Annotated in this window: 50 protein-coding genes, 2 rRNA genes, 1 pseudogene and 1 riboswitch; of the genes and pseudogenes, 20 read left to right on the top strand and 33 right to left on the bottom strand. The window is 73.2% G+C overall.

Annotated features, from left to right (window positions below; translation table 11 throughout):
• Positions 1–156 precede the first annotated feature (156 nt).
• Positions 157–2,259 carry a SpoIIE family protein phosphatase gene (locus B7P34_RS14450; RefSeq protein ID WP_106676537.1) on the bottom strand — a complete coding sequence of 701 codons (2,103 nt, stop codon included), beginning with the start codon at positions 2,257–2,259 and terminating at the stop codon, positions 157–159.
• Positions 2,260–2,329: 70 nt separating this feature from the next.
• On the opposite strand from B7P34_RS14450, the gene B7P34_RS14445 reads away from it, so the two are divergent.
• Positions 2,330–3,766: a lipase maturation factor family protein gene (locus B7P34_RS14445; RefSeq protein ID WP_106676536.1), complete on the top strand. Its 1,437-nt coding sequence runs from the start codon at positions 2,330–2,332 to the stop codon at positions 3,764–3,766.
• Positions 3,767–3,776: 10 nt separating this feature from the next.
• On the opposite strand, the gene B7P34_RS14440 is transcribed toward B7P34_RS14445, so the two are convergent.
• On the bottom strand, positions 3,777–5,240 hold the full coding sequence (locus B7P34_RS14440) for an FAD-dependent oxidoreductase (RefSeq protein WP_146166818.1): 1,464 nt from the start codon (positions 5,238–5,240) through the stop codon (positions 3,777–3,779).
• Between the two features lie 124 nt (positions 5,241–5,364).
• Here B7P34_RS14440 and B7P34_RS14435 point away from each other — a divergent pair, with 124 nt between their 5' ends.
• On the top strand, positions 5,365–6,381 hold the full coding sequence (locus B7P34_RS14435) for a PHP domain-containing protein (RefSeq protein WP_106676534.1): 1,017 nt from the start codon (positions 5,365–5,367) through the stop codon (positions 6,379–6,381).
• 10 nt (positions 6,382–6,391) lie between these two features.
• On the top strand, positions 6,392–7,366 hold the full coding sequence (gene ligD / locus B7P34_RS14430; protein ID WP_106676532.1) for a non-homologous end-joining DNA ligase: 975 nt from the start codon (positions 6,392–6,394) through the stop codon (positions 7,364–7,366).
• A gap of 12 nt (positions 7,367–7,378) precedes the next feature.
• Here the strand turns inward: ligD (B7P34_RS14430) and ligD (B7P34_RS14425) are convergent, their stop codons facing one another.
• Positions 7,379–8,284 (bottom strand): non-homologous end-joining DNA ligase, encoded by a 906-nt coding sequence (gene ligD, locus B7P34_RS14425; protein ID WP_106676530.1) that lies wholly within the window; start codon positions 8,282–8,284, stop codon positions 7,379–7,381.
• A 41-nt stretch (positions 8,285–8,325) separates the two neighbouring features.
• On the opposite strand from ligD (B7P34_RS14425), the gene B7P34_RS14420 reads away from it, so the two are divergent.
• On the top strand, positions 8,326–9,327 hold the full coding sequence (locus tag B7P34_RS14420; RefSeq protein WP_286157476.1) for a Ku protein: 1,002 nt from the start codon (positions 8,326–8,328) through the stop codon (positions 9,325–9,327).
• Between the two features lie 45 nt (positions 9,328–9,372).
• On the opposite strand, the gene B7P34_RS14415 is transcribed toward B7P34_RS14420, so the two are convergent.
• Positions 9,373–12,087 carry an ATP-binding protein gene (locus B7P34_RS14415; RefSeq protein ID WP_106676527.1) on the bottom strand — a complete coding sequence of 905 codons (2,715 nt, stop codon included), beginning with the start codon at positions 12,085–12,087 and terminating at the stop codon, positions 9,373–9,375.
• Between the two features lie 525 nt (positions 12,088–12,612).
• Here B7P34_RS14415 and B7P34_RS14410 point away from each other — a divergent pair.
• The 4 genes from B7P34_RS14410 to B7P34_RS14395 are packed head-to-tail and all read left to right on the top strand — an operon-like array spanning position 12,613 to position 15,439.
• The gene (locus B7P34_RS14410; protein ID WP_223267847.1) at positions 12,613–14,046 is read left to right on the top strand and encodes an ATP-binding protein; all 1,434 of its coding nucleotides are present in this window, start codon (positions 12,613–12,615) and stop codon (positions 14,044–14,046) included.
• A 4-nt stretch (positions 14,047–14,050) separates the two neighbouring features.
• Complete coding sequence (locus tag B7P34_RS14405) at positions 14,051–14,458, top strand: roadblock/LC7 domain-containing protein (RefSeq protein ID WP_106676523.1); 408 nt, start codon at positions 14,051–14,053, stop codon at positions 14,456–14,458.
• Positions 14,455–14,820: a DUF742 domain-containing protein gene (locus B7P34_RS14400; protein WP_030364421.1), complete on the top strand. Its 366-nt coding sequence runs from the start codon at positions 14,455–14,457 to the stop codon at positions 14,818–14,820. Before B7P34_RS14405 ends, B7P34_RS14400 begins: the two co-directional genes overlap by 4 nt.
• Entirely contained in the window at positions 14,801–15,439 is a 639-nt protein-coding gene (locus B7P34_RS14395) for a GTP-binding protein (RefSeq protein WP_106676522.1), read from the top strand. The genes B7P34_RS14400 and B7P34_RS14395 overlap by 20 nt, the downstream gene beginning before the upstream one ends.
• Before the next feature lie 1,321 nt (positions 15,440–16,760).
• On the opposite strand, the gene B7P34_RS38570 is transcribed toward B7P34_RS14395, so the two are convergent.
• Entirely contained in the window at positions 16,761–17,885 is a 1,125-nt protein-coding gene (locus tag B7P34_RS38570; protein WP_223267846.1) for a terpene synthase family protein, read from the bottom strand.
• Between the two features lie 410 nt (positions 17,886–18,295).
• Here B7P34_RS38570 and lnt point away from each other — a divergent pair, with 410 nt between their 5' ends.
• Complete coding sequence (lnt, locus tag B7P34_RS14385; RefSeq protein ID WP_106676519.1) at positions 18,296–19,864, top strand: apolipoprotein N-acyltransferase; 1,569 nt, start codon at positions 18,296–18,298, stop codon at positions 19,862–19,864.
• Here lnt and B7P34_RS14380 read toward each other — a convergent pair.
• Positions 19,836–20,741 carry a Gfo/Idh/MocA family protein gene (locus tag B7P34_RS14380; RefSeq protein ID WP_106676517.1) on the bottom strand — a complete coding sequence of 302 codons (906 nt, stop codon included), beginning with the start codon at positions 20,739–20,741 and terminating at the stop codon, positions 19,836–19,838. The two genes, lnt and B7P34_RS14380, sit on opposite strands and share 29 nt — an antisense overlap.
• Positions 20,738–21,946: an FAD-dependent monooxygenase gene (locus B7P34_RS14375; RefSeq protein WP_106676516.1), complete on the bottom strand. Its 1,209-nt coding sequence runs from the start codon at positions 21,944–21,946 to the stop codon at positions 20,738–20,740. The genes B7P34_RS14380 and B7P34_RS14375 overlap by 4 nt, the downstream gene beginning before the upstream one ends.
• A 99-nt stretch (positions 21,947–22,045) precedes the next feature.
• Here B7P34_RS14375 and B7P34_RS14370 point away from each other — a divergent pair, with 99 nt between their 5' ends.
• The 3 genes from B7P34_RS14370 to B7P34_RS14360 all read left to right on the top strand — a co-directional run bounded on the left by B7P34_RS14370 (position 22,046) and on the right by B7P34_RS14360 (position 24,009).
• A complete protein-coding gene (locus tag B7P34_RS14370; protein ID WP_106676514.1) occupies positions 22,046–22,714 on the top strand; it encodes a TetR/AcrR family transcriptional regulator in 669 nt (222 codons plus the stop codon).
• A gap of 5 nt (positions 22,715–22,719) precedes the next feature.
• Complete coding sequence (locus tag B7P34_RS14365; protein WP_106676513.1) at positions 22,720–23,229, top strand: DinB family protein; 510 nt, start codon at positions 22,720–22,722, stop codon at positions 23,227–23,229.
• Between the two features lie 78 nt (positions 23,230–23,307).
• Complete coding sequence (locus B7P34_RS14360; RefSeq protein WP_146166817.1) at positions 23,308–24,009, top strand: hypothetical protein; 702 nt, start codon at positions 23,308–23,310, stop codon at positions 24,007–24,009.
• 139 nt (positions 24,010–24,148) lie between these two features.
• On the opposite strand, the gene B7P34_RS14355 is transcribed toward B7P34_RS14360, so the two are convergent.
• From B7P34_RS14355 to B7P34_RS14335, 5 genes are all read right to left on the bottom strand, one after another.
• Entirely contained in the window at positions 24,149–24,847 is a 699-nt protein-coding gene (locus tag B7P34_RS14355) for a uracil-DNA glycosylase (protein WP_106676509.1), read from the bottom strand.
• Positions 24,848–24,956: 109 nt separating this feature from the next.
• Entirely contained in the window at positions 24,957–25,733 is a 777-nt protein-coding gene (locus B7P34_RS14350; RefSeq protein ID WP_106676508.1) for an SDR family oxidoreductase, read from the bottom strand.
• Positions 25,734–25,747: 14 nt separating this feature from the next.
• On the bottom strand, positions 25,748–26,509 hold the full coding sequence (fabG, locus tag B7P34_RS14345; protein ID WP_106676507.1) for a 3-oxoacyl-ACP reductase FabG: 762 nt from the start codon (positions 26,507–26,509) through the stop codon (positions 25,748–25,750).
• 196 nt (positions 26,510–26,705) lie between these two features.
• Positions 26,706–27,101: a DUF3037 domain-containing protein gene (locus tag B7P34_RS14340; protein WP_106676505.1), complete on the bottom strand. Its 396-nt coding sequence runs from the start codon at positions 27,099–27,101 to the stop codon at positions 26,706–26,708.
• On the bottom strand, positions 27,098–27,922 hold the full coding sequence (locus B7P34_RS14335) for a HipA family kinase (RefSeq protein WP_106676503.1): 825 nt from the start codon (positions 27,920–27,922) through the stop codon (positions 27,098–27,100). Before B7P34_RS14335 ends, B7P34_RS14340 begins: the two co-directional genes overlap by 4 nt.
• A 159-nt stretch (positions 27,923–28,081) precedes the next feature.
• On the opposite strand from B7P34_RS14335, the gene B7P34_RS14330 reads away from it, so the two are divergent.
• The gene (locus tag B7P34_RS14330; protein WP_106676501.1) at positions 28,082–28,588 is read left to right on the top strand and encodes a Rieske (2Fe-2S) protein; all 507 of its coding nucleotides are present in this window, start codon (positions 28,082–28,084) and stop codon (positions 28,586–28,588) included.
• 32 nt (positions 28,589–28,620) lie between these two features.
• On the opposite strand, the gene B7P34_RS14325 is transcribed toward B7P34_RS14330, so the two are convergent.
• A complete protein-coding gene (locus tag B7P34_RS14325) occupies positions 28,621–29,274 on the bottom strand; it encodes a cysteine hydrolase family protein (protein WP_106676499.1) in 654 nt (217 codons plus the stop codon).
• Positions 29,275–29,418: 144 nt separating this feature from the next.
• On the opposite strand from B7P34_RS14325, the gene B7P34_RS14320 reads away from it, so the two are divergent.
• On the top strand, positions 29,419–29,880 hold the full coding sequence (locus B7P34_RS14320) for a pyridoxamine 5'-phosphate oxidase family protein (protein ID WP_106676497.1): 462 nt from the start codon (positions 29,419–29,421) through the stop codon (positions 29,878–29,880).
• 191 nt (positions 29,881–30,071) lie between these two features.
• On the opposite strand, the gene B7P34_RS14315 is transcribed toward B7P34_RS14320, so the two are convergent.
• Positions 30,072–30,977 (bottom strand): LysR family transcriptional regulator, encoded by a 906-nt coding sequence (locus B7P34_RS14315; RefSeq protein WP_106676495.1) that lies wholly within the window; start codon positions 30,975–30,977, stop codon positions 30,072–30,074.
• Between the two features lie 75 nt (positions 30,978–31,052).
• Here B7P34_RS14315 and B7P34_RS14310 point away from each other — a divergent pair, with 75 nt between their 5' ends.
• Positions 31,053–32,045: a DMT family transporter gene (locus B7P34_RS14310; RefSeq protein ID WP_106676493.1), complete on the top strand. Its 993-nt coding sequence runs from the start codon at positions 31,053–31,055 to the stop codon at positions 32,043–32,045.
• 52 nt (positions 32,046–32,097) lie between these two features.
• Here the strand turns inward: B7P34_RS14310 and B7P34_RS14305 are convergent, their stop codons facing one another.
• Positions 32,098–33,429, bottom strand: coding sequence for an aminotransferase class I/II-fold pyridoxal phosphate-dependent enzyme (locus tag B7P34_RS14305; RefSeq protein WP_106676491.1), 1,332 nt, complete (start codon positions 33,427–33,429; stop codon positions 32,098–32,100).
• Between the two features lie 35 nt (positions 33,430–33,464).
• Here B7P34_RS14305 and B7P34_RS14300 point away from each other — a divergent pair, with 35 nt between their 5' ends.
• Positions 33,465–34,139 (top strand): pyridoxamine 5'-phosphate oxidase family protein, encoded by a 675-nt coding sequence (locus tag B7P34_RS14300; RefSeq protein WP_106676489.1) that lies wholly within the window; start codon positions 33,465–33,467, stop codon positions 34,137–34,139.
• 19 nt (positions 34,140–34,158) lie between these two features.
• Here the strand turns inward: B7P34_RS14300 and B7P34_RS14295 are convergent, their stop codons facing one another.
• From B7P34_RS14295 to B7P34_RS14290, 3 genes are all read right to left on the bottom strand, one after another.
• Entirely contained in the window at positions 34,159–35,154 is a 996-nt protein-coding gene (locus B7P34_RS14295) for an EamA family transporter (protein WP_106676487.1), read from the bottom strand.
• 99 nt (positions 35,155–35,253) lie between these two features.
• Positions 35,254–35,781 (bottom strand): Clp protease N-terminal domain-containing protein, encoded by a 528-nt coding sequence (locus tag B7P34_RS36750; RefSeq protein WP_146166816.1) that lies wholly within the window; start codon positions 35,779–35,781, stop codon positions 35,254–35,256.
• Between the two features lie 180 nt (positions 35,782–35,961).
• Entirely contained in the window at positions 35,962–36,384 is a 423-nt protein-coding gene (locus B7P34_RS14290; protein ID WP_223267845.1) for a PadR family transcriptional regulator, read from the bottom strand.
• A 388-nt stretch (positions 36,385–36,772) separates the two neighbouring features.
• On the opposite strand from B7P34_RS14290, the gene B7P34_RS14285 reads away from it, so the two are divergent.
• The gene (locus B7P34_RS14285; protein WP_106676483.1) at positions 36,773–37,588 is read left to right on the top strand and encodes a PhzF family phenazine biosynthesis protein; all 816 of its coding nucleotides are present in this window, start codon (positions 36,773–36,775) and stop codon (positions 37,586–37,588) included.
• A 19-nt stretch (positions 37,589–37,607) separates the two neighbouring features.
• Here B7P34_RS14285 and B7P34_RS14280 read toward each other — a convergent pair whose 3' ends face one another.
• Positions 37,608–38,435: a CPBP family intramembrane glutamic endopeptidase gene (locus tag B7P34_RS14280; RefSeq protein WP_223267844.1), complete on the bottom strand. Its 828-nt coding sequence runs from the start codon at positions 38,433–38,435 to the stop codon at positions 37,608–37,610.
• Positions 38,436–38,598: 163 nt separating this feature from the next.
• Positions 38,599–40,104, bottom strand: coding sequence for a glutamate-cysteine ligase family protein (locus B7P34_RS14275; RefSeq protein ID WP_106676481.1), 1,506 nt, complete (start codon positions 40,102–40,104; stop codon positions 38,599–38,601).
• A gap of 504 nt (positions 40,105–40,608) precedes the next feature.
• On the opposite strand from B7P34_RS14275, the gene B7P34_RS14270 reads away from it, so the two are divergent.
• Together B7P34_RS14270 and B7P34_RS14265 are read left to right on the top strand one after the other, a co-directional pair.
• Positions 40,609–41,196: a hypothetical protein gene (locus B7P34_RS14270; RefSeq protein ID WP_106676479.1), complete on the top strand. Its 588-nt coding sequence runs from the start codon at positions 40,609–40,611 to the stop codon at positions 41,194–41,196.
• 311 nt (positions 41,197–41,507) lie between these two features.
• Positions 41,508–41,714 carry a DUF5999 family protein gene (locus B7P34_RS14265; RefSeq protein WP_189382777.1) on the top strand — a complete coding sequence of 69 codons (207 nt, stop codon included), beginning with the start codon at positions 41,508–41,510 and terminating at the stop codon, positions 41,712–41,714.
• Between the two features lie 123 nt (positions 41,715–41,837).
• Here the strand turns inward: B7P34_RS14265 and gcvP are convergent, their stop codons facing one another.
• Positions 41,838–44,720, bottom strand: a complete 2,883-nt coding sequence (gcvP, locus tag B7P34_RS14260; protein WP_106676475.1) for an aminomethyl-transferring glycine dehydrogenase — start codon at positions 44,718–44,720, stop codon at positions 41,838–41,840.
• Positions 44,721–44,910: 190 nt separating this feature from the next.
• Positions 44,911–45,021: riboswitch (glycine riboswitch) on the bottom strand.
• Between the two features lie 49 nt (positions 45,022–45,070).
• Here gcvP and B7P34_RS39710 point away from each other — a divergent pair.
• A pseudogene (locus tag B7P34_RS39710) lies at positions 45,071–45,289 on the top strand (PRC-barrel domain-containing protein); the annotation flags it as partial.
• Between the two features lie 134 nt (positions 45,290–45,423).
• On the opposite strand, the gene B7P34_RS14250 reads toward B7P34_RS39710, so the two are convergent.
• The 12 genes from B7P34_RS14250 to B7P34_RS14195 all read right to left on the bottom strand — a co-directional run.
• Positions 45,424–47,259: a DNA polymerase IV gene (locus tag B7P34_RS14250; protein ID WP_189382775.1), complete on the bottom strand. Its 1,836-nt coding sequence runs from the start codon at positions 47,257–47,259 to the stop codon at positions 45,424–45,426.
• A 67-nt stretch (positions 47,260–47,326) separates the two neighbouring features.
• Positions 47,327–47,935 (bottom strand): MerR family transcriptional regulator, encoded by a 609-nt coding sequence (locus tag B7P34_RS14245; RefSeq protein ID WP_435693961.1) that lies wholly within the window; start codon positions 47,933–47,935, stop codon positions 47,327–47,329.
• 188 nt (positions 47,936–48,123) lie between these two features.
• The gene (locus B7P34_RS14240) at positions 48,124–48,561 is read right to left on the bottom strand and encodes a bifunctional nuclease family protein (RefSeq protein ID WP_228775491.1); all 438 of its coding nucleotides are present in this window, start codon (positions 48,559–48,561) and stop codon (positions 48,124–48,126) included.
• An 88-nt stretch (positions 48,562–48,649) separates the two neighbouring features.
• Positions 48,650–49,396: a transcriptional regulator FtsR gene (ftsR, locus tag B7P34_RS14235; protein ID WP_223267843.1), complete on the bottom strand. Its 747-nt coding sequence runs from the start codon at positions 49,394–49,396 to the stop codon at positions 48,650–48,652.
• A 104-nt stretch (positions 49,397–49,500) separates the two neighbouring features.
• A complete protein-coding gene (locus B7P34_RS38560) occupies positions 49,501–50,031 on the bottom strand; it encodes an FHA domain-containing protein (protein WP_223267842.1) in 531 nt (176 codons plus the stop codon).
• A gap of 433 nt (positions 50,032–50,464) precedes the next feature.
• Entirely contained in the window at positions 50,465–51,226 is a 762-nt protein-coding gene (locus B7P34_RS14225) for a DUF881 domain-containing protein (protein WP_106676467.1), read from the bottom strand.
• Between the two features lie 386 nt (positions 51,227–51,612).
• The gene (locus tag B7P34_RS14220; protein WP_030364457.1) at positions 51,613–51,945 is read right to left on the bottom strand and encodes a small basic family protein; all 333 of its coding nucleotides are present in this window, start codon (positions 51,943–51,945) and stop codon (positions 51,613–51,615) included.
• Positions 51,942–52,865 (bottom strand): DUF881 domain-containing protein, encoded by a 924-nt coding sequence (locus B7P34_RS14215; protein ID WP_106676465.1) that lies wholly within the window; start codon positions 52,863–52,865, stop codon positions 51,942–51,944. The genes B7P34_RS14220 and B7P34_RS14215 overlap by 4 nt, the downstream gene beginning before the upstream one ends.
• 131 nt (positions 52,866–52,996) lie before the next feature.
• Complete coding sequence (locus B7P34_RS14210) at positions 52,997–55,492, bottom strand: mannose-1-phosphate guanyltransferase (protein ID WP_106676463.1); 2,496 nt, start codon at positions 55,490–55,492, stop codon at positions 52,997–52,999.
• 101 nt (positions 55,493–55,593) lie between these two features.
• Positions 55,594–56,184 (bottom strand): CDP-alcohol phosphatidyltransferase family protein, encoded by a 591-nt coding sequence (locus tag B7P34_RS14205; protein ID WP_189382772.1) that lies wholly within the window; start codon positions 56,182–56,184, stop codon positions 55,594–55,596.
• Between the two features lie 157 nt (positions 56,185–56,341).
• Positions 56,342–56,458, bottom strand: a 5S ribosomal RNA gene (rrf, locus tag B7P34_RS14200).
• Between the two features lie 76 nt (positions 56,459–56,534).
• Positions 56,535–56,629 (bottom strand): 23S ribosomal RNA (locus B7P34_RS14195); the annotation flags it as partial.

Here is a 56,629-nt window from a genome sequence, read left to right as displayed (position 1 = left end):
TCCCCCGGTGTTCAGCCCGCTCCGTTGCCGGGCGCGCAGGCACGCACCGGATCGTCGTGCGTCAGCACGCACACCGCGCGCTCGCCGCGTTCCTTGCCGTGGCGGGTGACGAGTGCGACTGAGGCAACGATCCGCCACCGGCGATCCGACGCGCCGTCAGACGGATTCCCCGGCCTCGTCGTACACCTCGTGCCGCCCCGGCACCACGAACTCGCACCACACGCTCTTGCCCGTCCCGCGCGACTCGACCCCCCACACGTCGGCGAGCCGGTCGACGAGCAGCAGGCCGCGGCCCGAGACCCCCGACTCGCCCGGTTCGCGGCGCCGGGGCAGCGTGCTGGACCTGTCCTCGACGTCGACGCGCACGCGCCGTTCGGGCCCGGTGATGATGCGGATGGTGACGACCGCCGCGCTGTCGGTGTGGATCAGGGCGTTGGTCACCAGCTCGTCCGCGACGAGCTCGATCTCGTCGGACCGCTCGCGCGCGCCCCAGGCCCGTACGGCCGCGCGGATCATGTGGCGGGCCGCGGAGAGCGCCTCCGGGTCGGCCGGGGCGATGTGCTGCTGCAGCCGGCCGCCGCCCCGGGTGGCCGCGCCCTCGCGGCGCAGCAGCAGCACGGCCATGTCGTCCTCGCCGACGCGCTCCCCGATCACGTCGCACAGCCGGTCGGCGAGCTGGTGGAGCTCGTACGGGCCGGCGCGGACGACGGCGGAGAGGCGCTGCATGCCCTCGTCGAGGTCGGAGCCGGGCTGCTCGACGAGGCCGTCGGTGAACATCAGGAGCGTCTCGCCCGGGTCGATCTCGACGGTGGTCACGGGGTAGTCGAGGCGCCCGAACTCGGCGGAGAGGCCGAGCGGCAGGCCGCCGGAGACGGGCAGGCGCCGGCACGTGCCGTCGGTGTGCCGCAGCAGCGGGTCGATGTGGCCGGCGCGGACGAGCTGGACCACTCCGGTGGACAGGTCGGCCTCGGCGTAGGCGCAGGTGGCGAAGCGGTCGGTGTCGAGCTCGTGGAGGAAGGAGGAGGCGCGGGCCATCACGGTGGCCGGGGCGTGGCCCTCGGTGGCGTACGCCCGCAGGACGATGCGCAGCTGGCCCATGACCGCGGCGGCCTGGGTGTCGTGCCCCTGGACGTCGCCGATGACGGCACCGACCCGCCCGCCGGGCAGCGGGATCACGTCGTACCAGTCGCCGCCGATGTCGCGGCCCATGCGGGCCGAGCGGTAGCGGACGGCGATCTGCGCGCCGGGGACCTCGGGGATGCGGCGCGGCAGCATGGACTGCTGGAGGCCCTCGGCGAGGTCGTGCTCCTGGTCGTAGAGCATGGCGCGGGCGATGGACTGCGAGAGGCTGCTGGAGAGGGCGATCAGGAGGTTGCGCTCCTGCTGGGTGAAGCCGCGGGTCTCGCGGTAGAGCATCCCGATGGCGCCGACGGGGCGGGCCTGGGCGATGAGCGGGAGGTAGGCGGCCGACGAGATCCCGGTGTCCCGGATGCGCTCCCACAGCCAGGGGTAGGAGCGGGCGAACTCCTCGCGGGACTCGATGAAGCGCGGGGCCATCGTGCGGATGACGTCGCTCATGGGGAAGTTGTCGTCGATGCGGGTCCAGCGGGTGCCGGGGACGTAGTGCTCGCCGGGGCCCTCGGCGACCATGTGGATGCGGCCGGCCTCGACGATGCCGAGGACGAGCAGGTCGGAGCCGAGGTGCTGGACGGCCCGGTCGTCGCGGAAGAAGTCGATGACGTCCTGGACGGTGCGGGCGTGCGCGAGGGCGGCGGTGAGGGTCTCCACGATGGTGGTGTGCGAGAGGCGGTTCTCGTCGCGCCTGCCGATGGAGTGGCCGAGCTCCTCGGCGGCGTCGCGGACGATGCCGATGATGCGGTGCGGGCGGCCCTCCCCGTCTCGCCGGATCCGGCCCTGGGCGTACGTCCAGCGCAGGGCGCCGTCGGGGGTGCGGATGCGGTAGTAGGCGCTGTAGGTCTCGCGGCCCTCCTTCAGGGCGCGGGTGATCTGGGCGTCGAGGTCGGCCGCGTCGGCGGCGAGCACCTTGCCGGCCAGGCCCGAGAGGCGGCCGTTGAACTCCTCGGGGGTCAGGCCGAAGAGCTCCAGGGCGGAGGCGTCCATGTGGAGCACGCCGGTGTCGAGGTCCCAGTCGAAGCCGCCCATGCGGTTGAGGGCGAGCGTGACCTCCGGGCGAGCGGGCCAGTCGTCCGGCACGGAACCTGCCGGTGCGGTGGCAGGCGTCGCTCCCCGATCAACCATAGAGCTACTCTGACACCTTTTGCCCGTTTCTTCGATGTGACTGCGCGCTCCGGAGTGGTACGGATACGCCATGGAGTGGTTCACGGTCCCGGGGTACTGGCTGAGCCGGCTGGTGGTGCAGCGCGGGCTCGCCGGCCTCTACCTGGTGGCCTTCCTCGCGGCCGCCCTCCAGTTCCGCGCGCTGATCGGCGAGCGCGGCATGCTGCCCGTGCCGCGCTTCGTGCGCCACGTGCCGTTCGCCCGCGCCCCGGGCGTCTTCCAGCTGCACTACTCGGACCGGTTCTTCGCGGCGTGGGCATGGACGGGCGCCGCGCTGGCCGCCGCGGTGGCGGCGGGGGCGGCGGACGCGGTGCCCCTGTGGGCGTCGATGACGATGTGGGCCGCGCTCTGGGCGATGTACCTGTCGATCGTCAACGTCGGCCAGACCTGGTACGGCTTCGGCTGGGAGTCACTGCTGCTGGAGGCCGGGTTCCTCGCGGTGTTCCTGGGCAACGCGGACACGGGCCCGCCGGTCCTCGTGCTGTGGCTGATGCGCTGGCTGGTCTTCCGCGTCGAGTTCGGCGCGGGGCTGATCAAGATGCGCGGGGACCCCTGCTGGCGCGATCTGACCTGCCTGTACTACCACCACGAGACCCAGCCGATGCCCGGCCCGCTGAGCTGGTTCTTCCACCGCCTGCCCCGGCCGCTGCACCGGGTCGAGACGGGCGCCAACCACGTGGCCCAGCTCGTCGTGCCGGTCGCGCTGTTCACCCCGCAGCCCTTCGCGAGCCTGGCCGCCGCGGTGATCGTCTGCACCCAGCTCTGGCTCGTGGCCTCCGGCAACTTCGCCTGGCTCAACTGGCTCACCATCGTCCTGGCCTTCGCCGCCGTCGACGGCGACGGCATGGCGGACGTCCTCGGCCTCGCCCGGCACGCCCCGGCGTCCGCTCCCCCCGTCTGGTACGAGGGCCTCGTCATCGCCGCGACCGCGCTCGTGGCCGTCCTGAGCTGGTGGCCGGTGCGCAACATGCTCTCGCGGCAGCAGCGGATGAACATGTCCTTCAACGCGTTCCACCTGGTCAACACGTACGGCGCCTTCGGCAGCGTCAACCGCAGGCGGTACGAGGTGGTGGTCGAGGGCACCACCGAGGAGCGCATCGGTCCGGACACCGTGTGGAAGGAGTACGGGTTCAAGGGCAAGCCCGGCGACCCGCACCGGCTGTCCCGCCAGTACGCCCCGTATCACTTGCGGCTCGACTGGATGATGTGGTTCGCCGGGATCTCCCCGGCGTACGCGGAACCGTGGTTCGGCCCGTTCGTGGAACGGCTGCTCACGGGCGACCCGGCCACGCTGCGCCTGCTGCGGCACAACCCCTTCCCCGGCGCGCCGCCCACCCACGTCCGGGCGCGGCTCTACCTCTACCGCTTCACCACGTGGGAGGAACGGCGCGAGACGGGCGCCTGGTGGCACCGGACGCTGCGGGGGGAGTTCCTGCCGGCGGTGGCGCTGCGCGCCCCTGAAACCTGACGCGCACTGGTCACCTCGGGCCCAGCCCGCACACGGCCAGCTCCGCTGCCGTGATCGAGGGCTCCGTACGCACGCCGGCCCCCGGCCCGCGCAGCACCCCCAGCACCACGGGCGGGCTGACCAGGGCCGTCATCGGCGCGGACAGCGTCATCACGTCGTAGAGCGAGCGCAGCACGACGGGGTTGACCACGGCGGTGCGCATCAGGCGCTGGACGTACCCGCGCAGCAGCCGGGCCGCGGCCGGGGGGCGCTCGCCGATCGCGCCGGGGTAGTTGATGTCCTCGCCGGTGGCGAGGTCCCAGGGGCTGCTCGCGGCGCGGCCGACCGCGCGCTGGACGCGCCGGGCCAGACCGGGCGCCGCCACGCCGTGCTCGGCCAGCAGGTCCCGGATCGCGGTCGCGCAGTGGGCGGCCACGGACATGCCCTGGCCGTAGACGGGGTTGAAGGTGGCGACGGCGTCCCCCACCACGGCGAAGCCGTCGGGCCAGGCGGGCAGGCGCTCGAAGTAGCGGCGGCGGTTGACGGTGCTGCGGGTGAGGTGGACGTCGGTCAGCGGCTCCAGGCCCGCGATGAGGTCGGCGATCAGCGGGTGGCGCAGGCTGCGGACGAACGGCTCGAACTCCCCGGCCTCGCGCGACGGTTCGCCGCCGCGCGTGCCGCAGGCCGTGAGCAGCCAGCGGCCGCCCTCGACGGGCAGCATCGTCGCGCCCTGCCCCGGCATCGCGCCGTGCGGGTCGGCCTGCACGCTGACGACGGGGAAGCGCTCGCTGCCCGGCGGCGCACGGAAGATCCGGGTCACGTAGACCATGCCGGTGTCGACGGTCTCCTCGTGGGCGGGGTGCAGCCCGAGTTCGTTCAGGCGGCGCGCGGCCTGCGAGCCGCGCCCGGAGGCGTCGATCACCAGGTCGGCCTCCAGCGCCTCGGCGGAGTGGCTGCCGGCCGTGCGGACCTTCACGCCGGTGACCCGCCGCGCGTCGCCGAGCAGCGCGAGCGCGTCGGTCTCCTGGCGGAGCACGACCCCGGGCAGGGCCAGGACGCGCTCGCGGACGACCAGGTCCAGCAGGTCGCGGGTGCAGGCCATCAGGAACTGCGTGCTGGGCCAGCGCGGGTACCAGCCCTGCGGGCCGAACGCGACCAGCCCGGTCCCCAGCGGGACCCGGCGGGCGCCCGCGCTCACCCACCCTTCGATGGTGCCCGGCAGCAGGGACTCCACGGCCCGGGCGCCGCCCGACATCATCAGGTGCGCGTGGCGCGCCTGCGGCAGGCCCTTGCGGGGCTCCAGCCCGTCCGGCAGCCGGTCCCGCTCCACGATCACGACCTCGCCGACGTGCCGGGCCGCCGCGGCCGCGGCCAGCAGGCCGGCCATGCCCGCACCGAGGACCACGACGCGGCCCGCTCTGCGGGAGGCGCCGGAGGCGCCTGCGGAGGAGGGGGCGGCGTCGGGGGCGGGAACGGCGGAGGAAGGGGCTCTCATGCCCCGGACCCTCCCCACCCCGTCCCGCGCCTACTCACGGGTTCACCCGCGGGTGCGCCCCGCGGCATGCGCGTCTCCCGCGGAGCGCGCACCGTAGGACGAGAGGCGAGGAGGCGGTGGTGCGATGGACCCGGTGCAGGCGCTGGACCGGATCGCTTTCCTGCTGGAGCGCGCGGACGCGCCCACGTACCGCGTGAAGGCGTTCCGCACGGCCTCCGACGTGATCGCCGGGCTGCCGGAGGAGGAGCTGCGGCGGCGGGCGGCCGCCGGCACGCTGACCGCCGAGAAGGGCATCGGCCCCAAGACCGCGGCCGTCGTGGCCGAGGCCCTGGCCGGGCGCGTGCCCGGCTACCTGGCCAAGCTGGCCGAGGAGGCGGAGGAGCCGCTGGCCGAGGGCGGCGAGGCGCTGCGGGCGGCCCTGCGCGGCGACTGCCACATGCACTCGGACTGGTCCGACGGCGGCAGCCCGATCGCGGCCATGGCGCGCGCCGCGCAGGGCCTCGGCCACGAGTGGGCGGTGCTCACCGACCACTCCCCCAGGCTGACGATCGCCCGCGGTCTGACGGCCGAGCGGCTGCGCGCCCAGCTCGGCGTCGTCGCCGAGGTGGACGACGCGCTCGGCGACGGCTTCCGGCTGCTGCGCGGCATCGAGTGCGACATCCTCGACGACGGCTCCCTCGACCAGGAGCCGGGGCTGCTCGGCGAGCTCGACGTCGTCGTCGCGTCGGTCCACTCGAAGCTGCGCATGGACGCGGACGCCATGACCCGCCGGCTGGTCGGGGCCGTCGCCAACCCCCTCGTGGACGTGCTCGGGCACTGCACCGGGCGGCTCCTGGCAGGGCGGGGACGGCCGGAGTCGGTGTTCGACGCGGCGATGGTCTTCGCCGCGTGCGCGCGATTCGGCACCGCCGTGGAGATCAACTGCCGGCCGGAGCGGCTGGACCCGCCGCGCCGGCTGATCCGCCAGGCCCTCGACGCGGGCGTGCTGTTCTCCGTCGACAGCGACGCGCACGCCCCGGGCCAGCTCGACTGGCAGATCCACGGCTGCGCCCGGGCCGAGGAGTGCGGGGTGCCCGCCGAGCGGATCATCACGACGTGGACGGCGCCCGAGCTGCTGGACTGGGCGCGGGGCGAGAAGTAGGCGGCGGACGATGGCCCCGACCGCCGGGCGCGCCCCGGCCGCGCCGCCCGCCGTCCGGCCGATGCTGGCGACCCCGGGGCCGCTGCCGGCCGCGGGCGAGGACGCGGCCTGGGCGTTCGAGGTCAAGTGGGACGGCATCCGGCTGGTCGTGGGCGTCGGGGGCGACGGCACCGTACGGCCGGTCACCCGGGCCGGCAACGACGCCGGCGTCACCTACCCCGAACTGCGGGCCCTGGGCGGGCACCTGGGCGGCCGGCCCGCGGTCCTCGACGGCGAGGTCGTCGTCCTCGACGCCGCCGGGCGGCCGGACTTCGGTCTGCTGCAGCGCCGCATGGGCGTCACCGACGCGCGCCGTGCCGCCCGGCTCGCGGCGGAGTACCCCGTGCGCCTCATGCTCTTCGACGTCATGCACCTCGGCGGCCGGTCCCTGCTGGACCTGCCCTACGCCGAGCGGCGGGCGGTCCTGGAGGGCCTGGACCTCGCGGGCCCGGCCTGGTCGGTGCCCGCGTACGTGGCGGGCCACGCCCAGCAGGCCTGGGACGCCACGCTCGAAGCCGGGTTCGAGGGCGTCGTGGCGAAGCGGCTCACGTCCGTCTACACCCCCGGCGTCCGGTCCCCCGAATGGCGCAAGACCAAGCACGTCGTCACGATCGACGTGGTCATCGGGGGCTGGGCGGAGGGCCGCGGCGCGCTGTCCGGGCTGCCGGGGGCCGTCCTCGTGGGCGTGGAGGAGCCGGAGGGCCTGCGCTACGCGGGATCCGTCGGATCGGGGCTCTCGGAGCGCGAACGCCGGGAGCTCGCCCGCTACCTGTCGGTGATCCCGCGCGCGGACGCGCCCTTCCCTGGGCCCGTCGACGTGCCGGGGGCGCACTGGGTGGAGCCCCGGCTGGTCGCCGAGGTCGTCTTCTCCGGCTGGACGGCCGCGGGCCGCCTCCGCCACCCCGTCTGGCACCGGCTGCGGCCGGACCTGACCCGGCTCGGCTGAGGCGAGGGGGCGTCACGGGAGGTGCGCGCGGGTGGCGTCGCCGGTGAGCGGCGACAGCAGGTCCCCGTACGCCTCCGCCCGGTCCAGCACCTCCTCGGGGGTGAAGGCGAGGTCGGCCGGGTCCCGGCACGCGGCGACCTCGTCCCAGGTGACCGGGGCGGCGACACCGGGGGCGCCCTCCCGCAGCCGCACGGTGTACGGGGCGGCCGTGGTCTTGGCGCTCGCGTTCTGCGACCAGTCGATGAGCACCTTCCCCCGGCGCTCGACGCGGGCCATCGAGACGACTACCAGCCCCGGATGCTCGCCCATCATCCGGGCCGCCAGCTCCTTGGCGTAGCCGCCCGCCGCCCGCCCGGTCGCCGCGTGCACCGGCGCGTACAGGTGCAGGCCCTTGGAGCCGGAGACCACGGCGTGGGCGGTGAGGCCGTCGTCGTCGAGGAGCTGGCGCAGCCGCTGGGCGACCCGGCAGCAGACGACCAGGTCGGTGCCGGGGCCGGGGTCCAGGTCCAGGACGAGCCGGTCGTGGCCGTCAGGGCCCGCGGTCGCCGTCCACTGCGGGACGTGCACCTCGTACGCGCCGAGGTTGGCCAGCGCGACCAGGGCGGCCGTGGTGTCGATCACGATCTGCTCGGTGACGCCCTCGCGGTGCTCCACGGGCACCACCCGCACCCATCCGGGCACCCCGCCGGGCGGGTTCTTGGCGATCCAGCTCTGCCCGCCGGGTCCCTCCGGGGCGCGGACGAACGAGGCGGGCCGGTCGGCCGTGTGCGCCACCATCACCGGGGCGATCCGCGCGTAGTACTGCAGCACCTGCGCCTTGGTGTGGCCTGAGGCGGGGAACAGCACCCGGTCGAGGTGGGTCAGGGCCAGCCGGTGGCCCTCGATCTCCACCGCCTGCCGCTCGGAGGAGACAGACATAAGGTAGGAATTCCCCGTGGAGGGATAAAACTATGCGGACCATGTGGAAAGGTGCAATTGGCTTCGGACTGGTGTCCGTACCGGTGCGGCTCTACGCCGCCGTCCAGGAACACGGCCTCAGACTGCACCAGGTCCACGACGAGGACGGCGGCCGGATCCACCTCAAGCGCGTCTGCGAAGCCTGCGGCGAGGAGATCGGCTACGAGCACATCGCCAAGGGCTACCAGGACGACGAGGGGCACACCGCCGTCGTCACCCAGGACGAGCTGGCCGGCCTGCCGCTGCCCAGCAAGAAGCTCATCGACGTGCTCGCCTTCGTCGACTCCGACCGGATCGACCCCCTGCAGCTCTCCAGCGGCTACTACCTGGCGCCCGAGAGCGCGGCGGCCGACAAGCCCTACGTGCTGCTCCGCGAGACCCTCAAGCAGACCGAGCGCGTCGCCGTCACCAAGATCGCACTGCGCACCCGGGAGTCCCTGGCCCTGCTGCGGGTCCACGGCGACCTGCTCACGCTGCACACCATGTACTGGCCGGACGAGATCCGCGACGCGGGCGACCTGGCCCCGCCCTCCTCGGTCACGGTGCGGCCGCAGGAGCTGAAGATGGCCACGAGCCTGATGGACACCCTCTCCGAGGAGTTCGACCTCGAAGAGCAGGAGGACGAGTACGAGATCGCCCTGGGCGAGCTCATCAACGCCCATCTGTCCGACCGCCCCGTCCCCAAGAAGGAGACGGCGCCCGCACCGGACAACGTCATCGACCTGATGGCCGCCCTCCAGGCCTCCATCGACAGCGCGGCGCGAAAGCCCGGAGAAAAGGCGGAGCGACCGGGAAGAACCGCCAAGAAGACGGCCGCGTCAGGGAAATCGGCCCGCAGCACCGCGAAGAAGTCCGCAGCACCGCAGAAACGCACGGCCGGCAAGAAGAAGACGGCGGCCTCCACCGCCTCCACGGGCAGGAAGACCACCGCCAAGAGCACCACGGCCAAAACCGCCAAGAAGACGGCGGCGACCAGGAAGAGCGGCCGCCGCGCGGCCTCCTGAAAGCGGCCCTGCGGGTCCGCGCCGGCCGGCGCGGACCCGCCATGCTCACCGCACGGCGTCGCCCGTCGGACCGACGCCCTCGCACACCGCCGAGGCGAGAGCGGCCCGGGCGGTCTCCACCAGCCCGTCCGCCGCGCACTGCTCGGCCACTTCCAGGCCCTCGCGCAGCCGCTCGGCCGCCTCGGGCAGCTTCCCCGCCTCCAGCAGCGCGGCGCCGTGGGCGACCAGGGCCTCCGCGAACTCGTACTTGCACGGCGAGCGGCGCAGGTGCACCACGGCCTTCTCCAGCTTCACCAGGGCCTCGTGCGGCTCGGCGACGAGGGCCGCCCGGCGCAGGGCGTCACCGACCGCCGTGTCCGTGCCGAACACCGCCGCGTGCCGGACCGCCTTGTCGGCGAGCGTACGGGCCCGCTCCGGATCCTCGTCGGCCACGGCAAGGGCGAGGTCGAGCGCCCACGGAGCCCAGATGGTGTTGTGCCGGCCGCGCTCCTCCAGCCTGCGCCCGGCCGCCTCCAGCTCCGCGATCGCCTCCTTCTTGCGGCCCCGGGCGAGCAGCAGCCGCCCGGCCAGGGACGCGGCGTCGGGCAGCACGATGGCGGGCGTGTACGGCGGCCGGAAACCGTTCTCCTCGGCGAAGGCCTGGGCCTCGTCGACCCGGCCGCGGGCCAGCAGGGTGTCGATCAGCAGGCACGCGCCGTCCCAGTGGATCGGCAGCCCGGGGCCGAGGCGCTTGCCCAGCCGCAGCCCCTCGCGCAGCATCGCCTCGGCCTCGTCCAGCTCGCCGCGGCGGCGGAAGACCAGGCCGAGGAAGTCGTGCGCGAAGGCGAGGTGCCCACCGCTCCAGCCGGAGATCTCGAAGGCCGTCACGGCCTCCTTGAAGAGCTCCTCGGCCTGGTCGAGCCGGTCGGTGTAGGCGAAGGTGATGCCGATGATGCTCGGGACCTCGAAGCCCCACTCGGTGTTGGTCCAGCCCATGCCCTCGGCGAGGCGGCCGTCCACAAGGGCGCGCCCCATGAACTCGACCACCTGCACGGCGTCCTCACCGCGGATCATGCCGTCGAAGCCGCGCAGCGCGAGCAGCGTCCGCTCCGTGTTGTCCCGGCCGGGGAGGCGCTCAGTGAGCTCCGCGATGCGGCGCGAACGGGCCAGCGAGTCCTGCTCCTCCACCTGGATGCCCTGCCACAGGTAGTGCGCGGCCTGCAGGCGCATCCGCCCGGGGCCGGGCGGGGTGCGCTCGGCCTGCTCCTTGACGACCGCGGCGGCCTCCCGCAGCTGGCTGTTGTGGGCGTAGGCCTGGGAGAGCCGGTAGGTGGCGTCGACCCGCAGCTCCTCGGTGAGGTGCGGCAGGGAGAGCGCCGACCTGAGGTGGTTGACGGTGGTCGGCGGCAAGGTGAGCAGCGCGGAGCAGCCCAGCTCGTAGAGGACCGCGGCCCGCTCCTCCTCGGGCGGCGGCTCCTGCAGGGCGCGCTCCAGACAGCGGCGGGCCGCGTCGGGCGCGCCGACCGCCAGGTGCTCGCGGGCGGCGACGCGCAGCTGCTCCACCAGCTCGGAGTCGTGGTCGGGGTGGACCTCCAGCAGGTGGCGCGAGGCCGCGGCGGCGCCCTGGCCCGCCTCGGTGACGGACCAGGCCGCCTGCCCGTGCATGGCGGTGCGGGTGGCGGGCGGGATCGAGGCGTAGATGGCGGTCGCGATCAGCGGGTGGACGAACTCGAGGTCGATGGCGCCGACGAGGATACGGGCGTACCGCAGCTTGTCCGCGCACTCGGCGGCCTGGGCCGGGCCCATGCCCGCGAGGTTGGCGGCCAGGGACGGCTGGATCTCCGTGCCGAGGACGGCCGCCGCCCAGGCGAAGCGGGTGACGGCGGTGCCGAGCCGCTCCAGGCGGGCCACCAGTCCGGTGCCGCGGGAGGCGGCGCCGAGGTCGCGCAGGAGGGGTGCCGACTCCTCCAGCGGCTTGAGGCCCCGCTCCTTCGCCTTGGCGATCAACTCGACGGTCTCGTAGGGGTTTCCGCCGGTGACGGCCCAGACCTCGCGGCAGAAGGGCGCGTCGGCCTGGTCCGGAAAGGCGTCGCGCACCAGCCTGTTGACCGCTTCCGGCGTCAGGGGGCGCAGCTCCACGGGACGGTTGCCGCGCGCGACGACCAGGTCGCGGAAGACCGGCGCGGCGTCGTCCAGTTCCTCGGGACGGTAGGAGATGACCACGAGCAGGGGCGCCTCGCGCAGCCGGTTGGCGAAGTACCCGAGCCAGGTGAGGGACTCGGCGTCGGCCCAGTGCGCGTCGTCGATCAGCACCACCAGGGGCTCCGGGCGGGAGGCGAGTTGGCTCACGAGCCAGTCGATGCCGTCGCGGACGCCCTGCGGGTCCTGCGGACCGATCGGCGGGACGATGCCCAGCGCCGGGCCCGCGATCTCGTACCAGCCGGCGAGCAGCTGCTTGCGCTCGTCCTCGGAGAGCGGCGCCAGCGCCGGCTGGAACAGCTGGCGGACGACGTGGAAGGGGACGGCCTGCGTGGACTCGCTGCCGCGCGCGAAGAGGACGGTGCACTTGCGGTCCTGCATGGCCATCCTGCGGGTCTCGGCGAGCAACGCCGTTTTCCCCAGGCCCGCTTCGCCGTTGTAGAGCAGCAGGCCGCCGAGCCGGGGCCGCCCTTCGGTCTCGGTCCCGCACAGCCTTTGCAGCGCTTCCTCAGCGGCTTGCAGCTCGAGCTTCCGCTCGAACAGGGCGGCGGATGCGTTCTGTTCACGCTGATGCCCTGACATGGCGTTGTCTCCCCGGAAGATGTGGTGGGGCGAGCCTAGCCCCGTCCGTGAGGCCAGGGGCAGGGTTCGGCAGACGGACCACCCGGGAGCGTGACCTCGCCCCGGGCGCCCCCGGGGCCCTCGTGGACCCCAGGGGCAACACGGGAAACACGCCCCACTTGCACCGAACACATATTCACACGTTTCGTAAACCCATTCGGAATTCGAAGCGCGAGGCCATTATGGAGCCTTTCGAATTCCCGCGTCAGGCCGATCTGCGAATATGACAACTTCGCGCCGGACCCCCGCCCGACCGGCTACGCTCCATGTCGCGCAGCGGGTTGTGGCGACTACTTCACGGTGCGCACAAGTGCTGCGCCCGCGCCGTTCCCCGCGGCAGACATCCGGGGAATGCCCCGCGCCGGGCCCCGACGCAGTTACGCCTTCTTTAGAGTTCCGAGGATCCCGATGGTTGGTACCGGCTCGTCAGTTCAACGGCGGCCCGTCTCCGCTCTGATATGGCTGATCTCCCCCCTGGTCCTGGCCGTGTGCACGGGAACGGCGATCCTCGCCGCCACCCCCGACGCCCGCGTGCCCGTGGCCTGGTGCGGGTCGTCCGCCACGGTCGCGGTGGCGCTGGCCAGCTCCGAGGCCGCCCGGCGGGGACGGGTCATCACGGCCCTGCGCCGGCGCTGCGCCGAGCAGGAGGCCGGCCTGCGCTACCAGCTCGACCAGCACGAGGCGGAGACCCGGCGGCTGGCCAAGGAGCTGCTGCCCCGGGCCATCCACCTCCTGCAGCGCGGCGCCCCCACCGAGGTCGTGCTCCGCCACACCCTCCCCGCCCACGACCTCGAACCCGGCTACGCGACCGCCCACCGGTCCGTGCTGAAGTCCGTCATCGAGGCGGTCCAGGCGGAGGAGGGGCTGCGCGACTCCGCGCAGCGCGCCTTCGTCAACATCGCCCGCCGCATGCAGGCCATCGTCCACCAGCAGGCCTACGACATCCGGGAGATGGAGCACAAGCACGGCAACGACCCGGACGTCTTCGGCGACCTCCTCCACCTCGACCACGGCAACGCCCTGACCGGCCGGCTCGCCGACAGCATCGCCGTCCTCGGCGGCTCCCGCCCCGGCCGCCAGTGGAAGAACGAGATCCCCCTCTACAACGTGCTGCGCGGCGCCATGTCGCGGATCCTCGAGTACCGCCGCGTCGACCTCCACTCGGTGGCCGACGTCGCCGTGGTCGGGCCCGCCGTCGAGCCGGTCATCCACGCCCTGGCCGAGCTGCTGGACAACGCCACCCGCTACTCCCCGCCGCAGACCCGGGTGCACCTGACCGCCGTGGACATCCAGTCCGGCATCGCGGTCGAGATCGAGGACGCCGGCGTCGGCCTGACCGACGAGGCGCGCCGCCGCACCGACCGCGTCCTCTCCCGCGAGGGCGACCTCGACCTCGACGACCTGGGCGAGGCGCCGCGGCTCGGCCTCGCGGTGGTCAGCCGCCTCGCCCGCACCTACAACCTCCTGGTGTCGCTGCGGCCCTCCGCCTACGGCGGGGTCCGGGCCGTGCTCGTCATCCCCATGGACCTGATCACCGCCAGCAAGCACCCCGGCGGCGACATCGCCCGCGCGGCCAAGCTCCCGCCCATCAAGTCCAAGCGCCGCCCGGGCCAGAAGATCCCCCCGCCCGCTCCGCAGACCGCCCCGCCGATGATGGAGCACCCCATCCCGCCGCCCCTCGGCGACAGCGGGCTGCCGCAGCGGCGCCGCCGCCGCGGCCCCGCGCCGCTCCCGTTCGGCCGGGGCGCGGCCGAACGGCGGGAGCGGCCGGCCCCGCCCGCCGCACCGGCCGCTCCGGAAGAGGCACCCAAGCAGCCCGGGATGTGGCTGGCCGCCTTCAACCGCGGCATCAACGGGGAGTCCCTGGAGCCGGACTCCGGCCGGGCGAACAGTGATATCCCGTCGGACAAGGAAGAGTAGCCAAGTGACGCAGCCGCGGCTCAACATGGACTGGATGCTCAAGGACCTGGCAACCAGTGTTCCGCAGACCCGCCACGTGATCGTGCTGTCCTCGGACGGCCTGCGCATGGCTCAGCACGGCACCGACCCGGACGCGGCGGACCGCCTGGCCGCCGCCTGTGCCGGGCTGCAGAGCCTCTCGACGGCGATCGCCGGCGAATTCCCGCACGGGGACGGGCAGATGCGCCTGGTCGTGATCGAGGTCGACGGCGGGTTCTTCTATCTGATGGCCGCCGGGGCCGGGGCCTTCCTGGCGGTGCTCGCCGACGACGACGTGGACGCCGAGCTGATGGGCATGCGGATGCGGGACCTGGTGGCCCGCATCGGTTCGCATCTCACCAGCCCGCCGCGGGTCGGCGGGCCGGTGACATGAGTACGGAAGGACCCGGCTCCCCGACGGCGCCCGGCAGCCCCGACCGGCTGTACATCCTCACCGGAGGCCAGGCCCGCGCGGAGCGGAAGACGGAGCTCGACCTGGTGACGCTGATCGTGTCCCGGTCGGAGGCCGACCCCGGGCTGCAGCCCGAGCACGCCGCCATCGTCAGGATGTGCGCCTACCCGCTCTCCGTCGCCGAGATATCGGCCTATCTGGAGCTCCCGGTCAGCACGCTGACCCTGCTGCTCACGGAGCTGGTGGCGGGCCGGCACGTGGAGGCCCGCCCGCCGGTCCCGGCGGCGGCACTGCCCGACGTACAACTTCTGGAGGCGGTGATGAATGGACTACAGAAGCTCTGACTCCCCGGGGTTGGAGACCTATGCGGGGCCGCGCAGCGAGGACGTGCTGCCGGCCTCGGCCACCGCGGCCGTCAAGGTGGTCATCGTCGGCGGGTTCGGGGTCGGCAAGACGACCCTGGTGGGCTCCGTCAGCGAGATCCGGCCGCTGACCACCGAGGAGACGATGACCCAGGCCGGCGTCGGCGTGGACGACATCGCCGGGATCGAGCACAAGACCGAGACGACCGTGGCCATGGACTTCGGCCGGATCAGCATCAACGACCAGCTGGTGCTGTATCTCTTCGGCACTCCCGGCCAGGAGCGCTTCTGGTTCCTGTGGAACGGCCTGTTCGAGGGCGCCCTCGGTGCGGTCGTCCTCCTCGACACCCGCCGCATGGACGTCAGTTACGACGTCATCGGGCGTCTCGAGGAGAAGGGAGTGCCGTTCGTCGTCGGCGTCAACCGCTTCCCCCAGGCCCCCAGATACCCGATGGAACAGCTCCGCGCCGCCATGGACCTCGACCCCTCGGTGCCCATGGTCGACTGCGACGCCCGCGACCGCGCGTCCTGCCGCGACACCCTGCTGACCCTCATGCGCTACCTCTACACGCTCACCACCGCCTCCACGGAGCATCAGTGACCCTCCCTTCCGAACGTCCCCGCACCACCTCCCCGGCCGGGCCTCCCCCGCAGTGCCCGGCGCACGCCACCGGCCCCGGGGGCGTCACCCGGCTCTTCGGCCCGGAGGCCGAGGCCGACCCGATGGGGCTGTACGAGCGGCTGCGCCAGAAGCACGGCCAGGTGGCGCCCGTCCTGCTGCACGACGACGTCCCGGCCTGGCTCGTCCTCGGCTACCGCGAGAACCTCGACGTGGCGCGCACCCCCTCGCGCTTCTCCCGCGACTCCCGGCGCTGGATCGAGGCGCGCGAGGGCCGCGTGGCGCCGACCCACCCGCTGACGCCGATCACCACCTGGCAGCCGATCTGCGTCTTCGCCGACGGGCGGCAGCACGAGCGCTGGCGCGGCGCCGTCAACGACAGCATCGCCCGCTTCGACAAGCGCGGCATCCGCCGCCACGTCACGCAGTTCTCGAACCAGCTCGTCGACCGCTTCTGCGCCTCGGGCCGGGCCGATCTGGTGCACGAGTTCGCCGAGCAGCTGCCGATGATGGCGATGACGCAGCTGCTGGGCATGCCGGAGGCGTACAGCCCCCAGCTGGTCAACGCCGCCCGGGACATGATCAAGGGCACCGAGACGGCGATCGCGAGCAACGAGTTCGTCCAGGAGACGCTGCGCAAGCTGGTGGCGCGCAAACGCGTCGAGCCGGGCGCCGACTTCACCAGCTGGCTGCTGGAGCACCCCTCCGGGCTGTCGGACGACGAGGTGCAGCAGCATCTGCGGCTGGTGCTGATCGCGGCCTTCGAGACCACGGCGAACCTCATCGCGAACACCCTGAAGATGGTGCTCACCGACCACCGCTTCCAGGCCTCCCTGGCCGGCGGGCACATGACGCTGCCGGACGCGGTCGAGCAGGTCCTGTGGGACGAGCCGCCGTTCATCACGATCCTGGGCCGCTGGGCGACGCAGGACACGGAGCTGGCGGGTCAGCAGATCAAGGAGGGGGACGCCCTGATCCTGGGGCTGGCCGCCGCCAACATGGACACGGTGATCCGCCCCGATCCCGACGTCCCCGTCCACGGCAACCGCTCGCACCTGGCGTTCAGCGGCGGTCAGCACGAGTGCCCGGGCCAGGACATCGGCCGGGCGATCGCGGGCGAGGGCATCGACGCCCTGCTGCTGCGGCTGCCCGACCTCACCCTCGCGGTGGAGGAGCGGGATCTGGCGTACCGCTCCACGCTGATGTCCCGTCACCTGACGGGGCTTCCGGTCCGGTTCACGGCGCGGGCGCCGCTGCCTCCGGAGGAGACGGTGGCGCCCGCGCCGGAGCCGCCCGCGCCGGCTCAGCCGGAGCGGGCCGAGCAGCCGGCCATCCCGGCGCCGCCGGTCCGGGCCGGCGGCGCGGAGCCGCCCGCTTCGCGGCGCTCGTGGTGGGGGTCGCTGAGGCGGCTGCTGCTGCGCCGGTAGCGGCCGGTGTCGAGCTGGTCCCACCACCAGGCGATGGCGGGGACCGGCAGCGGGTCCGGGCTGTCGTCCGACGGGGCCGGCTTCCACCACTCCACGGCGGTGGCGGTCCCGTAGGGGTCCTGGTAGCGGGCGCAGCGCGAGGCCCAGTCCAGGTGCCCGCGGATGAAGTGGCCCAGCGCCACGAGGTAGCAGCGCAGTTCCACCCCGGCCCGGGGCCAGATCTGCTCGCGCAGGCGCAGGAAGAGCGTCATGACGCGGTCGCGCATCGCCATGGCCTCTTCCTGGGCGCGGGCGGGCTCGAAGCCCCGCTCCTGGGCGAGGACGTCGATCAGGTTGAGGTTGTCTCCGGCACGCTGGATCTCCTTGTTCCGTGAGTAGAAGTCGTTGTCCCAGGCGACGAGCGTCCAGGTCATCTCGGTGAGGGCCCGGACCTCGGGCCGGTCCAGGTCACGGTCGTCCAGTTCGTAGCCTCCGGCGATGTCCATCAGGGCGGTGGAGGGGGCCATGCCGATGGCCCGCATCCACATGGCGGCGTAGTCGTTCACGGACGGCAGGGCCCGGTCACGACGGCAGGCGGCCTCCCACACCAGGCCGCTCAGGTAGGTGCGCATGCCCTCGGTCCAGCGCCGCAGCTGGCCCGGTGTCGCGTGCTCGGCCAGCTCCAGGCGTACGGTCCGCAGCGCCGCGGCGTGGGGCGAGTCGTCCGGCCACTCGGGCAGCGGTGCTTCCAGGACGCGCATGATGCGGGAGGTCGCGTGCGCCAGGCCGTGGGCGGTGGCGGTCGACTCGTCGCACAGGGCGTCGTCCAGGGAGAACAGCACGGCGTGGAGCTTGGCCACGGCGGAGAGCGGTCCGGACTGGCCGTAGGGCATGGTCCGGGCCGTGAGGCCGCCGAAGTCGCACCGTGCGAGGCGCTGCCGCTGGTGGGCGGAGGTGTCGAGCTGCTGCTGGAGCATCCAGTCGACCGAGGTGCGGTCGATCTCCCGGACGCTCGGGTGCACCGCCGGCGGTATCGGACAGTAGAAGGGCACGATCTCCAAGGGCTGTACTGATATGCGATCTCGCACGCCCGTCACGGCGCCTCCCCAGGCCGGCTCGCAGCGTTCCTGTCCGCTTTTGCGCGGTACCTGCCCAGGGTGGACCGGGGATAACCCGCGGCGCATACCCGGTCACATCTTTCCAGCGCGGGATGCAAGGCTCACTTCGGATCGTTTCTGACCGGACCCGGCCAAAGGAGCTTTTCCCCTGAGTGACAGCGGTGGAATATTGCACCTCGATGTCGAAGTTTTTTCCCCATGATCCTCCGATGTTCGAAAACCTAAGGGTTGGCCGGATCCCGCTCATACGTTGCGCGGACGGATGATCGATGATCTACGGCGGCGGTGACCGTTCGGGCCCAGGGAGGCACGCCATGACGATGCGACCGACGGACGGCCCGTACGCCCGGCTGCTGACCCGGCCCTGGCCGCGGGCGGCGGCGGCAGTGGCGGCGGGAGCGCTGCCCGCGCTCACGTTTCCCACGCCGTCCCTGTGGTGGCTGGCCTACGTGGCGCTCGTGCCCTGGCTGTCACTGATCCGTACGGCGCCGGGCGCGCGGCGGGCGGCGCTCGACGGCTGGCTCGGCGGTGGCGGATTCCTGCTGGCCGTCCACCACTGGCTGCTGCCGAGCCTGCACGTCTTCATCCTGGTGCTGGCAGCGCTGCTGGGGCTGCTGTGGGCGCCGTGGGGCGTGCTGGTCCAGCGGCTGCTGGGAGGTTCACCGGGCCCGGTGCGGGCCGCTTGGGCCCTCTTCGCCGTCCCCTCCGGCTGGTTGATGGTCGAACTTGCCCGTTCATGGGAGTATCTGGGCGGTCCGTGGGGGCTGTTCGGGGCGAGCCAGTGGCAGGTGGCACCCGCCCTGAAGCTCGCTTCTGTAGGCGGGATCTGGCTGGTTAGTTTCCTCCTCGTGGCCCTCAACACCGCGATTTCCACGGTCATTTGGGGTTCTCGCGCGCGTATCACCGGACTAGTCGGTCTGGTGGCGTGTACAGCGGTCGTCGCCGGGGTGTGGGTGTGGGCGCCTTCGCCACGTTCCGCGGGCACCGTCCGGATCGCCCTCGTGCAGCCGGGAGTCGTCGACGGGACGGGCAGCGTCGAGCGCCGGTTCGAGCGTGAGGAGGCGCTCACCCGGGGGCTGGCCGGGCAGCGGGTGGACCTCGTCGTGTGGGGCGAGAGCGGCGTCGGCGGCGACCTCACGGAGCACCCCGGCCTCCGGGACCGGCTCACGGCACTGTCCCGCGCGGTGGGCGCGGACCTGCTGGTCAACGTGGACGCGCGCCGCTCGGACCGGCCCGGCATCTTCAAGAGCTCCGTGCTCGTCGGCCCCGGCGGGCCGACCGGGGACCGCTACGACAAGATGCGGCTCGTGCCGTTCGGGGAGTACGTGCCGGCGCGCTCGCTGCTGGGCTGGGCCACCTCCGTGGGCAAGGCGGCCGGCGAGGACCGCAAGCGCGGCGACCACCAGGTGGTGATGCGGCTGCCGGCGACCCGCTCCGCGCCGGAGGGTCTGCGGCTCGGCCCGCTGGTCTGCTTCGAGTCGGCGTTCCCCGACATGAGCCGGCAACTGGCGCGCGACGGCGCCCAGGTGATCGTCGCTCAGTCCTCCACCTCGACGTTCCAGGACAGCTGGGCCCCGTGGCAGCACGCCTCGCTCGCCGCGCTGCGGGCCGCCGAGACCTGGCGGCCGGTGGTGCACTCGACGCTGACGGGAGTGAGCGTGGTGGCGGACCCGCGGGGCCGGGCGGTCGGCCCGCCGCTCGGCACCGGCCGCAGCACGGCCGTCGTCCGTGACGTGCCGCTGGGCGGGGGCACCAGCCCCTACGTGCGGTACGGGGACCGGATCGTCCTGGCGTCCGTGGCGGTCGTGGCCGGCACGTGCGCCGCCGGAGGTGTCGCCGCCGTCCGACGGCGGGTCAGGAAGCCTGGGCCTGCGCGTCCCTGACGACGCGTTCGCACAGCTCGTGGGTGCGCAGCGCGTCCTCGGCGTCGAGGTGCTTGCCCGCCCGTACGGCATCGAGGAAGGCGAGGACGGCCTGCTCGATGCCGCGCTGGCGGGAGACGGGCACCCAGTCGCCGCGGCGGCGGATGCTGGGCTGCCCCTTGTGGTCGATGACCTCGGCGAGGTTGATCACCTGCCGCTTGGTGTCCTGCCCGGAGACCTCCAGGACCTCCTCGGCGGAGCCGCTCATCCGGTTCATGGTGCCGATGGCCGTGAAGCCGTCGCCGGAGAGCTGGAGCACGACGTGGTGCAGCAGGCCGTCGCGGACCCGGGCGCGGACGTCCACGTGGTCGACGGTCCCGGGGACGAGGAAGCGGAGGGTGTCGACGACGTGGATGAAGTCGTCGAGCACCAGCGTGCGCGGGTCCTCGGGGAGCCCGATGCGGTTCTTCTGCATCAGGATCAGGTCGCGCGGGTGGTCGAGGCACTGGGTGTAGGAGGGCGCGAAGCGGCGGTTGAAGCCGACGGCCAGGCTGACGCCGCGGTCCCGGGCGAGCCCGGCGAGCCGCTCGCTCGCGGCGAGGTCGTAGGCCAGGGGCTTGTCCACGTAGACCGGGACGTCCGCTTCGAGGAGGCGGGTGACGAGCTCGGGGTCGGCCGCGGTCGACGCGTGGACGAAGGCCGCGTCGAGGCCGGCCGCGAGGAGCGAGTCCAGCTCGGTGTGGCACTGCGCGTCCGGGATGCGGTGGGTGCCGGCGACGCGCCGGACGGTGGCGGCGGTGCGGGAGTGGAGGTGGAGTTCGAGCCCTGGCTGTGCCGCCAGCACCGGAAGGTACGCCTTCTGCGCGATGTCTCCGAGCCCGATGCAGCCGACCTTCACAGCGCCTCCCTGGTGCGTGCCTTCGTTTGGGAAGCATACGGGTGTACGGGAGGGTGCCAGTCCGCTATGCCGTCATGGCTGCGGAGGACGACACGGGGCCCGAAGAGGTTGGCGGCGCCGAGGGCGGCGGTGCGCAGGGCCACGGCCGGAGGGGCGGAGAGGGAGACGAGCCGGCCGATCCGGGCGGAACGGCGGACGACCTCCGTGGTCCGCGGGAGGCGCTGGGCGGTGTAGGCGGGCAGGGCGCGGCCGAGGTCGCCGGCGCCGGCGAGGAGGAGGCCGAGGACGGCGCCGTCCTCGATGGCCTGGCAGCCGCCCTGGCCGAGGTTGGGGGTCATGGGGTGGGCGGCGTCGCCGAGCAGGACGACCCGTCCGCGGTGGTGGGCGGGCAGCGGCGTGGTGGCGTGGTGGACGTCGTTGCGCAGGACGGCGGCGGGGTCGGCGGCGGCGAGGATCGCGGGGACGGGGTGGTGCCAGCCGCCGTAGCGGCGGCGCAGCTCGTTGAGCTCGCCGTCGGGCGACCGGCCTCCGGCGGGGGCGTTGGCCTGGGCGTAGGCGTAGACGCGGCCGTCGTGCAGCGGGATGGTGCCCCAGATCATGCCGCGCCCCCAGGTCTCGTGGGCGGGGAAGGGCTCGGCGGGGCGGGGCACGACGACGCGCCAGACCGTGAACCCGGCGTAGACGGGGCCGGGGTGGCCGGGGAAGAGGAGGGCGCGGGTCGCCGAGTGGATGCCGTCGGCCGCGACGACGAGGTCGGCTTCGAGCTCTCCGCCGGGGGTGGTCACGCGGGCGGGGCGGCCGGGCCCGCCGGGGTCGGCGAGCACGGCGGGGCTGCCGGTGCGGACGGCGCCCTCGGGGAGGCGTGAGGCGAGGACGGCGACGAGGTCGGCGCGGTGGGCGACGACGACCGGGCCGCCGAAGCGCCGGGCCGCCGCCTCGTTGCTCGTACGGGAGAGCCAGCGGCCGCTCGGCAGGCGCAGCCCGCCGTCGGCCTGCCAGCCGGACAGGGCGCGGACGGCGTCGCCGGCGCCGAAGGTGTCGAGGGCGCGCAGGGCGTTGGCGGCGAGGGCGATGCCGGCGCCGGCGGGTTCGAGTGCGGCGGCGCGTTCGAGGACGGTGACGGTCCAGCCCTGGTGGTGCAGGGCGGCAGCGGCGGTGAGGCCGCCGATTCCGCCGCCGATGACGACTGCGCGCGGTGCTGGCATGGTTTTCCCTCCCGGTTACTACGGGTGTAGTAACTCCAGGCTACTACGGCCGTAGTGATGCCGCACTACTTCTGTAGTGAAGGGGGTAGGTTGGGGATCATGTCCCTTGAGAAGCCCTCCGCTGAGAAGCCCTCCGCGCCGGTCCCCTCGCCCCGCACCACCCTCATCGCCGACACGGCCCTCGCCCTGATCGCCGAGCGCGGCATGCGCGGGCTGACGCACCGGGCGGTGGACGAGGCGGCGGGGCTGCCGCCCGGCTCGACCTCCAACCACGCCCGCACCCGCCTCGCGCTGCTGGAGCTGGCGGTGCGGCAGCTCGCCCGGCGCGACGCGGAGGTCGTCACCCCGGCGGAGTTCCCCGGCCCGCCGGAAGGCCTCGACGCGCTGGCGGACGCGATCGCGACCGTGCTGCACCGGCTCGTCGTCCGCCGGCGGGAGCACACCGTCGCACGCTTCGAACTGGCCCTGGAGGCCTCGCGGCGGCCGGAGCTGCGGGCGATCTACGACGCGGCGGGGCAGGGCTTCCGCGACCTGATGGCGGAGCTGATGGCCGCGGCCGGGTCCACCGAGCCGCAGCGGCACGCGCTGTCGCTCGGCGCGTGGTCCGACGGCGTGCTGTTCACCTGCACGGCGGGGCCGTACCACGACCGCGCGCCCGCCAGGGAGGAGCTGCGGGAGAGCGTCGGCGAGCTGCTGCGCGGCATGCTCGCGGGGCCTTCCGGGGGCGGGAAAACCCGTGGCCAGGACAGCGGCCGGACGGGAGGATGACCGCCATGACCACCACTGAACGCCGCATGCCCGCCACCATCTCCGACGAGCGCACCGCCCTGGAAGGCTGGCTCGACTTCCACCGCGCCACGCTGGCTCAGAAGGTCGCGGGTCTGGACGAGGAGCAACTGCGGGAAGCCTCCGTGCCCCCGTCGACGCTGACCCTCATGGGCCTCGTCCGGCACATGGCCGAGGTCGAGCGCAGCTGGTTCCGCCGCTGCCTCGCCCGCGAGGACGCCCCGCCGATCTACTACAGCGACGAGGACCTGGACAGGGACATCAACGTCACCGCGGCGGACAGCTGGGAGGAGGCGTACGCCACCTGGCAGGCGGAGATCGCCGCGGCCCGGGACGCGGCGCGCGGACGGTCGCTGGACGACCTCGGCTTCGCCGCGCACCGCAAGAAGGAGTTCGACCTCCGGTGGATCTACCTCCACATGATCGAGGAGTACGCGCGCCACAACGGCCACGCCGACCTCATCCGGGAGCGGATCGACGGCGCGACGGGGGCCTGAGCGGCGCCGCACGCCTGATCGCACATCACCCGTGCGGGTAATTCCCAACGCGGACAGCCGCACAGCAGAGTTGAGCGAGTGCATCGACTGCCTGCAGTAACGGTCATGGCGGCGGTGGCGATGGCGGCCGCCGGCTGCGTGTCCGTCCCCCAGCCGCCCACCTCCCACTCCCCGCCCCGCCCGCCGGGCCACTCCCGGCCGGGCGATCTCGCACCGGGCCCGGCCCGCGAGGGTCTGATCACCATCGGCCCGGACGGCTCGGGCGCCCCGCCGGAGCCCGCGCAGGGCCCGAAGGCCGCCACGGCCGGCGGCGCCTCGGGGCCCGAGGGCGCGCTCAGCCCTTCCGGCGGCGCCGGTTTCCGCGAGCGCCGGGACCCCACGGATCCCCACGGCTTCGACGATCCTCCCGGACCGTCCGACGACGAAGCGGAGCCGTCGCACTCATCCGGCTCCCCGCGGCTCTCGCAGCCGCCCCGGAGGGCGGGCCGCTCGTGGGCCTCGCCGGACCGGCCCGCGTCCCCGGAGCTCACCCCGTCCTTCCCGCGGAGCGAGGTGCCCGCCCCGCCACCGGAGCAGCACACCGCCGACTCCCCGCCCGCGTCCGAATCCCGCCAGGAGGCCCCGCCGCCCGCGCAGGCTCCACCGCCCGCACAGGCGCCGCCGCCGGCGCCCGCGCCCCGGGCCCGCAACAACAACGTCTGCGCCATGGGCCGGCAGCACGGACGCTGGCAGCAGGGCGGCGACGCCTCGCGGATCTGCGACTCGGTGTACGGGCACTGACGGCCCGCCGCGGCACGGCGGACCGGGGCCGGGATCAGGACCGGGGCCGGGACCAGGCCGGCCGAGGCCGGGATCAGGCCGGGACCAGGGCCGGCGGGCACGACGCCGCCCCGCGGGCCCCGGCCGGTCCGGGTTCCGGTCAGACGGCCGGCACGGCCGCCAGGTCCGGGATCCGCCAGTCGATGGGCTCGTGGCCCTGGGCCGCGACGGCCTCATTGATCTGGGTGAACGGGCGGCTGCCGAAGAACTTCTTCGCCGACAGCGGCGAGGGGTGGGCGCCCTTGACGACGACGTGCCGGGACTCGTCGATCAGCGGCAGCTTCTTCTGGGCGTAGTTGCCCCAGAGCACGAAGACGGCAGGGTCGGGCCGGGACGCCACGGCGCGGATGACCGCGTCGGTGAACTTCTCCCAGCCCTTGCCCTTGTGGGAGTTGGGCTCCCCGCCGCGGACCGTCAGCACGGCGTTGAGCAGCAGGACGCCCTGCTCGGCCCACGGCTGGAGGAAGCCGTTGTCCGGGACGTCGTAGCCGAGCTCCTCGCGCATCTCCTTGTAGATGTTGCGCAGGGAGGGCGGGGTCTTCACACCGGGCCGGACCGAGAAGGACAGGCCGTGGCCCTGGCCCGGGCCGTGGTACGGGTCCTGACCGAGGATGAGGACCTTCACGCGCTCGTAGGGAGTGGCCTCAAGTGCGGCGAAGACCTCCCCTCGCGGCGGGTACACCGGAGCCTTCGTCCGCTCCTCCTCCACGAACTCGGTGAGCTCCTTGAAGTAGGGCTTGTCCAGCTCTTCGCCGAGGACACCGTGCCAGGACTCGGGCAGCACGTCGGTGACGGTCACGTCAACAACCTCCGGGGTTCGTTCCGTTCTCGCCCGAGAACTTACCGGTGGCCACTGACAACGGCCGACCCGAGGCCGCCCGGCCCCCGCCCCCCGGGCGCGGAACCGCTCAGAACCCCGCGTTGAGGAAGATCCCGCCGTCCACGACGAGGGTCTGCCCGGTGATCCACGCGGCGGCGTCCGAGAGCAGGAACGCGGCCGCTCCGCCGATGTCCTCGGGGACCCCGAGGCGGCCGAGCGGGTACGAGGCCACGACCTCCTCCTCGCGTCCCTCGTAGAGGGCGGCGGCGAACTTGGTCTTGACGACGGCCGGCGCGATGGAGTTGACGCGCACCCCCGGGGCGAACTCGTGCGCGAGCTGCAGCGTGAGGTTGACCATCGCCGCCTTGCTCATGCCGTACGCCCCGACGAACGGGGAGGCGGAGATCCCGGCGACCGACGCGATGTTGACGATCGCCCCGCCGTTGTCCTTCTGCCAGGCCCGCCACGTCTGCTGGGCGAAGCCGAGGGCGGAGATCACGTTGGTCTCGAAGACCTTGCGGGCGACTCCCAGGTCGAGCTCGGCCATCGGGCCGAAGACGGGGTTCGTCCCGGCGTTGTTGACCAGGTAGTCGATGCGCCCGAACACCTCCATGGCGTGCTCGACGGCGGAGGCCTGGTGGGCCTCGTCGTGGGCCTTGCCCGCGATGCCGATCGCCCGGCCGGCGCCGAGCGACTCGACGGCGTCCTTGAGGGAGTCCTCGTTGCGGCCGGTGATCACGACGCGGTCACCGCGGGCGACGAGCGCCTGCGCGATGCCGTAGCCGATGCCGCGGCTGGCGCCGGTGACGAGGGCGACCCTGCCGGTGCCCTCCTGCTGCTCCTGCTCTTGCTGTGCTGCGGTCATCTCCGTGCTTCCTGTCAGTTGAGCGGTCCGCCGGCCACGTACAGGACCTGGCCCGAGACGAAGCCCGCCTGCTCGCCGGTGAAGAAGGCGACGGCGTTGGCGATGTCCTCGGGCTCGCCCACGCGCTGCACCGGGATCTGGGTCGCCGCGGCCGCCTTGAAGTCCTCGAAGCCCATGCCGAGGCGCTCCGCGGTGGCGGCCGTCATGTCGGTGGCGATGAACCCGGGGGCGACGGAGTTGGCCGTGATGCCGAACTTGCCGAGCTCCTTGGCGAGGGACTTCGTGAAGCCCTGGACGCCGGCCTTGGCGGCGGCGTAGTTGGCCTGGCCGCGGTTGCCGAGGGCGGAGCTGCTGGAGAGGTTGACGATGCGGCCGAAGCCCGCGTCCACCATGTGCTTCTGGCAGGCGCGCGACATCAGGAACGCGCCCCGCAGGTGCACGTTCATGACGGTGTCCCAGTCGCTCTCGTCCATCTTGAACAGCAGGTTGTCACGGGTCACGCCCGCGTTGTTGACGAGGATGAGCGGCGCGCCCAGCCCGGCGGCGATCCGGGTGACGGCGGCGTCCACCTGAGCGGCGTCGGTGACGTCGCAGCCGACGGCCAGCGCCCTGCCGCCCTCCGCCGCGATCCGCTCGACGGTGCCCGCGCAGGCCTCCTCGTCGAGGTCGAGGACGGCGACGGCGCGGCCTTCCCGCGCCAGGCGCACGGCGGTCTCGGCGCCGATGCCGCGGGCCGCGCCCGTCACGACGGCCACGCGCTGCTCGGGCTCAGGCATACGGGGATCTCCTCACCTCGAAGGCGGCCCGCCCGCCCGGCCGCCGGCCGGACAGGTGAGCAACCGCTTAGTAGCTTCGGCGGATCAGACGCTAGAAGCCCCGCCACCCGCTGTCAACGCCTTCCCGCGCGCCGCGTGCGCCCCCGGCGCCGCAGGTCCGGGCGCTCCGGCCGGGCGGTCCGGCCGGGGCGGCCGCTCAGCGCACCAGCAGGTCCAGCAGCCGCTCGGGCTCGGCCTCCGGATCGGCCGTCAGGCCGGCGTGCACGGGGCCGGGCTGGACGACCGTGCTGCGGGGGGCGATCAGCCAGCGGAAGCGGCGGCCGGGATCGTCCCCGGCGGCCTGGCCGGCCCGCTCCCCGCCGAGGCACACGCCCTCGACGGCGCACAGCGCGGCCCGTACGCCCGCCACGTCCGCGGTCGGGTCGAGGGCCAGCAGCCGCGCCTCGTCGAGGTGGACGCGGGCGGCCACGTACCCCTTCGCCTGGCAGTAGACGACGACCCCGGCGTTGATCTGCTCACCGCGCTCGACGCGGGGGACGACCCGCAGCAGTGCGTACTCGAAAACATCGCGTCCGTTGTGGCGCCCGGTCACTTCCCGGCCCTTCCGTCGAGCCTGACACGCACCCACTCCGGCGCCTGCGAGGGCTTGTCCTTGCTGCGTTCGCCGACCGTGATCCGGTCGCCGATGCTCCGCGCCCGCTCCAGCAGCACCTCGACGTAGCGGCGGCGCACCGCGTCGGGGCCGTCGAAGCCCGGCTCGTCCGCGAGCCACTCGTCGGGCACGTCGGCGGCCACCTCGGTGAGCAGGTCCTCGGTGACGCGCGGCGCGAGCTCGGCCGCGGCCGCGGCGAGGTCGGGGCCGAAGGTCGCGAGGACGTGGTCGGAGGCGTCGTAGGGCTTGCCCGCGGCCGCGGCGGCGCCCGGCCAGTTGTGGTGCCAGATCATGGTGGCGCCGTGGTCGATGAGCCACAGCTCGCCGTGCCACACGAGCAGGTTCGGGTTGCGCCAGGAGCGGTCGACGTTGTTGATGAGCGCGTCGAACCAGATCACGCGGCCTGCCTCGGCCGCGGAGACCTCGAAGGCGAGCGGGTCGAAGCCGAGGGCGCCGGGCAGGAAGTCCATGGCGAGGTTGAGCCCGCCGCTGGCCTTCAGCAGCCCCTGCACCTCCTGGTCCGGCTCGCCGCGGCCGATGACCGGGTCGAGCTGGATGCGGGCCAGGTCGGGCACGCGCAGGCCGAGCGCGCGGCCCAGCTGCCCGCAGATGACCTCGGCGACCAGCGTCTTGCGGCCCTGGCCGGCACCGGTGAACTTCATGACGTACGTGCCCAGGTCGTCGGCTTCGACGATGCCGGGGAGCGAGCCGCCCTCACGCAAGGGCGTGACGTATCGGACGGCTGTGACTTCGGGGAGCATTGCCCCAGGCTACTGGGGGACTTCCGCGCGCCTTCGAACGCGGGTGGCCGTGGCCTTGAACATGGGTAGCCGTGGCGTTGAACGCGGGCGGCCCCGGCCCCGTACGACTCACTGAACCGTCACGACCGGATCTGAACCCGCACGACCAGAGGAGCGCACATGAACCACGTGTCACGGCCCGCGTCCGCCGCGTCCGCCGTCTCCCCCGCCTCCCCCGCTTCCCGGGCCGCGTGCGGCTCGACGCGCCGCGGCGTCGTCGCGGCCGCCGGGGCCGCCGGTCTCGCCACCCTGCTCGCCGCGTGCGGTGGTGGGGACGACGGCAACGGGAGCGGCAAGGCGAAGAACGGGGATGAGGGCGCGGGTAAGGGCGGGGCCGAGGAGGGGGAGCTCGCGAAGGCCGCGGACATCCCGGAGGGCGGCGGCAAGGTCTTCCCCGACCGGAAGGTCGTGGTGACCCAGCCGGCGAAGGGCGAGTTCAAGGCCTTCTCCGCGGTCTGCACCCACCAGGGCTGCCTCGTCAAGGACGTCTCCGGCGGCACCATCAACTGCCCCTGCCACGGCAGCAGGTTCGGCATCGCGGACGGGAGCGTGAAGGGCGGCCCGGCGCAGCGGCCGCTCCCCGGGGAGCAGGTCACGGTCCGCGACGGGGCCCTGCACCTGGGCTGAGGCCGGGCGCCGACCGGCCGGGCGGCCGGGCGTCAGCCGCGCCGGGGCGCGCTCCGCCAGCCGCGCAGGACGGCCTCGGCCGTGGTGACGGTGGCGACGAGCGCCAGGGTGTGCCTGACCATCGCCGCGGTGTACTCGGCGGGCACGCCGGCGATGGCGTCGGCGGGGACGACGGCCGTATAGCCGAGGTTGACGGCGTCGAAGACGGTGTTGGGCACGGCCACGTTGGCCGAGACGCCGGTGACGACGAGGGTGCGGCAGCCGAGGTTGCGCAGCAGGGGGTCCAGGCCGGTGCCCGCCAGGGGCGAGAGCCCGTGCAGCCGCCGGACGACGAGGTCGCCGTCGCCGACCGGGATCGGGTCGGCGACGCGCACCGCGCGGGTGCCCGCCAGCTGCTGCACGGGCAGCCGCTCGGCGGCCCGGAAGAGCCGGGCGTTGCGGCTGGCGCCGCGGCCGTCGGGGCGGCGCTCGGCGATGGCGTGCACGACCTGGACGCCGGCGTCGTGGGCGCCCGCGACGAGGCGGGCGACGGTGACGAGCGCGCCGGAGGCGCGTGCGGCGGCGGCGAGCTCGGGCAGGGCGCTGTCGGGGCCGACGACGCCGCGCTGGCATTCGACGGTGAGCAGCACGGTCGTCGCGGGGTCGAGGAGTCCGGCGAGCGGGTCGGCCGGGGCGGGCGGCGCCATGGCGGTCCTCCCTCCTGGGCTGGTGTCCGGCGGGTGCGGGCCCGGGGGCCCGGGCCGCGTGAGGGTAGCGGGCATTGCGCCGGCGGGGGAAGGGGCCCACACTTTCTGACACTCAGTCAGTCATCGGGGCGCGGGGAGGCGGACATGGTCACCGGCCAGCGGCGGGGCCGCCGGATCATGATGACGCGGCCGGAGCTGGACGCGTTCCTCGCCGGGCAGCGCACCTGCCGGGTGGCCACCGTGGGGCGCGACGGGCGGCCTCACCTCAGCGCGCTGTGGTTCGTCTGGGACGGGTCGGCGCTGTGGCTGTACTCGCTCGTGCGCAGCCGCCGGTGGGCGGAGCTGCGGCACGACGCCCGGGTCGCGGTGCTGGTGGACGACGGGCGGGAGTACGGGGAGCTGCGGGGCGCTGAGCTGTCCGGCACGGCCGCCTTCGCCGGCGAGGTCCCGCGCACGGGCGAGCCCTGCCCGGAGCTCGCCGCGCCGGAGGCGCTCTTCACCGCCAAGTACTTCGGCGGCCTGCCCTCGATGCCGTACGACGGCCGGCACGCGTGGCTCCGGCTGACGCCGGACGCGGTCGTGTCCTGGGACTTCCGCAAGCGATAGGCCGCTTCCGGCGGATCGCCCCGTCGACCCCACTCCGCCGCGGCGGCGAGAGGCGGCCGGATGCAGCAGGCCGGAGGGGCCGGGCCGGGCAAGGCCGCAGGCCTACCGCGTCGCAGGCCGGGCGGGGCCGGCCGCAGCCGGCCCGGTGAAGAACGGAGGCGGTGTGCCGCCCGCCACGTGACGGGGCCGGGTCAGCCGGCCACCTTCTCGCCGGCAAGGCGCAGCGCCTCGACCGCGGCGCGGATGGAGGGCCGCCGGTCCGCGTCGGCGCGCCAGATCGCGTAGACGTGGCGGCGTACGGTGTGCCGCACGGGCACGACGCGCACCCCTTCCGGCACGGGCCCGCGGCCCAGCCGCGGCGCGACGGCGACGCCGAGCCCGGCAGCGACCAGGGCGAGCTGGGTGTGGTGCTCCTCGGCCATGTGGGAGATGCGGGGCTCGATACCCTTGCCGCGCAGGGTGAGCATCAGCCATTCGTGGCAGAACTCGCCCCGGGGCCAGGAGACCCAGTCGTCGTCGGCGAACTCTTCCAGGCCGACCTCCTCGCGGCCGGCCAGCGGGTGGTCCGCCGGCATGGCCACGTCGGCGATGTCGTCGAGGACCGGGGCCTTGGCCAGGCCGTCCGGCATGGGCAGCGGCTTGTTGTACCAGTCGAGGACGACCGCGACGTCGATGTCGCCGCGGACCACCCGGGGCACGGCCTCTTCCGGCTCCATCTCCTCCAGCCGGGCCCGCAGCTGGGGATGGGCCCGGCGCAGCCCGGCGAGGGCGGCCGGGAAGAGGCCGCGGGCGGCCGTGGGGAAGGCGCCGAGGAGCAGCTCGCCGACGGCCTGCCCGCGCTGCGCCTCCAGGTCGGCCTGGGCCAGCTCGACCTGCGAGAGGATCCGCGAGGCGTGCTCGGCGAGCAGCCGTCCGGCGTCGGTGAGCCGTACGCCGCGTCCCTGCTTGGCCAGGAGCTGCTGCCCGGTCTCCCGCTCCAGCTTGGCGAGCTGCTGCGAGACCGCGGACGTGGTGACGTGCAGGCCGTCGGCCGCGGCGCTGACGGAGCCGTGGCGGGCCACGGCGTTGAGGGTGCGCAGGCGCTCCAGGTTCAACATATAAGCAACTCTACGCGATAAACCCCACTTAAATTTACTTGTACTAAGGCGTACGGTGCGGTCATTCTTACGACCATGCGCACCACGGCAACCTCCAGCTCCTCCGTCCCGCCCGGTCTCCCGGTCCGCCCGCTCCCCACCTCCGGTGCCCCGCACCGGCAGCCGCAGCGGGGGCGCCCCGCCGTGGACTGGAGGATCCGCTTCGGTGCGCTCGCGCTCATCTGGGGCTGCAGCTTCCTGTTCATCAAGCTCGGCACGGACGGCTTCCCGCCGCTGTACGTCGCCTTCGGCCGCATGTTCTTCGGCGCGGCGGTGCTCGTCGCGACGCTGGCCGTCAAGCGGGATCGCCTGCCGCGCGCCGCCCGCACCTGGGGCCACCTGGCCGTCGCGGCCTTCCTGCTCAACGCCCTGCCGTTCACCCTCTTCGCCTACGCCGAACTGCGCATCCCCTCCACGCTCGCCGGGATCTGCAACGCCACGACCCCGCTGTGGGGCATGGTCCTCTCGCTCGTGGCCCTCTCGGAGGACCGGCCGACGCGGCGCCGGTTCGCCGGTCTGGCGATCGGCTTCGCCGGCGTGCTGACCGTGCTCGGCGCCTGGCAGGGCTTCTCCGGCCAGGACGCGGCGGGCACGGTGATGGCCCTCGTCGCCTCCGCCAGCTACGCGATCGGCTGGATCTACGTCCGGCGCACGCTGACCGGTACGGACGACTCCAACCTGTCCAAGTCCGGCGCGCAGCTGCTGCTGGGCACGGTCCAGCTGGCGGTGGTCGCCCCGCTGTTCGCGCCGCTGCCGGACTCCCTCCCCACCGTGCCGCTGCTGGCCGTCTTCGCCCTCGGGGCGCTGGGCACGGGCTTGGCCTTCCTCGTGCAGTACGGACTGGTCGCCGAGGTCGGGCCCACGATGGCGTCCATGACCACCTACCTGATACCGGTCGTGGCGACCGTCGCCGGCGTGGCCCTCCTGGGCGAGGAGCTCAGCTGGAACACTCCCGTCGGCGCGGCCATCGTGCTGGCCGGCGCCTTCCTGACCCAGAGCAAGGCGGGGCGCAGGACCGGGCGGAAGTAGCGCGGAAGGAGCAGTGCCTCCCCCACGGGGGGGGCGTGCCAGCGAGGGGCCGTCAGTCGTAGCGCCCCGCCGCCGAAGGACGGGTCGCGGCCGCCAAGGCGTCCGCGACCTCTTCTGTTTCGTCCACGGCCAGGCCCGAGACGGTCAGCCGCACCGCGGGAGGCGACGAGAGCCGGAACCGGGCCCCCGGCGCGACCGCCCAGCCCGCGTGCAGCAGCCGCGCCACCGCCGCCGTCTCGTCGGGCACGGGGAGCCAGACGTTCATCCCGCTGCGCCCGTGCGCCTCGATCCCCCGCGCGCGCAGGGCCCGGACGAGCGGGTCGCGGCGCTGTCCGTACGCGGCGGCCACCTGCGCCGCATCCACCGCGCCGCTGTGCCACAGGTGGACGACGGCGTCCTGCAGGATGTGGCTGACCCAGCCGGGGCCCAGGCGCTGCCGGCCGCGGACCCGGTCCACGGTGACGGCGTCGCCCGCGAGCACCGCGAGCCGCAGATCGGGCCCGTACGCCTTGGCCACGGAGCGGACGACCACCCAGTGGTCGGTGCATCCGGTGAGGGTGTGCAGGGGGAGGTCGACGATGCCGTGGCCGTGGTCGTCCTCGACGAGCAGCGCCCCGGGGTGGCCGGAGAGCACGGCGCGCAGCTCGCGCGCCCGGGCCGCGCCCACCACCGCCCCCGTGGGGTTCTGCGCCCGCGCGGTGACGATCATGGCCCGGGCGCCCTGCCGCAGCGCGCGGTCCGCCGCCTCGGGCAGCGGGCCGTCGTCGTCGACGGGCACGGGAACGGGCTTCAGGCCGAGCGCCGGGATGAGGTCGAGGACGCTGCCCCAGCCCGGGTCCTCGACCGCGACGGAATCGCCCGGCCGCAGGTGCACGGCGAGGACGCGCTCGATGGCGTCGAGCGCGCCGGAGGTGACGGCGAGCGGCCCGCCGGGCACCCCGTCCGCGGTGAAGGCGGCCCGGGCGAAGCGCTCCAGCTCGGTGTCGACGGCGGGCGCCCCGTACAGCGCGGGGGCCCTCGCGGCGCGGGCCGCTGCGGCGGCGAGCGCCTCGCCGAGCGGGGGCAGCAGGGAAGGGTCGGGATTGCCCGCCGAGACGTCGCGGACGCCCTCGGGGACCTCGACGTAGATCCGCTCACGGGCCGTGCTCGCCGGGCGGTGGCGCACGCGGCTCCCCCGGCGGCCGTCCGTCTCGATCACCCCGCGCTCGCGCAGCGTGCGATACGCGGCCGCGACCGTATTGGGATTGACGCCGAGCTCGACCGCCAGCTCCCGCATGGGCGGCAGCAGCTCGCCCGGGGGCAGCTTGCCGGCGCCCACGGCGCGCTCGACGCTCGCGGAAATCTCTGCTGCGCGACGACCCTCGATCCGATACTCTCCTAGCACAAAGAAGATTATGCACTAGTGCAATGGAGTTCGCAATGACCGCTGCTGCGCCGCCCGCCCCGTACGAGCAGACCGAGCGGACCACGCCGACCCGCATCCGCGAGCGCGCCTCGTACGACCGCGAGGTCGTGCACGCGATCCTCGACGCGGCCTACGTCTGCCACCTCGGCTTCGTGCGCGACGGGGCCCCGGTCGTGCTGCCCACGCTCTACGGGCGCGTCGGCGACCGGCTCTACGTGCACGGTTCGACGGGCTCGCGCCCGCTGCGCACCGCGGGCCGCGCGGGGGACGCGGGCATGCCCGTCTGCCTCACCGTCACTCATGTCGACGGCCTCGTCCTCGCGCGCTCCGCCTTCCACCACTCGCTCAACTACCGCTCGGTCGTGGTGCACGGCTCCGCGTTCCAGGTGACCGAGGAGGCCGAGAAGCGCGCGGCCCTCGACGCCCTGGTCGAGCAGGCCACGCCGGGCCGGGCGGCGGACTGCCGCCCCGCCTCCGCCAAGGAGCTCGCCGCGACGGCCGTCCTCCGCCTCGACCTCGCCGAGGTGTCCGCCAAGGTGCGCACCGGTGGCGTGAACGACGAGCCCGAGGACCTCGCCCTCCCCCACTGGAGCGGCGTCGTGCCCGTGGCCCCGGCGTACGGCACGCCCATACCCGACAAGGACCTCGCTCCGGGCACTCCGCTGCCGGCCTACGTCGCCGCTCTCTGAACGGCCCGGCGCCGGGTGGTCAGGGGCGTGCCGGGCTCGACTCCGCGGACAGGTCCCCCCGGGCCCCGGCCGCCCCGCCGCCCTGGGCCACCGGCGCCGCCGCGGCCTTCTTCGGCGTGGAGGACTGGGCGATGAAGGCGCCCGCCAGGACCACGGCACCGCCGAAGGTCTGGGGCAGGGAGAGGTGCTCGCCGAGCAGTACCCAGGCCAGCACGGTCGCGACGACCGCTTCCAGGCAGGCGACCACGCCCGCGACCTGCGGCGACAGCCTGCGCACGGCGAGCACGCCCGTGAGGTACGCGGCCACGGTGGCCACGAGCACGACCCAGCCGAGGAGCAGCGCGGCGGGCACGTCGGTGCCGTTCATCCCGGCGCTCCCGGCGAGCACGGACCAGTCCATGCCCCAGGGGCGGGCGACGGCGGTGAGGACGAGGGCGCCGATGAGGAGCCCGTAGGCGATCACTCCGAAGGGGTCGGCGGGCTCCTCGCCGTCGCTCCCGTGGTCGCACAGCACGAAGTAGCCCACCTGGCAGCACGCGGCGCCGAGGGCCAGCAGCAGGCCCACGGCGTCGAAGCTCATGCCGGACCACACCTCCACCACGCAGGCGAGACCGGCGACGGCGAGCACCACGCCCACGGCCGCGGCGCGGCTGACCGGCCGGCGCTGGACGAAGCGCACCCAGCCCAGCAGGAGCGCCGGCCCGAGGTATTCGACGAGCAGCGCCACGCCGACCGGGATCCGGGATATCGCGGCGAAGTAGCAGGCCTGGACGCCGGCGACGGCCAGCAGGCCGAATCCGGCGAGGAGCGCGGGGCGGCGGGTGACGAGGGCGCGGTGCCGCCAGGCGACCGGCAGCAGCACCAGGGCGGCGCCGGCCGCCCGGAGCCACACCACGTGCAGCGGGTCGAGGCCCGCCTGGATCAGCGGCTTGGCCGCGACACCGGAACCACCGAACGCGAGCGCGGAGACCAGGGCGAGGCCCAGGCCGGCGCTTTTCCCTTGAGAGGCGTGCATCGGCCCATCATGCCAGCGGACGACATGACCGTCACCCCTCGATGGTCATGTCATACGGATCGCCGGGCGTTGCGGAGCCTGACGTCGCGGCGCCTGACATCACGACATCTCATGGCCCGTCAGGTCGAGACCGGCCGCAAGCGCCGCCGTGTCCACGCCCGCCCGGCGCATCACCTCGGCCGCGCGGCACCGGTGATCCAGGGCGAGCGCCGCCAGGAGGTCCACCCCTTCCGCGCGCTCGCCGCCCCGCGCACGGGCCCGGGCGCACGCGCCCTCCATGGCGGCGGCCGCCGCGGGCGACCAGCGGGGTGCCCGGCAGTCGAGGAGGACGGGCAGCGAGCCGGAGTCCTCGACGGTGCCGCGCCAGCGCAGCCCGTAACCGATGGTGCGCTGGACGAGATAGCCGAGCAGCCGTACGGACCGGCCCTCGCTCGGGCCGTCCACGGCGCGGCACACCGCGGGGTCCGCCTCCATCAGGGTGTGGAGCAGGTGGGCGGTGTCGACCTGCCGGTCACCGTCCCGCACGGCACGCCTGCGGGCGCCCGCGACCGCGGCCGCCAGCTCGGGGCTGAACAGGCCTTCCCGGACGACGCCCGTCGCCCCCTCGTCTCCTACGCGGCTTTGCACCCTCCCACCCCATCAGTCACGAACCGCCGGGTCATCCCCGCAGGGAAGCATTCGCGCATCCCACGGCGGTTGGGTGCGCACCGCGGATCCCTCCTCCTTGAGGAGGACAGGCGCGCCGTCGTTCTCAGGGGTGTTCCCGGACGGGGCCCGGGAACACCCCTTCTCCGCGGCGCAATCGGCTCAGCCCTCGTCAGCGAGGATGAGGTAGAGCTTCCTGCGGGATTCGTTGATGACGTCGAGGGCCTTCTGCCGCTGTTCGGGGGTGCCGGACTTCCACACCTGCCCGAAGGCCTCCATCAGCCCGAACCCGGCCTGCCGTATCTCCTGCATCGCTTCCCAGTCGACGCCGCGGCCGGCGTCCTCCCAGGGGGCCTCGGGGCCGGCCTCGGCCTCGGAGCGGCCCGCCCCGGTGAGGCTGAACAGCTTCTTGCCGCCCTCGCTCGCGCTCTCGATCAGGCCCTCGTCCTCCAGCATCTGCAGGGTCGGGTAGACCGATCCCGGGCTGGGCTTCCAGGCGCCCCCGCTGCGCTCGGCGATCTCCTGGATCATCTCGTAGCCGTGCATGGGGCGGTCCTTCAGCAGGGTCAGGATCGAGGCGCGCACGTCGCCCCGCCTGGCCCGGCCGCCCCCGTGGCCGCGGCCGCGTCCCCGCGGCCCGCCGAACGGGGGGCCGCCGAAGGGCGGGCCTCCGAAGCCGGGGCCGAAGGGGCCGAAGGCTGCCCGGCGGCCGTCGTAGTCGCCCCGACCGCGGGGGCCGGGTCCATGGTGCTCATGTCCGTGTGAACGTCGCATGACGTCCCTCCCATCGTCGATCACTGTCGTCGATCAACACTGTCGTTGATCGGTCGCGACACTTCAACGATATATCGGAACCGATCGCATGACAATGCCCCGTCCGCAACCGGCACCGGCGGGCCCGGCCCGCCCGCCCGGTCCACATTTCGCGAATTGGCCCTGGCCTGCGGGTTCTTCGGGCCCGTAGCGTCCGGTCATGCGCATTCGAATCGTCGACGCCTTCACCGACCGCCCCTTCGCCGGCAACCCGGCCGGGGTCGTCCTCTTCGACGGAGCCTTCCCCGAGGACGACCGGCTCCAGAAGATCGCCGCCGAGGTGAACCTCTCCGAGACGGCCTTCGCCCGCCCCCTCACCGGCGCCTCCCAGGACGCCGACTGGGCGCTGCGCTGGTTCACGCCCCTGACCGAGGTCGACATGTGCGGCCACGCCACCCTCGCCACGGCGCACGTCCTGCACACCACGGGCGCGGCCACCGGCACGGTCCGCTTCGCCGCCCGCTGCGGCGTCCTCACCGCGACGGCGCACGAGGACGGGTCGATCACCCTGGACTTCCCGACCGCGCCGCTCACGCCGGCCGCCCTCCCCGAGGGCGTGGCCGGCATGCTGGGCGCCGAGGTGCGCGGCGCCCACGACACCGGCCCGCACATCGGCGACCTGCTGGTCGAGCTGGCCGACGAGAAGGCCGTACGGGCCCTGGCGCCCGACGTCCGGGCCCTGGGCCGGCTCTCCCGCCGCGGCGTCATCGCCACCGCCCCGGCCGAGGACCCCTCCCGCGGCTACGACTACGTCTCGCGGTGCTTCTTCCCGAACGTCGGCATCGACGAGGACCCCGTGACGGGCAGCGCGCACACCGCGCTCGCCCCGTTCTGGTCCGCGCGGTTCGGCCGCGACGACCTCACCGGGCTGCAGGCGTCCGCCCGTACGGGCCTGGTGCGCACCGGGCTGCGCGGCGACCGCACGCTGCTGACCGGCTCGGCCGTCACCGTCATCGAGGGCGACCTGCTCGCCTGAGCCGGGCCCGGAGGACGGGTCAGGCGGTCGGCAGCCAGCCCACCTCGCCGGCGAGCAGCGCGTACCCGACGAACGCCACGACGTCGATCAGCGCGTGCGCGGCCACCAGCGGCCCGACCCGTCCCCAGCGCCGGTAGAGCAGGACGAAGACCACGCCCATCGCCATGTTCCCGAGGAACCCGCCCACGCCCTGGTACAGGTGGTACGAGCCGCGCAGGACCGCGCTCGCCACGAGGGCCGCCGCCGGGGTCCACCCCAGCTGTCCCAGCCGGCGCAGCAGGTACCCGACGACCACGACCTCCTCCAGCACCGCGTTCTGCACCGCGGACGCCACCAGGACGGGGATCTTCCACCACACCTCGGGCAGCGACTCCGGCACCACGGTCAGGTTGAAGCCGGCGGCCCGGACGCCGAGGTAGAACAGCAGGCCGGTGCCGCCGACGGCCGCCGCCAGGCCCGTGCCGCGCGTGAGGTCGAAGCCCGGGCGGTCCCGGTCGAGCCCGATCGCGCGCAGGCCCGGCACCCCCTCGCGCAGCAGCAGGTGCGCCACCAGGAACACGGGCACGAGCGCGGTCGCGATGCCGAAGACCTGCCAGGACAGGTCGAGCCAGGGGCGGCCGGGGGCGTGCGAGGCGTTGAGGTGGGCGGCCTGGTCCTTGAGCCCGCCCGGCCTGGTGAGCGCGCCGGTGAAGCTGATCAGCGACGAGACCGCGCTGGCCCCCAGGGACAGCGCCAGGACGAGCAGCGTCTCGCTGCGCAGCGTGCGCCGCCCGACGGCCGCGCCGGGCGGCGGTCCGGGCCGGGTGCCCGGCGCGATGCCGTCCTCGCCCTGTGCGTTCTGCCGCACCTGTGCCTCCCCTTCCTCCCGCCCCACCAGCGGAGAGGCGCCGTACCGGGCCGCCCGAGGCGGCGGCCGCCGTCACAGCTTGCCCGACGTGCCGGTGCCCGTGGGGCAGGGGGTACGGGTGAGGGGGACGTGTCCGGCGGCGCGCGCGTCGCCGGCGCTGCGCTCAGTCCCCGGGGCCGGCGGGCCAGGTGTGCACCGGCTCCCCGGTGCGCATCAGCTCGCAGTAGCGCCGAGTGGTGACGGCCAGCGCCTTGTGCCGGTCCAGGCCGCGCTCCAGGGCCCGGTGGTAGGCGGCGGCCTGCCAGGTGGCGCCGTTGGTGCGACGGCGGCAGCGGCCCTCGACGACGCCGAGGTAGCGGTCGCGGTCGGAGGGCTCCACGCCCCAGGCGTCGAGTCCGGCCGCGGCGAGCGGCAGCAGCTCCTCCAGCACGAGCCGGACGGCGGGCACCCGCTCCAGGGTCCCGGCGCGGCCGCCCGCCTTGGGCCAGCGCAGCAGTGCGTCGATGCCGTGCCGGCAGGCCGCGTCGAAGTTGTCCGCGGCGACGGCGAACGGCAGCCGGCTCCACACCGGCCGCGGCTCCTCGGCGAGCGCCCTGACCAGCCCGTAGTAGAAGGCGGTGTTGGCCATGACGTCGGTGACGGTGGGGCCCGCGGGCAGCACCCGGTTCTCCACCCGTAAGTGGGGCACGCCGTCGGCGACTCCGTAGACGGGCCGGTTCCAGCGGTAGACCGTCCCGTTGTGCAGGGTCAGCTCGTGCAGCATGGGCACGCCGCCCTCGTCGAGCACGCGCAGCGGGTCCTCGTCCGCCGAGATGGGCAGCACCGGCGGGAAGAAGCGCAGGTTCTCCTCGAACAGCTCGTACGCGGAATCGATCCAGCGCTCGCCGAACCAGGTGCGCGGCCGCACCCCCTGGGCCGTGAGCTCGGGCGGGCGCGTGTCGGTGGACTGCACGAACAGCGGCGGGCGGGACTCGCGCCACACCTCCCGGCCGAAGAGGAAGGGCGAGTTGGCGCCCACGGCGATCTGGGCGGCCGCGACGGCCTGCGCGGAGTTCCACACGGCGGCGAACCGCCCCGGCGTCACCTGCAGATGCAACTGCACCGACGTGCAGGCGGCTTCGGGGGCGATCGACTCGGCGGTGCAGGTGAGCCGCTCGACGCCCTCGATGTCGATCGTGAAGTGCTCGCCCCGGGCGGCCACGACCTGCGCGTTCAGCATCGCGTAGCGCTCGTCGGCGGAGAGGTTCGCCGAGACCAGGTGATGGTCCTCCAGGGTCGGCAGAATACCGATCATCACGACCCCGGAATCGACTTCCATCGCTTTGCGGTCGGCATAGTGAAGGGTGGTTCGCAACTCCTCGGCAAGCTGGTCGAGGACGCTCCCGGAGAGCCGGTGCGGAACAATGTTCACTTCCAGGTTGAATCGGCCGAGTTCGGTCTGGAAATCACCGCTGGCGATACGCTCCAGCACTTCGGCGTTCACCATGCTCGGCATCCCGTCGGCCCCCGCGAGATTCAGCTCGATCTCCAGGCCCATGAGATTCCTGGGACGGTCGAAACGCTTCTCTTCCAGCAGTCTCGCCAGTGCTTCCAGGCACTGCCGGAGCTTTGCCCGGTGGCGCTGCCGGTCGGCGAGGCCGATGCCCCCGGCCACGACCTTGTCCCCCATTGCAGGGTCCCTCCTCACATGGGTCGCCGCGGCGCCGGCGGCTCGCGTCACGGTCGATGATGCCCAGCCAATGTGATCGATAACGCCCCGCCGGCACCACATACCCGCTACGCTCTCGGCAACGCATCCGGTGGCACATTCCGTGGGCATGACGGGCCGTCGGACATTGCCTATAGCACCCGCGGCAGCGCTGGTGATAAACACCGACGAGATTCGGCCTACCCTGCCCGGGGAAGAATACGAGGTGGCGTGCCCGGCCATGGCACAGAATCACCGAAATCACCCCCTGACGGGGCCCTGATATCCCCTTGCCGGAAATACCGGCGACAGCTAGCCGAAACACCATGTGAACACGTGTCGTATAAACTTCGGGGACGAGGCGGAGAGTAGGCGCCCGGCCCCGGCAGCCGGTAAGGTCCCGGCCCCCCTCTGACCCCGCACGCCGACAGCGTCGTCCGCACCCTGCCCAGCACCACGTGTCTCCGAAGTGAGAGGCGACCCACCATGCCGCTGCATGTCCCCCCTGCCCCTGCGCCCGCCCTGCGCAGTGTTCTGAGCGCCCTCGGTTCCCCCTCGGCCGTGCGCGAGGCCCGCACCCCGTCGCTGAAGGCCGCGCAAGGGCCGCTCACCCCCGAACTCCCGCTGCCCGTCCACGTGCTGGAGCAGGTGACGGGCCGCGGGGGCGCGCCACGCAGCCGGCTCACCGGCTGGCGGTTCCTGATCCGCGGCGCCGAGCGGGTGGTGGCCGCGGGCGAGACGGTGCGGACCGCGGACGGCTGGGCGTTCGCGCACTTCTGCGAGGGCCCCTACCTCGCCTCCACGGAACGCGCCCTGCGGCAGGCGGAGGCGCTGGCGACCCCGTACCAGCCCCGGCTGCTGTCCGTGCCCGAGCTGTACATGCTCACCCTCTGGCTGCACGGGGACGTCACCGCCGACGCCTCCTCCGGGCTGCCCGGCCCCGGCGACCTCCTGGTGCCGCTCGCCCCCGCGCCACCGGGCATCGCCGCGCACCGCCCCCACCGGTTCGCCGAGCTCCTGCCGGTCCTGACGCTCCGCCTGACGCCCGCCCCGCTGCTGAAGACCCCCGCTTGACCCGGCTCCCGCAGCCCTTCTCCCGCCCGTGCGCCCCGTGGCCCCCTCCACGGGGCGCACACGTGTGCTCATCCTCCCGGGCTAGCCCGTACCGGCCACCTACAACCATCCGTCCGGGCCGTCCTGTTGGGAGCAACCGCCCGCACGGGTGACGCGTCTCCAACGAGTGAGGAGCGCTGCCGGGAAATCCCTGCGGAATCACGCCCGTGGGGCAACACTGGTATCGACCAACCGATTCGCCAACGGGGGGCGGCATGAACACCGAATCGAGCCGCACGACAGCCATCACATCGCAGCGAAAGAACCCTCCCATGTGCCAGCACCAGCCCACGTGCCCCTCAGCCGACTCCGCCGACCGGGAAGCCGCGCACCTCGTGGCGCACCACCCGGAGCAGGGCTGGAGCCTGCTGTGCAACGGCGTCCTGCACTTCGAGGACACCGGTGAGCTGCTGCCGGACGGCCGCGTCATCGCGCCGCACCGGCCGCTGGACTCCGGGAGCGTGGTGACGGCCGCCTGAGCTCGCACCACCGCACCAGCACCGCACGCAAGGCACCGCAATCGCGCGAAGGGGCCGGCCCGGCGAGATCGCCGGACCGGCCCCCATCAGGTTCGGGCCCCGAGAAGGGGCCCGTCGTCCCGGTCAGCCGTCGTAGTCCTCCAGCGGCGGGCAGGAGCAGACGAGGTTGCGGTCGCCGTACGCACCGTCGACGCGCCGCACCGGCGGCCAGTACTTGTCGGCGGAGACGCCGGCGGGGAAGACGGCCTCCTCACGGCTGTACGCGTGCTCCCACGCGCCCGTCACGGACGCGGCGGTGTGCGGGGCGTTCCGCAGCGGGTTGTCGTCCTTGCTCCACTCCCCCGAGCCGACCTTCTCGATCTCGGCGCGGATCGCGATCATCGCCTCGCAGAAACGGTCCAGCTCGGCGATGTCCTCGCTCTCCGTGGGCTCGATCATCAGCGTGCCGGCCACCGGGAAGGACATGGTCGGCGCGTGGAAGCCGTAGTCGATCAGACGCTTGGCGACGTCGTCGACGCTCACGCCGGTGGCCTTGGTCAGCGGCCGCAGGTCCACGATGCACTCGTGCGCCACCAGGCCGTTCGGGCCGGTGTAGAGCACGGGGTAGTGCGGCTCCAGGCGCTTGGCGATGTAGTTGGCGCCGAGGACGGCCACCTGCGTGGCGCGCTTGAGGCCCTCGCCGCCCATCAGCCGGACGTACGCCCAGGAGATCGGCAGGATGCCGGCCGAGCCCCACGGGGCCGCCGAGATCGGGCCGACGCCCGTCTCCGGGCCGGCGGTGGGCTGCAGCGGGTGGTTGGGCAGGTACGGGGCGAGGTGCGCGCGGACGGCGACCGGCCCGACGCCGGGACCGCCGCCGCCGTGCGGGATGCAGAAGGTCTTGTGCAGGTTCAGGTGCGAGACGTCGCCGCCGAACTTGCCCGGCTTCGCCAGGCCCACCAGGGCGTTGAGGTTGGCACCGTCCACGTAGACCTGGCCGCCCGCCTCGTGCACCTCGGCGCAGATGTCGGCGACGTGCTCCTCGAAGACGCCGTGCGTCGACGGGTACGTGATCATCAGGACGGACAGCTCGTCGCGGTGCTGCTCGATCTTGGCGCGCAGGTCCTGGACGTCGATCTCGCCGTCGTCGGCGGTCTTGACGACGACGACCTTCATGCCGGCCATCACGGCGCTCGCGGCGTTGGTGCCGTGTGCCGAGGACGGGATCAGGCAGACGGTGCGCTGCTCGTCGCCGTTGGCGCGGTGGTAGGCGCGCACGGCCAGCAGGCCGGCGAGCTCGCCCTGGGAGCCGGCGTTCGGCTGGATGGAGACCTTGTCGTAGCCGGTGACCTCGGCGAGCCGCTCCTCCAGCTCGGTGATCAGCGTGACGTAGCCCCCGGCCTGCCCGATCGGCGCGAAGGGGTGGAGCGCACCGAACTCGGGCCAGGTGACCGGCTCCATCTCGGTCGTGGCGTTGAGCTTCATCGTGCAGGAGCCGAGCGGGATCATGCCGCGGTCCAGGGCGTAGTCCCGGTCGGCGAGGCGGCGCAGGTAGCGCAGCATGGCCGTCTCGGAGCGGTGCTCGTGGAAGACCGGGTGCGTGAGGTACTCACCGGTGCGCAGGAGGGACTCGGGGAGCGCCTCGGCGGCCACCGCGTCGAGCGCCTCGACGTCGCCCGCGACGCCGAACGCGGCCCAGACCGAGTCCAGGTGGGCGCGGGTGGTCGTCTCGTCGCAGGCGATGCCCACGTGGTCGGCGTCGGTCAGGCGCAGGTTCACGCCGCGCTCGCGGGCGGCCTCGACGACCTCCGCGGCCCGGCCGGGGACGCGCGCGGTCAGGGTGTCGAAGTACGCGCCCTGGACGAGCTCGACGCCGCCGGCGCGCAGGCCCTCGGCGAGGATCGCGGCGTAGCGGTGGGTGCGGCGGGCGATCGCGGCCAGGCCCTCGGGGCCGTGGTAGACCGCGTACATGCCGGCCATGACGGCGAGGAGCACCTGCGCGGTGCAGATGTTGCTGGTGGCCTTCTCACGGCGGATGTGCTGCTCGCGGGTCTGCAGGGCCAGACGGTAGGCCTTGTTGCCGTCGGCGTCGACGGAGACGCCGACGAGGCGGCCGGGGAGGCTGCGGGCGAACTGCTCGCGCACGGCCATGAAGCCGGCGTGCGGGCCGCCGAAGCCCATGGGCACGCCGAAGCGCTGGGTGGTGCCGACCGCGATGTCCGCGCCGAGCTCGCCGGGCGGGGTCAGCAGCGTCAGGGCCAGCAGGTCGGCGGCGACGGTGACGACCGCCCCGAGCTCGTGGGCGCGCTCGATGACCGGGCGCAGGTCCCGCACGGCGCCCGAGGCGCCGGGGTACTGCAGGAGGACGCCGAAGACGCCGCGCTCGGCGATCTCGTCGGGGATGCCCGCGGCGAGGTCGGCGACGACGACCTCGACGCCCGTCGGCTCGGCGCGGGTCTCGATCACGGCGACGGTCTGCGGCAGGGTGTCCGCGTCGACCAGGAAGACGCCCTTCTTGACCTTGCCGACGCGGCGGGACAGCGCCATGGCCTCGGCGGCGGCGGTGCCCTCGTCGAGGAGGGAGGCGCCGGAGGTGGGCAGCCCGGTCAGGTCCGCGACGACGGTCTGGAAGTTGAGCAGGGCCTCCAGGCGGCCCTGGGAGATCTCCGGCTGGTACGGCGTGTAGGCCGTGTACCAGGCGGGGTTCTCCATGACGTTGCGCAGGATCACCGGCGGGGTGAACGTGCCGTGGTAGCCCAGGCCGATCATCGGGGCGAGGACCTCGTTGCGGCCGGCCAGCGCGCGCAGCTCGGCGAGGACCTCGGCCTCACTGCGGGCCTCGGGCAGGGCCAGGGCCCCCACGCTCTTGATCACTTCCGGCACTGCGGCGGCGGTGAGCTCGTCCAGCGAGCCGAAGCCGACCTGAGCGAGCATCTTCGCCTGGGCCTCGCCGTCGGGGCCTATGTGGCGGCGCTCGAACGGGGTGTCCCGCTCCAGGTCGGAAAGGGCGATGCGGTGGGCAGTCATCTGCGGAGGCCTCCTGGTCGTTGCGACCTGCGAGGGGTACCACGGCGCGGGTACCCGGACGGCCTCCCCCTCTGTCATCTCAACCTGAGAGCTTCACCGGCCCGCGACGCGCGCGGCCCGGCTTTCACCGTCGGTGAGGAGGGGCTTCGGCGCTGTGGCTGACCGGGCCCGCCCTGCTTTCCAGAGTGACCTCGTCCATGCGGTACCGGGTGCCTGAGAGATTCCGGGGAGGATTTGCTCCTTCGGCGCCTCCGTGGACCCCGCTGAGCGGGCTTCCGGAGGACTCTCCCGCACGGATTCTGCGGCCACTCGCCAGACTACCAGCGCATGTTTCCCGCCGGATCTCCCGAGTGGCCGCTTCCCGCTTTGTGTTTTTGGGTGGGAGGAGGCGCCGATCCTGGGAGGAAACCGTGCAGAGCGACATCGATCCCCGGAGCCTGATCGGCTGGAAGGTCTTCGACCGGGACGGGACGAAGGTCGGCACGGTGGACGAGGTCTATCTCGACGACGCGACCGGCGAACCGCTGTGGGCGGCGGTACGGACCGGCTTCTTCCGGCGGGACACGTTCATTCCCCTGGCGACCGGCGAGGTCACCGGGGAGGGCCTGCGCACCCCGTACGACCGGGCGCTGATCAAGGAAGCCCCGGACTTCGGCGTCGGCCGCCATCTCTCCCCGGAGCAAGAGCTGCAGCTCTACCACCACTACCGCCTGGAAATCCCGGGCACGGGGAGGGAAACGGCGGGGCCGGGTACGGGGCCGGGCCCCGGGGCGCTTCCTGAAGCGCCGGGTACGGGCCCGGGACCGGCTCCGAGGCCGACGGCGGGCCCGGGGGCGGGCTCACTCCCGGGTCCGGGCCCGAAGCCAGGCCCGGATTCGGGGCCGGGCACGGACCCGAATACGGACCCCAGGGCGGCTACGGACCCGGGAGCTTCTCCCCGCACCGGGCCCGCTACGGGACCCAAGACCGCTCCGGAGTCGAGCGCGGGCCAGGGACCGGGCTCGGCCCCGGGGCCGGCCGCGGCGGCGTTCGTCGCCGGGCCGGGCTTCGGGGAGGCCGGGCCGGGCGGCTCCGGCACGTCTTCCGGTACGGCGGATGGTGCGGCGGATTCCGAAGGCCCCGGCCCCGGGCCGGGCGCCATCACCTGAGCCGCGGGCGGGACCGGACACGCCGCATCCCCGCCCGGCAGGGCCCCCCGCACGAGCGGGAGCGGCTCGCCCGGCTCAAGCTCCGGGTCGTCGACGGCGAACGTCCGTACCCGGCCCGGCTCCGACCAGGGCGTCTCGAAGCGCACCGTGACCCGGCCGACCCCGCTGCCCTGCACCCACCCCGCCCCGTACTCGGCGTGGTGCACGTCCAGGCCCGGCAGCCACCGCCGCGGCCGCTCCGCCGCGCCCGCGGACTCCCCCGGCTCCTCAGCGGAGCCCCGCACCGGCTCCGCCGCTTCGGCCGCGGCGGAAGCGGCGCTCGCGGCCTGCGCGAACAGATCCTCCTGGGTGTAGTCGGCGAGGCCGCTGACGCCGACGCCGAGCAGCCGGACGCCCGTCGTGGTGTCGACGCCGTCGATCAGCCGGGCCGCCGCCTCCCGGACCACCCCGGGGTCGTCCGTCGGGCCGCGCAGGGTCTCGGAGCGGGTCAGCGTGGAGAAGTCGTAGCTGCGGACCTTGATGACGACGGTGCGCCCGGACCGGCCGGCCGCGCGCAGCCGCTGGACGCAGCGGTCGGCGAGCCGGGCGATCTCCAGCTGCACCCGGGTGCGGTCGGTCAGGTCCTCCTCGAAGGTGTCCTCCACGGAGACGGACTTGGCGTCCCGCTCGGCGACGACGGGGCGGTCGTCATGGCCGGTGGCCAGGGCGTACAGCCCCGAGCCGTGGGCCTTGCCCAGGAGCCGCACCAGCTCCGCCTCGCCCGCCTCCGCGGTCTCGGCGACGGTGGTGATGCCCGCCCGGCGGAGCGTCTCGGCGGTGGCGGGGCCGACGCCCGGGATGACGCGCACGGACATGGGCCACAGCAGCTCCAGCTCGGTGCCCGGCCGGATGAGCAGCAGGCCGTCGGGCTTGGCCTCCTCGGAGGCGATCTTCGCGAGCATCTTGGAGGCGGCGAGCCCCACCGACCCGCTGAGGCCCGTCGCCGCGCGGATGTCCCGGCGCAGGCGCTCGCCGACGGCCCGCACGGCCTCCGGGGTGGCCTCGACGCCGCCCGCCTCCAGGTCCACGAACGCCTCGTCGAGGCTCAGCGGCTCCACCAGCGGCGAGAGGGCGCGGAGCAGGCCCATGACCACCTCGCTGATGTCGCGGTAGAGCGAGAACCGCGGGGTGAGGTAGGCGGCGTTGGGGCACAGCCTGCGGGCCTGTGCCGTGGCCATCGCGGAGCGGACGCCGAAGACCCGCGCCTCGTACGACGCGGTGGCCACGACGCCGCGCGGCCCGATGCCGCCCACGACCACGGGTTTCCCGCGCAGGCTGGGCTTGGCCGCCTGCTCGGCCGAAGCGTAGAAGGCATCCATGTCGAGATGCAGGATGGTCGGCGCGCTTCTCACGACACCGATGCTGCCGCATGCCACTGACAATCGCACTCACGTGCGACGCGGGCCGCGGGCGCGCGGGTCAGCCGACGCGGTTGCGGCGGCGCGCCAGCTCGTCCGCGGGGTTGGGGCGCACGAGCGTCTCGCCGGTGTCCACGCGCTCGCCGTGCAGCTGGGACAGCGCGCTCTCGACGTCGCGCCAGACGACGCCCACGGCGATCCCGAAGACGCCCTGCCCGCCCTGGAGGAGGTCGACGACCTCGTCGGGCGAGGTGCACTCGTAGACCGTCGCGCCGTCGCTCATGAGCGTCATCCGCGGCAGGTCGGCCATGCCGCGCGAGCGCAGGTGCTGGACCGCCGTGCGGATGTTCTGCAGGGAGACCCCCGTGTCCAGCAGCCGCTTCACGATCTTCAGGACGACGACGTCCCGGAAGCTGTAGAGCCGCTGGGTGCCCGAGCCGTGGGTGGGCCGCACGCTCGGCTCGACCAGGCCCGTACGCGCCCAGTAGTCGAGCTGGCGGTAGGTGATGCCGGCCGCGGCGCACGCCGTCGGCCCTCGGTAGCCGATGAGATCGGCCTCCGGCCCGCGCGGGGCGGTGACCGCCGCTGCCGGGCCCGCATGACGGGGTGCCTGTTCGACCGCTCCCCCGAACAGCGGATACGGACTGCCGACCGCCGTCCCGTCGCCCATGCTTCTCACGCCGACCTCCGTCCTTGACCTGCCCTCTCGACGGTAGGCAGTCACCAGGGGTGCGTCAACGATCGCCACACTCGGCACGCCGAGTGATAATCACCCAGAGAGTGGTTTTGCGTGCCCCTGCGCCGGGAAAGGCTAGTCGAATGCGCCGCGGCGGGCCGTTGCGAGCCGCTCCGGCCGGGTCACTGGCTGCTGCTGCCGAAGTCCTCCGGCGAGATCTGGTCGAGGAACTCGCGGAACTTCTCGACCTCGTCCTCCTGCTCGTCCGGGATGGCGATCCCGGCGTCGTCCAGCACACCGTCGCTGCCGTAGATCGGCGTGCCGGTGCGCAGGGCCAGCGCTATGGCGTCGGACGGCCGGGCGCTGACCTCCACGCCGCTGGCGAAGACGAGCTCCGCGTAGAACACACCCTCGCGCAGGTCCGTGATGCGGACCTCCGTGAGCTGCTGGCCGACCGCTTCCAGCACGTCCTTGAAAAGGTCGTGGGTCAGCGGGCGGGCCGGGGCCATGCCCTGCTGGGCAAAGGCAATGGCCGTCGCCTCTCCCGGTCCGATCCAGATCGGGAGGTAGCGGTCGCCTCCCACTTCACGCAGGAGCACGATCGGCTGGTTGGAGGGCATTTCCACCCGGACACCCACGACATCGAGCTCGTTCACACAGCAACCCTAGGACGTGCCCGGCAGGTTTGGGTAGTCGGGCACTGGCCGGTCAGTGCGAGCCCGCGTGCAGCGCCGCCTGCACGAGCGCCGCGTGCAGGCGCACGGACAGCGTGGCCAGCTCGCGCGTGGTGGCCTCGGCATGCGCCCTGGTCTGCGGATTGCGGTGCCGCCGCAGCGGTGCGACCACCTGTTCGACCAGGCCGGCCTGGCGGTCGGCGGCGGCCTTCATGGCGCGCAGGTGGCGCGGCTCCAGGCCGAAACGGCCCAGGTCGGCGACGAGGCGCGCGACGGCCACCGCATCGGCGTCGAATCCGCCGTCCGGGTGGGGGGTGACGAGCCCGTACGACTCCCACTCCCCCAGCTCACTCTCCGTGACACCGGTGGCACTCAGGAGCTCTTCCCGGCCGATCCGCACGGGCGGGGCGGGCACGGGGGCGCCCAGCTCCGCGCCGGCGGCGCGGGTGATGTCACCGGCGTCGCCGGGCGGCCCGGCGACGCGGTCGTCGGCGGCCACGAGGGCGGCGTCACGCGGCTTCGCCGGGGCGGGCAGCTGCGGCGTCTCGCCCCGGGCCCGGGCCTCCAGGTGCTCCTTGATGACCCGCAGCGGGAGATAGTGATCGCGCTGCATGCGCAGCACACAACCGAGCCGCTCCACGTCCTCCGTGCTGAACTTGCGGTATCCGGACGGCGTGCGCTGCGGCTCCACCAGACCCTCCGCCTCCAGGAAACGAATCTTGGAGATGGTGACCTCGGGGAACTCCTCGCGGAGCAGGTTGAGCACCGTGCCGATGCTCACCAGCCGTCCTTCCGCGCCGGCGGCACCGGGAGACCCGGCACCGCCCGACGGTGTTCGAAGCATGGCCCTTCCTTGGGGTCCCCCCGGACGGAGTCCGGGGAGGGTCAGATGCCCCGCTGGCTGCCGTAGAAGACCAGCCGGTACTTGCCGATCTGGACCTCGTCGCCACTGTTGAGCGACACCGAGTCGATCCGCTCGCGGTTGACGTACGTGCCGTTGAGGCTGCCGACGTCGGAAACGGTGAAGCCGCCGTCCTGGCCTCTGCGGAACTCCACGTGCCGGCGGGAGACCGTGACGTCGTCCAGGAAGATGTCGCTCTGCGGGTGCCGGCCCGCCGTCGTGATCTCGCCGTCCAGGAGGAACCGGCTGCCGGAGTTCGGCCCGCGCCGGACCACCAGCAGCGCCGAACCCAGCGGCAGCGCGTCGACGGCCGCCTGGGCCTCCGGCGAGAGCGACGGGATCGCCGTCTGGCCGGTGGTCTCGGAGTCGTACGCCTCGAGACCGGAGATGGAGATGGTCGATGTCGTCTCCGAGGCGCGCTCGGCCACGGCACCGGGCCGCAGCGGGGCGCCGCAGTTGGAGCAGAACCGGCTCCCCTCGGCGTTCCGGTGGCCGCACCTCGTACAAACCGGCAAGGCAGACCCTCCGCTCGAGGTCGCTGGTGCCCCGAAACCTATGCGCCCGGTGGCAGCGGGGTCAACAGCCGACCCGCCCGGAATGTCTCCTCCCGGAGCCGCCGTCTCGTCCCGGAACAGCGGACGCCCCTCGTGGGCGGCCTCCTGGCCCTGACCGCCCTCACCATGGCGCGACGCGCGGTGGCGGGCGCTGCCACCGTCCTGGCGTGCGCTCTTGCCGAACAACTTCGCAAACAACTTCACGGGCGATTCCCCTTGACCGAAACAGACCCGCCCGTGGGGCAGGACAAACCCTCGATGCACACACCGTCCGACCCGGACATCCATACAACGTCCGTGGTCAACAGACAGTTTCCACCACGCACCCTCGACTTGGTGCGCCGACCCCCCGCAACCTCGTGGCCTCCCTCCGAAGCCCGCACGCCCGCCCGCCTCACTGCGATGACGACCGAGCGTAGTCAGGCCGCTTCGCCGGGCGCAAGGCGTCCACAATGATCTTCTCAGACCGCTGGACCGAGACGCCCGCCTGCTCCTTCTCCAGCGTCTGCACCACACCGCCGGGGATGTTGAGCGCGGGCTCCAGGTCCTGCGGCTTGCCGATCACCTTGAACCGGTAGGGCTGCGAGACCTTCTTGCCGTCGATCTCCACCCTGCCCGCCGCACCCGAGAAGTACGTGTCGGCGGCCACCCGGACGTCGTTGATCTGGATGGCCTCGGCGCCCGCGGCCCGCAGCTCCTGGATGGCGTCCAGCAGCTTGTCGGCCTCGACCAGGCCCTTGGGGTCGCTCACCGTGAGCTCGATGCCCGGCCCCTGCGCCCCCACCGTGCCCGCGAGGATACCCAGCTGCTGCTCCTTCTGCGCGGTCTGCTTGCGGGCCTCCGCGGCCTGGTTGGAGCTGCTCTCCAGCTCGGTGCGCTGGTTCTCCAGGCGTCGCTTCTCGTCCTCCAGCCGCTTCGTGCGGTTGTCGAGCTCGTCCAGGATCCGTACGAGGTCCTCCTGCCGGGCACCGCGCAGCGCGCTGTTGTCGCTGGTCGACCGGACCTGGATGGCCAGGCCCAGGCCCAGGACGCACAGCAGCACCGCGACGGTGAGCTGGGCCCTCGTCAGCCGCGGCGGCCAGAGGCTGTTCAGCAGGCGCTGACGACCCGTCACGGGCGCGGCGGCCGGCGGCGGCGCGGGAGTGGGCTCGGGCACGGGCCCGGGGGCGGCAGCGGCCCCGGATGCGGAACCGGCGTCAGGACCAGGCTCCGGCCCGGCACCTGCGGATTTCTCCGGCTCACCGCTCTTGCCGACCTCACCGCCCTTGCCGCCCTTATCGCTCCTGCCGGATTCGCCGGCCTCGCCCGGCCCCGCGGGCGCGTCGGCCTTTTCAGACCTTTCGGCTTTATCGCCTTTACCGCCCTCAGGGGCCTCGGCAGGCTCAACGGCCTTCTCCGCAGCCTCAGGGGCCTTCTCGGCTTTCCCGGGCTTACCGGACTTCGCGGCTTTCTTCGGCCCTTCGGCCGACGTCCGCTCCTCCGCGGAAGCCGGCTCACCGGGCGGGTTCTCGTCGGGCGTGTTGCCGTCGGTGCTCATCGGCCTCACGCCCGGAAGACGTGCCGGCGGATCGCGGCCGCGTTGGAGAAGATGCGGATGCCCAGGACGACCACGACACCCGTGGAGAGCTGGGCACCGACCCCGAGCTTGTCGCCCAGGAAGACGATCAGCGCCGCCACGACGACGTTGGACAGGAACGAGACGACGAACACCTTGTCGTCGAAGATTCCGTCCAGCATCGCCCGGAGGCCGCCGAAGACCGCGTCGAGCGCCGCCACGACGGCGATGGGAAGGTAGGGCTCGACCACCGTCGGCACCACGGGACGGACGACAAGTCCGACCACGACTCCCACGACGAGGCCCAGTACGGCGATCACGATGTGCCCTTCCCTGTGTCGGTGGCGCGGCCGGCCGCGCCACCCTCATGCGGCTGTGCGGTACGTACGATCAGGCTCGGCGCGGCGGGCAGCCGGACCTCTCCCTGAGCGGAAATGCTGTAGCGGACCCCGTACTTCTGCTGCAGAGCGCGCAGGTACAGCCCGTCGGCGCTGCGCTGGAAGGCGTTGGCGAACTGCTGTCCGTCACCGATCGCGAGCACCGTGTACGGCGGCACCAGCGGCCTGTTGTCCACCAGTATGGCGTCACCGGCGGCCCTGATCGCCGACAGCGCCGTCAGCCGCTGCCCGTTGACCGAGACGGCCTCCGCCCCCGACTGCCACAGGCCGTTGACGATCCGCTGCATGTCGCGGTCGCGCACCCGGCCCGTGTCGGAGAAGCCGCTGCTCTCGCGCGGCCCGCCGCCACCGCTCTGCTTCGTCTGCTTGGCGTCGTCCACGACCAGCTTGACCCCGGGGCCCTGCACGGCGGTCGCGCCCGCGAGCAGCGCCACCAGGTCGGCCTTGTCCCCGCCGTGCTTCTCCAGGACGTCACGCTGCTTGGTGCCGACGGCGTCCCGCAGGGTGTCGACGTTCTTCTGCAGCGCGTCGGCCGCCGAGGTCTCCCGTTCGATGCGGTCGATGAGCTGCTGGCGCTCCTTGGCCAGCGTCGGTGCCGATATCTGCGCCTGCGCCGCCCCCAGCGTCACCACCACCGCGGCCAGCAGCAGGGCGCCCGCGAGGCCCAGCTTGGCCCGCAGCGGGCTCGGCAGCCCGCTGCGACCCTCCGTCCGCCGCCGGGCCGCCGCCTCGGCGTAGCCGTCGTCGAGGCTGTGGTCCATCACATTGGTCAGCAGCGACATCGAGGCGTCGGGACGCGGAGGCGGCGTGGGCGTGCTCCGATCGGGGGGCTGCTGCGACATGCCGCACATCGTCGCACGTCGGGGGCGTCGTCTCCCAATGGCCCCACCGGCGCGCCGGACGCGGGATCACTCCGCTACCGGTCCGGCCCCAAGGAGACGACGCCCGCCGGGTCCTGACCCGGCGTCCGCGCTCAGCGCCCGGCGCCGTCCACGACCGCCGACCACTCGTCGAGCAGGGCCTGCGCCGAGGCGTCGTCGGGCCCCTCGGCCCACAGGTGCGTCACCGCCTCGGCCGGATCCGGCAGCACCATGACCCAGCGCCCGTCCGCCTCCACGACCCGCACTCCGTCCGTCGTGTCCACGTGCCGGTCCCCGGCCGCCTCGACCACGGACCGCATCACGAGCCCCTTCACGGCCCACGGTGTCGGCAGGTCGCGGCGGAGCACGTGGGCACGGGGGATGCGGGCGTCTATCTGGCTGAGCGTGAGCTGAGTGCGCGCCACCAGACCGATGAGCCGGACGAATGCCGCGGTCCCGTCGAAAACGCTGGTCGATTCGGGGACGATGAAGCCGCCGCGCCCGTCCCCGCCGAAGATCGTGGTGTCCGCACGGCCGACCCTCGTCAGGTCGTCGGGCGAGGTCGTCGTCCACTCGACCTGCGTGCCGTGGTACGCCGCCACCTGCTCGGCGATGCGCGTGGTGGTCACCGGCAGGGCCACCTTGCCGCTGCGCCGCTCGGCGGCGACCAGGTCCAGCAGCACGAGCAGGGCCCGGTCGTCCTCCACGATCCGGCCGCGCTCGTCGACCAGGGAGAGCCGCTCGCCCACCGGGTCGAACCGCACGCCGAACGCGGCCCGGGCCGAGGCCACGATCTCCCCGAGCCGCACCAGGCCGGAGCGGCGGTCGTCCGCGGTCTCCGTGGGCCGGGACTCGTCGAGCCCGGGGTTGATGGTGAACGCCTCCACACCGAGCCGGCCCAGCAGGCTGGGCAGAACGAGGCCGGCGCTGCCGTGCGCCGCGTCCACCACGACCTTGAGCCCGGCCTCGGCCACCCCGCTGGTGTCCACGGACCGCAGCAGCGAACCCGCGTACGAGTCGTAGACGCTGGAGGGGAAGGACAGGTCGCCGATCTCGCCGGGGAAGGCCCGGCGGTACTCCTGGCGGGCGTAGACCCGGTCGAGCTTGCGCTGCCCGGCCTGGGAGAGGTCGGCGCCGCGCTCGTCGAAGAACATGATGTCGACGGAGTCCGGCACGCCCGGCGTCGTACGGATCATGATGCCGCCGGCGCTGCCCCGGGCCGTCTGCTGGCGAGCCACCGGCAGCGGGACGTTCTCCAGGTCCCGTACGTCTATGGCGCTGGCCTGCAGGGCGGAGATCACCGCGCGCTTGAGCGCCCGCGCACCGCGGGAGTGGTCACGCGCCGTGGTGACGGTGGAGCCCTTCTTGAGCGTCGTGGCGTACGCGCCCGCGAGCCGTACCGCCAGCTCGGGCGTGATCTCCACGTTGAGGACTCCGGACACGCCGCGCGCCCCGAAGAGGTGGGCCTGGCCGCGGGACTCCCAGATCACCGAGGTGTTGACGAACGCGCCGGCCTCGATGGTCTTGAACGGATAGACGCGGACGTTGCCCTGAATAATCGATTCCTCACCGACCAGGCACTCGTCGCCGATGACGGCGCCGTCCTCGATCCGCGCGGCGCGCATGATGTCGGTGTTCTTGCCGATGACGCAGCCGCGCAGGTTGCTCTGCTGGCCGATGTAGACGTTGTCGTGGACGACGGCCTTGTGAAGAAAGGCTCCGCTCTTGACGACGACGTTGGACCCGACGACGGTATGTTCGCGGATCTCGGCACCGGCTTCGACCTTGGCGTAGTCGCCGATGTAGAGCGGGCCGCGGAGAGTGGCGTCGGGGTGGACCTCGGCCCCTTCGGCGACCCAGACGCCGGGCGAGATCTCGAAACCGTCTATGTCGACGTCGACTCTGCCTTCGAGCACGTCGGCCTGCGCCTTGACGTAGCTCTCGTGGGTGCCGACGTCCTCCCAGTAGCCCTCGGCGACATAGCCGTAGACCGGCTTGCCCTCCTTCATCAGCTGGGGGAAGACGTCGCCGGACCAGTCGACGGGGACGTCGGCCTCGACGTAGTCGAAGACCTCGGGCTCCATGACGTAGATGCCCGTGTTCACCGTGTCGGAGAAGACCTGTCCCCAGGTGGGCTTTTCCAGGAAGCGGTCGACCTTGCCGTTCTCGTCGACAATGGTGATCCCGAATTCCAGGGGGTTGGGCACACGGGTGAGACAGACCGTGACGAGGGCGCCCTTCTCCTTGTGGAAACGGATCAGGTCGGTCAGGTCGAAATCGGTGAGGGCGTCTCCGGAGATCACCAGGAAGGCGTCGTCCTTGAGCGCCTCCTCGGCGTTCTTGACGCTCCCCGCGGTGCCGAGTGGCTTTTCCTCGTTGGCATAGGTGAGCTCCATGCCGAGTTCCTCGCCGTCCCCGAAGTAGTTCCTGACGAGGGAGGCGAGGAACTGCACCGTCACCACGGTCTCGGTGAGTCCGTGCCGCTTGAGCAGTCGCAGCACGTGCTCCATGATCGGCCGGTTGGCGACCGGCAGGAGCGGCTTGGGCATGCTCGAGGTCATGGGGCGAAGGCGGGTGCCTTCACCACCGGCCATCACGACGGCCTTCATGTCGGAAGCGTCCTCCTTGCGAGACGACGGTCATGACGAACAACGGTCATGCCGACTTCACGCCCGGGACGTCCGCAGTAGGGCCGGGGTCCGCGACGGGCTCAGTCGGCCGTGGCGTCCGCCTTGACCAGGCGGCGGACCTGGACCACATAGAGGATCCCTGCCCACCAATAGAGGGTTGTACCCCATCCGGCGAACGCCCATCCGAAAATCGCGGCGAGTGACGGCAACCAGCCGTGTCCGTCACTGAGAAGCAGCAACGGGAACGCGTACATCAGGTTGAAGGTCGCGGCCTTGCCGAGGAAGTTCACCTGCGGCGGCGGATAGCCGTGGCGCCTCAGGATCCACACCATGACCAGCAGCATCGCCTCTCGGGCGATGAGGGCGGCGGTCAGCCAGAGCGGAAGGATCTCACGCCATGTCAGGCCGAAGAGGGTGGAAAGGATGTAGAGGCGGTCGGCGGCCGGATCGAGCAGCCGGCCGAGGCTGCTGATCTGATTCCAGCGGCGGGCGAGTTTCCCGTCGAGGTAGTCGCTGACGCCGCTGAGCGCCAGGACGAGGAGCGCCCACCCGTCGTGCTTCTGGAGAATCAGCCACAGGAAGAGGGGGACGCCGACGAGGCGCGCCATGCTGAGGATGTTCGGGATGGTGAGGACGCGGTCGGTCTGGACTCGCGTCTCCTGGACCTCCACCCGGGGGCCTCCTGTGGGAAATATGCGAACGATACCCCCTGACCTTACCCTCCGGTGCGGTGCGGGTACCGCGAGGGGCGGAGGGGGAAAGGGGCTGGGAACGCGAAAAAGCCCTGGCAGGAACTCAAGGTTCCCACCAGGGCTTTCTCTAAAAATCGTTCGGCGGCGTCCTACTCTCCCACACGGTCCCCCATGCAGTACCATCGGCGCTGAAAGGCTTAGCTTCCGGGTTCGGAATGTAACCGGGCGTTTCCCTAACGCTATGACCACCGAAACACTATGAAATTTGAACTCCAGCCAGCAAAGGCGAGTTCGTTACTTCAGAACTAACACAGTGGACGCGAGCAACTGAGGACAAGCCCTCGGCCTATTAGTACCAGTCAGCTCCAACCGTTACCGGTCTTCCACACCTGGCCTATCAACCCAGTCGTCTACTGGGAGCCTT

Origin of the sequence: Streptosporangium nondiastaticum (assembly GCF_003011965.1) — a bacterium.
GTDB lineage: Bacteria > Actinomycetota > Actinomycetes > Streptomycetales > Streptomycetaceae > Streptomyces > Streptomyces nondiastaticus.
This window is presented reverse-complemented; position numbering and strand designations above follow the sequence as displayed.

Coding starts and splice junctions, on each gene's coding strand:
- B7P34_RS14450 (WP_106676537.1), bottom strand. CDS start 2,259: ATGGTTGATCGGGGAGCGACGCCTGCCACCGCACCGGCAGGTTCCGTG.
- B7P34_RS14445 (WP_106676536.1), top strand. CDS start 2,330: ATGGAGTGGTTCACGGTCCCGGGGTACTGGCTGAGCCGGCTGGTGGTG.
- B7P34_RS14440 (WP_146166818.1), bottom strand. CDS start 5,240: ATGAGAGCCCCTTCCTCCGCCGTTCCCGCCCCCGACGCCGCCCCCTCC.
- B7P34_RS14435 (WP_106676534.1), top strand. CDS start 5,365: ATGGACCCGGTGCAGGCGCTGGACCGGATCGCTTTCCTGCTGGAGCGC.
- ligD (WP_106676532.1), top strand. CDS start 6,392: ATGGCCCCGACCGCCGGGCGCGCCCCGGCCGCGCCGCCCGCCGTCCGG.
- ligD (WP_106676530.1), bottom strand. CDS start 8,284: ATGTCTGTCTCCTCCGAGCGGCAGGCGGTGGAGATCGAGGGCCACCGG.
- B7P34_RS14420 (WP_286157476.1), top strand. CDS start 8,326: ATGTGGAAAGGTGCAATTGGCTTCGGACTGGTGTCCGTACCGGTGCGG.
- B7P34_RS14415 (WP_106676527.1), bottom strand. CDS start 12,087: ATGTCAGGGCATCAGCGTGAACAGAACGCATCCGCCGCCCTGTTCGAG.
- B7P34_RS14400 (WP_030364421.1), top strand. CDS start 14,455: ATGAGTACGGAAGGACCCGGCTCCCCGACGGCGCCCGGCAGCCCCGAC.
- B7P34_RS14395 (WP_106676522.1), top strand. CDS start 14,801: ATGGACTACAGAAGCTCTGACTCCCCGGGGTTGGAGACCTATGCGGGG.
- lnt (WP_106676519.1), top strand. CDS start 18,296: ATGACGATGCGACCGACGGACGGCCCGTACGCCCGGCTGCTGACCCGG.
- B7P34_RS14375 (WP_106676516.1), bottom strand. CDS start 21,946: ATGCCAGCACCGCGCGCAGTCGTCATCGGCGGCGGAATCGGCGGCCTC.
- B7P34_RS14370 (WP_106676514.1), top strand. CDS start 22,046: ATGTCCCTTGAGAAGCCCTCCGCTGAGAAGCCCTCCGCGCCGGTCCCC.
- B7P34_RS14365 (WP_106676513.1), top strand. CDS start 22,720: ATGACCACCACTGAACGCCGCATGCCCGCCACCATCTCCGACGAGCGC.
- B7P34_RS14350 (WP_106676508.1), bottom strand. CDS start 25,733: ATGACCGCAGCACAGCAAGAGCAGGAGCAGCAGGAGGGCACCGGCAGG.
- fabG (WP_106676507.1), bottom strand. CDS start 26,509: ATGCCTGAGCCCGAGCAGCGCGTGGCCGTCGTGACGGGCGCGGCCCGC.
- B7P34_RS14335 (WP_106676503.1), bottom strand. CDS start 27,922: ATGCTCCCCGAAGTCACAGCCGTCCGATACGTCACGCCCTTGCGTGAG.
- B7P34_RS14330 (WP_106676501.1), top strand. CDS start 28,082: ATGAACCACGTGTCACGGCCCGCGTCCGCCGCGTCCGCCGTCTCCCCC.
- B7P34_RS14325 (WP_106676499.1), bottom strand. CDS start 29,274: ATGGCGCCGCCCGCCCCGGCCGACCCGCTCGCCGGACTCCTCGACCCC.
- B7P34_RS14320 (WP_106676497.1), top strand. CDS start 29,419: ATGGTCACCGGCCAGCGGCGGGGCCGCCGGATCATGATGACGCGGCCG.
- B7P34_RS14315 (WP_106676495.1), bottom strand. CDS start 30,977: ATGTTGAACCTGGAGCGCCTGCGCACCCTCAACGCCGTGGCCCGCCAC.
- B7P34_RS14310 (WP_106676493.1), top strand. CDS start 31,053: ATGCGCACCACGGCAACCTCCAGCTCCTCCGTCCCGCCCGGTCTCCCG.
- B7P34_RS14300 (WP_106676489.1), top strand. CDS start 33,465: ATGACCGCTGCTGCGCCGCCCGCCCCGTACGAGCAGACCGAGCGGACC.
- B7P34_RS14295 (WP_106676487.1), bottom strand. CDS start 35,154: ATGCACGCCTCTCAAGGGAAAAGCGCCGGCCTGGGCCTCGCCCTGGTC.
- B7P34_RS14285 (WP_106676483.1), top strand. CDS start 36,773: ATGCGCATTCGAATCGTCGACGCCTTCACCGACCGCCCCTTCGCCGGC.
- B7P34_RS14275 (WP_106676481.1), bottom strand. CDS start 40,104: ATGGGGGACAAGGTCGTGGCCGGGGGCATCGGCCTCGCCGACCGGCAG.
- B7P34_RS14270 (WP_106676479.1), top strand. CDS start 40,609: ATGCCGCTGCATGTCCCCCCTGCCCCTGCGCCCGCCCTGCGCAGTGTT.
- B7P34_RS14265 (WP_189382777.1), top strand. CDS start 41,508: ATGTGCCAGCACCAGCCCACGTGCCCCTCAGCCGACTCCGCCGACCGG.
- gcvP (WP_106676475.1), bottom strand. CDS start 44,720: ATGACTGCCCACCGCATCGCCCTTTCCGACCTGGAGCGGGACACCCCG.
- B7P34_RS14245 (WP_435693961.1), bottom strand. CDS start 47,935: ATGGGCGACGGGACGGCGGTCGGCAGTCCGTATCCGCTGTTCGGGGGA.
- B7P34_RS14240 (WP_228775491.1), bottom strand. CDS start 48,561: ATGCCCTCCAACCAGCCGATCGTGCTCCTGCGTGAAGTGGGAGGCGAC.
- B7P34_RS14215 (WP_106676465.1), bottom strand. CDS start 52,865: ATGTCGCAGCAGCCCCCCGATCGGAGCACGCCCACGCCGCCTCCGCGT.
- B7P34_RS14210 (WP_106676463.1), bottom strand. CDS start 55,492: ATGAAGGCCGTCGTGATGGCCGGTGGTGAAGGCACCCGCCTTCGCCCC.